Genomic DNA, 55438 nt, shown 5'->3' on the forward strand with positions numbered 1-55438 from the left:
TCAGATTATTCCCATTCAATCGTTCCCGGGGGCTTTGACGTCACGTCGAGAACCACTCGGTTAACCTCAGAAACCTCGTTGGTGATTCGGTTAGAAATCTTAGCCAGCAAGTCATACGGCAAACGCGACCAGTCAGCAGTCATCGCGTCCTCAGAAGAAACAGGGCGCAGCACAATCGGGTGACCGTAAGTACGCCCATCGCCCTGCACACCCACCGAACGCACGTCCGCCAGCAGAACAACGGGGCACTGCCAGATCTTGTCATCCATATCAGCCTTGGTCAGCTCTTCACGGGCAATCGCGTCAGCAGCGCGCAAAATGTCCAGATTGTGCTTGCTGACCTCACCAATCACGCGAATACCCAGGCCAGGGCCGGGGAAAGGCTGACGGGCAACAATCTTCTCGGGAACGCCGAGCTGGCGGCCAATCTCGCGTACCTCATCCTTGAAGAGGGTACGCAGAGGCTCAATCAGCTCAAACTGCATATCCTCCGGCAAACCGCCCACATTGTGGTGGGACTTGATGTTAGCTGCACCTTCGCCACCACCAGACTCAACGACGTCAGGGTAAAGCGTGCCCTGAACGAGGAACTTGATGTCAGCGCCGTCATTACCTGCTTCTTCGATGAGCTTACGCTGGGCAGCTTCGAAAGAGCGAATGAACTCACGGCCAATAGCCTTACGCTTGGCTTCGGGCTCAGTGATACCGGCCAGGGCGCCCAAGAAGCGCTCAGACTCGTCGATGGTGACAACCTTGATACCCATGGTCGTGGCGTAATCTTCTTCAACCTGTTCACGTTCACCGGCACGGAGCAGACCGTGGTCAATGAAGAAACAGGTCAGCTGGTCGCCCACTGCCTTATGGACCAGGGCGGCAGCTACAGAGGAGTCAACGCCGCCTGACAGCGCACAGATGACGCGGTCTTCGCCCACCTGCTCGCGGATCTTAGCGACCTGCTCTTCGATAATGTTTGCGGTAGACCAGGTTTTTTCCAGACCAGCAACATTGAAGAGGAAGTTCTCAAGAGCTACTTGACCGTAGTCAGAGTGCTTGACCTCGGGGTGCCACTGCACACCACCGAACTTGCGTTCTTCGTCCACGAAAGCCGCAACAGCAGCGCCGGGGGTCTGAGCGAGCACACGGAAACCTTCGGGAGCCTCAGAAACGGAGTCGCCGTGAGACATCCATACATTCTGGGTGGCGGGGGTGCCGGTCAGGAAGGAAGAATCCTCAGCACAGAGAACGGCATCGGTGGCACCGTATTCGCGTAGGCCGGTCTGAGCGACGGTGCCGCCCAGGGTCTGTGCCATGACCTGGAAGCCGTAGCAGATACCGAAAACAGGCACTCCAGCTTCAAAGAGGGCCGGGTCACCCTTGGGGGTACCTTCTTCATAGACTGAAGACGGGCCGCCCGAGAGGATGATAGCTGCAGGGTTCTTAGCCAGCACTTTCTCGGTGGACAGGGTGTGGGGCACCAATTCGGAGTAAACTCCGGCTTCGCGCACCCGGCGAGCAATAAGCTGCGCATACTGGGCGCCGTAGTCGACGACCAGTACCGGGCGCTGTTCTAGCTCCTCAAGGGGGTTATGAGTAGTCACGCATGTACCTTTTCGGTTGATTAGTGAGTGTTTGTATTTATTCTATGACAGATAAGACCGGTGGGCACCGGCGCCTAGTAACGCTTGGTGGCTTGAGGGTTAGCAGCCAGCAGTTCTAGAGTCTCGCGGTAGATACGACGCTCCACGATGAAGGAGAGGAAAGGAACAACCCCACCGAGCGCCATCACGATCATCTGGGGTAGAGCCCAGCGCATGAGCAGCCAGAGACGGAAGCAAGAGATGAGGTAGATGACGTAGAACCAACCGTGAATGATCAGAATCCAGGTAGAGATATTGAGCCCGCCGTGGAGGTTACCGGTCTCAAGATTGAGCCAGCCCAGGGCTACGGTTTGACCAGTTTGCGCATCAGTGCCACCGGCGACCAGGTCATAGCCAAAGACGTAGCGGCTCATCATCTCGGCAACAAGCAGCAGCAAGAAAGTACCGGAAATCCAGGCGCACCACTTGTAGAAGGTGAGGGCGCCGCGGATCTGGGTCTCGGTGCCACCGAACTTTTTACGTACGGTGAAACCACCTTTAGTCGCTGCGGTCACAGCACCATCAGCCAGGGTCACTTTTTTACCGTCACCGCGGTGGGTGGGAACAGGGCGGGAATTTTCGCTCATGGTCAGCTTTCGGGTCGGTCGAGGGTTGAAGAAAAGATGAGGCAGGGACGCCAGCCTAAGGCTTCCCCTGGTGAGCCGGAGATGGGGCTACTTCGTCAAAGAAGTAGTAGGCATCATCGGCGGGGTCGTAATAGTAAGGTTTACCGGTTGCTTCATCGACCCAGTACTCCCCCTCGTACTCGAAGTAGAGAGCCGGGTCCTTATGCTTCTCAACAGCATCTTTGAGCAAACGCCACCAGAGATAGAGCGCGAAGCCAGCAAAAACTATCCACTCCACCGCATAGAAAATATTGAGCCAGTCAACCGTCTCATCGGTAACTTGCTGGGCGTTGATCGGGAGCAAGTTCTCCCCCTGCTCCAGCAGGGTTGCCGTGGGTTCAATGGTGCCCTGCTCGGTGAGGGGCGTATCCCCCAGACTCTCAGAGTCTACGGCCAGTATCCCGTTGAACAGCGGAGCGTTCCACAAATTAGTGAGGTAAGAAGAATTAGCAGAACCGATAACCTTCAGGTCTTCGGCACCATCGGTTGCAATCAGGTTGCTGTTGATGGGCGGGTCATTGCCCACTATCCTACCGGCGATGGTGATTTCGCCCTCTGGTTCCGCTGGAATCTCAGCCACCGGCGTCCAGGCTCGTGCTACCCCAATGCCTCGCGGTGAATTCCCAAAGCTGGTGGTCACGGTGTCAGTATCAACCGGTTCGAAGAGGGAAACCACCCAGAACCCCTGGGTGCCATCATTCAGCTTGTTTTCCACCAGGTATGAGGACCCCGAGACATAACTGCCGGTCGCCTCCACCACGGTATCGACCTCGCTGGCATCTAGATAGTCACCGGGTTCAAGAATCTGGGAGTAAGGCCGCACCACATCTTTAGCAGGATCAGCAGTAATCCGCCCTTGGGTAGAAGCTCCCAGCTGCCAGGAGCTGAGTAGCACAAAGCCAGTCACTAGAGCCAGGACGGCCAACAGGCCGCCTATCCAGCGAGGGGTGAATGCTAGTTTCAGCAAGGAATCTCAGCCTTAGAAGTAGGAAAAGTCAAAAAGCCTCTCACCGTAAACCCCGCCCCACCGTCGAGGCGGTGGGGTGCGGGGGGTGAGATGTTAACGGACGTAGGGGGTGACGTTAACGTCGATACGCTGGAAGGATTTGAGGTCGGTATAACCGCAGGTTGCCAGTGCGCGGCGCAGGGCACCGACGATATTGGCGGTACCATCAGCATGTGCACTGGGGCCGTAGAGCACCTCTTCGAGGGAACCTACGGCGCCCAGCTGAGTGCGCACTCCGCGGGGGAAGTCCACTGAATGTGCCTCATTACCCCAATACCAGCCCTTACCCGGTGCTTCTTCAGCGCGGGCCAGGGGTGCACCGACCATAACGGCGTCCGCACCCATGGCGAGCGCCTTAATCATGTCCCCGGAGCGCCCCAGTGAGCCGTCCGCGATCACGTGTACGTAGCGGCCGCCGGATTCGTCCAGGTAATCTGAGCGCGCTGCGGCGACATCAGAGATTGAAGTTGCCATGGCAGCCTGGATACCCAGGCCACGGCGGGTTGTCAGGGTTGCGCCGCCGCCAAGACCAACCAGGACGCCGGCAGCGCCGGTTCGCATCAGATGCATAGCGGGAGTGTAGCCGGTGACGCCACCCACGATAACGGGCACGTCCAGCTCGTAAATGAACTTCTTGAGATCAAGAGGTTCACGGTTAGCAGAGACGTGCTGGGCTGAAACGGTGGTGCCGCGAATGACGAACAGGTCAACGCCTGCTTTGACCACTGTCTCATAGAATTCCTGGGTGTTCTGAGGCGTCAAGGAGCCTGCGACGATGACGCCGGATTCGCGGATCTCAGCCAGTCGAGCGGTAATCAGCTCAGCCTTGATGGGTTCGGCGTAGATTTCCTGCATACGGCGGGTAGCTGCTGAAGCGTCGTCCCCCGACAGTGCGGTGATTTCATCGAAGTAGGGCTGGGGGTCCTCGTAGCGGGTCCAGAGACCTTCCAGATTGAGCACGCCCAAGCCGCCCAATTTGCCCAGGGCAATAGCGGTCGCCGGTGACATGACCGAATCCATGGGGGCGCCAATGATGGGGGTATCGAATTTAAAGGCGTCAATCTGCCAGCTGATATTGACGTCGTTGGCGTCGCGGGTGCGGCGGGCTGGCACCAGAGCAATCTCATCGAGAGAGTAGGTGCGGCGAGCGCGCTTGGACATACCGATTTGAAGATCAGTCATGGTTTCCTTATCCCCGAGCTGTGAGCCTGCTCGGTCAATATCAGCTGGTGTGCCGGGTCTTTAGCGGCGGTAGTTGGGTGCCTCAACGGTCATGGTGATGTCGTGGGGGTGCGATTCTTTCAGGCCTGCGCTGGTGATGCGCACGAACTTGCCCTGGTTCTTGAGCTCTTCAACGGTATTGGCGCCCACGTAGAACATGGTCTGGCGCAGGCCGCCTTCTAGCTGGTGAAGCACAGATGAGATGGGGCCGCGGAAGGGAACCTGACCCTCGATACCTTCAGGAATGAGCTTCTCTTCGGAGGATACATCCGCCTGGAAGTAACGGTCCTTAGAGAAAGACTTCTTACCACCGCGGGACTGCATAGCGCCCAGGGAGCCCATGCCGCGGTAAGCCTTGAACTGCTTACCGTTCACAAAAATCAGGTCACCGGGTGATTCAGCGGTACCAGCAAGCAGGGAGCCGAGCATGACGGCGTCCGCACCAGCTACCAGTGCCTTGCCAATTTCGCCGGAGTGCTGCATGCCGCCGTCAGCGATCAGGGGAACACCTGCAGGAATGGCTGCCTTAGCTGATTCATTAATTGCGGTGATCTGGGGGACGCCCACGCCGGCGATGATGCGGGTGGTGCAAATGGAACCGGGGCCTACGCCCACCTTAACAGCATCGGCGCCGGCATCGATGATGGCCTGGGCACCGGCGCGGGTTGCGGCCTGGCCGCCCACAACATCTACGTGAGCTGCGGCGGGGTCCTTCTTCAAGCGGGAAATCATATCGAGCACACCCTGGGAATGGCCGTTAGCGGTATCCACGAAGAGTGCGTCAACGCCGGCTTCTACCAGACTCATGGCTCGCTCGTAACCATCGCCAAAGAAGCCAATGGCGGCGCCCACGCGCAGGCGACCCTCGTCGTCCTTGGTGGCGCGGGGGTACTGCTCGGTCTTGGTGAAGTCCTTGATGGTAATCAGACCGGTGAGCTTGCCGGCTTCGTCAATAAGGGGCAGCTTTTCAATTTTGTTATCTGCCAGGAGTGCAAAAGCCTCGTCCTTACTCATCCCCTCGTGCCCGGTAATTAAGGGCATCTTGGTCATAACCTCGCGGACCAGGGTAGTTTCAAAGGTGGACTCGGGCAGGTAGCGGGTGTCACGGTTCGTGATGATACCCATCAGCACACCGGACTCGTCCACCACGGGCAGGCCCGAAACCTTGAAGTGACCGCAGAGTTCATCCAGCTCTGCCAACGTAGCATCGGGGCTAACGGTCACGGGGTTAGTAATCATGCCCGATTCGCTACGCTTAACGCGGTCCACGTGGTCGGCCTGATCCTGAACAGAAAGGTTGCGGTGGATAACGCCCATACCGCCCAGGCGGGCCATAGCAATCGCCATGGCTGACTCGGTCACGGTATCCATAGCTGCTGAGATAATGGGTGACGCAATCGAAATACGCCTGGTCAGGCGGGTGGTAGTATCCGCATCTGACGGAATGACGTCGGTATTACCGGGCAATAGCAGAACGTCATCGTAGGTGAGTCCGGTAAAGCCAAAGGGGTCTTCGCTCAGGGCGGTGGGGGTGGTCATGAAAGTTTCATTACCTTTCAAAGGGTAGGTGAGGCACACTGCTGTCAATCTTAGTCGGGTTAGCCGTCTTGCGCGAGTGAGGGTTGCAGGGCAGAATCTGCCCGGTCTACGGCATCCAGCACTCGCTGGTCAAAATAGTCGCCCAAGGTCTCGATGTAGGTTGCGGTGATGTGGTCATAATCGAAGTAGGTATAGACATTGCCGATAGCCGGTGGGCAGGCATTATCTGGGCAGACTAAATCTGACAGGTTGACCGCTGCGAAACCTGGGTAGCTCTCCTGGAGGGAAAGTTGGGGGTCATCCAGAACGTCCTGGCCCGGGCCCATAATGCAATCATCAGCGCCTCCAAAAGCGTCCATGCAGTCCTTATGCATCTTTGACATACGCGGTGTATCCCGCACACCGATGACACTGGTCCCCTGCTCGGTCAGCTGCGCGATGTGCGGCTCAAGCCCAGTGAAGAGCACATCAGGTTCATCGGCAAGCGAGCGGGTACCGTGCACAAAGACGGTGTCTGGGTTCTGGGTATCAATGAATTCCCAGGACGCCTGCGCCCACTCATCGCAGTTAGCGCCGCTGGCAAAGGAGGCATTATCTTCTTCAGTCAAGAAGCAGCCGGGCCGAATATTAGCAATCAGCTCCCAGCCCTGGCTCTCAGCTAGTGGGCGCAGGGCGGTAAGCCACATCTGCATGTGCGAGTTGCCCACCACCATTACCGTGCGGGTGGGGTTTTCATGGGCTACCGGCACAGTGCAGCTACCCGCCAGTTCTTCGAGTACCGACATCTCAGGTCTTATCTCAGCGCAGGAATCACCCAGCTCGGCCCAGTCAGCGTCCAATACCGCTCGTATGGGGATGACGGGGGCATCCTGGTCCCCCTCGTAAGCATAGTCTGAATCAAGTACGGCAGCGCCCACGTTATTGATAGCGCGGTTAGCCTCAGCCTGCACCGCCTGGCGGTGAATTGAGGAGGTCCAGGCATGGGCGGGCATAAGCCCGGCTAGCAGGCAGGCTCCCACCATAACTAGCCCCGTAATGGTTGAGCGGTTGGGCAGCTTCCAGGTGCGCAGAGGTTTTTCAACGAGGCGGGTCAGTAGCCAGGCAAGCGCCATGGAGAGAACGAGCAAAATCATACCGGCAAGAAAACCCGCCTTTTCCTGCTGGGTATAGGAGAGATAGAAGACCAGAATGGGCCAGTGCACCAGGTAAAGGGCATAAGAGAAGCCACCTAAAGCCAGCAGGGGCTTGGCGGTCAGCAGTTTTTCAGGGCCAAATCTAGTGCCGGTATCTCCAGCAGCAATCACACAGGCGGCGGCTAGGGTGGGCCAGAGCGCCACATACCCCGGGAAGCTGCCGTTAACATCCAGAACGAAGCCACAGGAAATAATGGCAATGATGCCCGCCCAGCCCATCACCGCGCGTAGGGTACGGCGCAACTTTAGCTGGGGCAGCACTAGGGCCACCAGAGAACCCAGCGCAAACTCCCAGAGCCTGGCCCAGGTATCAAAGTAAGCAGTGACCTGGCTGGATTCAGTCTCACGGATGGAGTAGGTCAGCGATACCGCGAAAATCAATGTAAAAATGCTGATGAGAACAGCGCGCACTCCTCTACCCTTTAGGGCTCGAATCAGAAGTGCAGCCAGCAGAAAAATGAGTGGCCAGAGCAGGTAAATCTGCCCCTGCACCGACAGGGACCAGAAATGGCGCAGAGGAGATGCCTGGGAGCTATCAGTGGCATAGTAGTCCACCGCGTTATCAATGGACCACCAGTTCTGCTGGTAGAGCACCACGGTGCCCGCCTCATCAAGGATGCTCAGCCAGCGCTCAGCAGGAATGAAAAAATAGGTGCCCAGCAGGGTGAGTGCAACGGTCATGGCGGCTAGGGGCAGCAGTCGTTTGAAGGTGTGCACCCACTGGGCAAAAACAGCCCTCAGCCCCGGCAAAAGACCACCGGCGGCAAAAGTTCCGCTTTCAATACGGCGAGCAAAAGAACCGGTCAGCAGAAAAGCTGAGATGAAGAGAAAAACATCCACACCGCCCGATACCCGACCAAACCAGAAATGGTAGGCGGCAACGAGTAGCAAAGCGAGTGCGCGTAAACCTTGAATTTCAGGGCGCCAGGAGCGCTCGCTCGAATAGATGCGGCGGCTCTGCCCAGTGCTGGTGTGGTGGTTCATCACTGCGTGCCCGGTCAAGGCAGACTCCCTCCCTGCTCTTTAGCCAGCATGGCGCCTCAGCTGGGGCGCTGAGGTGGTACTGGCGCAATCCATAAAGGGTTTAGTTTACCGCTCCATCCTTAGCATCAGCTTGAGAAAACACGAAACTGCCCGCTACGGTGGCTAAGACCATAGCGGGCAGTTTTCCCTGAGAAAAGAAGGGGCTACTTGTTGTCTTCTTCCTCAGCAGGTTTTTCGACCACGAGGGTTTCGGTGGTCAGCACCAGGGCAGCGATGGACGCCGCGTTTTCCAGAGCTGAACGGGTCACCTTGACCGGGTCAATGACGCCGCGGGCAATGAGGTCTTCGTAGACCCCGGTTGCCGCATTGAAGCCATGACCGATGGGCAGCTCAGCGACCTTAGAGGTCACTACATAGCCGTCCTCACCAGCGTTCTCAGCGATCCAGCGCAGGGGCTGGACCAGGCCGCGGCGGACGATGTCCACACCAACCTGGGCATCGCGGGAGCCAGCTTCAAAACCATCCAGTGCAGCCAGGGCGTGCACCAGGGCGGTACCGCCACCGGCAACAATACCCTCTTCAAGGGCTGCACGGGTGGATGAGACTGCGTCCTCAATGCGGTGCTTGCGTTCCTTGGCCTCAACCTCGGTTGCAGCGCCGACCTTGATGACACCGACACCTCCGGACAGCTTTGCCAGGCGTTCTTTGAGCTTTTCGCGGTCCCATTCAGAATCCACGCGCTCGATTTCGCGGCGCAACTGGTCAACGCGCTCAGCAACCTCTTCAGAGGTGCCGGCACCTTCGACGATGGTGGTGGTGTTCTTGGTGACGGTGACGCGGCGAGCGCCACCGAGCTGGTCCATGGTGACACCGTCAAGGGTGATACCCAATTCACCGGTAACAACGGTGCCCTGAGTGAGAACGGCGAGGTCCTGCAGAATCGCTTTGCGGCGGTCACCAAAACCGGGTGCCTTGAGAGCAACCACGTCTAGGTTGCCGCGCAACTTGTTGACGACCAGGGTGGACAGGGCTTCACCGTCTACGTCCTCGGCAATGATGGTCAGGGGCTTCTTAGCCTGAACAACCTTTTCAAGTACGGGCATAATTTCAGCCACGGTTGAGATTTTGCCCTGGTAGAGCAGAATAGCGCTGTTTTCCAGAACGGCCTCGGCACGCTCGGGATCAGTGACGAACGAGGGTGAGAGGTAGCCCTTATCGAACTGCATACCCTCGGTCACTTCGAGTTCAATCTCGGTGGTGGAGCCGTCTTCGATGGTGATGACGCCATCCTGGCCCACCTTCTTGAAGGCCTCTGAGAGCAGTTCACCGATCTGAGGTGACTGGGCTGAAATCGCTGCCACGTGGGCAACTTCTTCGCCCTCAACGCCGCGAGCGTTCTCTAGCAGACGCTGAGAAACTAACTTAGTTGCTGCCTCGATACCGCGCTTGACCTCACCGGGTGCTGCGCCGGAGGTAACGTTGCGCAGACCTTCAGCAACCAGTGCCTGAGCAAGGACGGTTGCGGTGGTGGTGCCGTCACCGGCAACATCGTTGGTCTTGGTGGCAACTTCTTTAGCCAGCTGCGCGCCCAGATTCTCGTAGGGGTTCTCAAGCTCAATTTCACGAGCGATTGAGACGCCGTCGTTGGTGATGATGGGCGCACCCCACTGCTTATCGAGCACAACGTTGCGGCCGCGGGGGCCAAGGGTTACCTTGACCGCGTTCGCGAGCTTATCAACGCCGGCTTGCAGGTGTTTGCGGGCATCATCATTGAATTCAAGCTGTTTTGCCATGAATCCTCTATCTCCTTTGGTCTTTATCTAGGGTGGTTGAAAAGATAAAGGGTCTTAGGAGACAACGGCCAGCACGTCGCGTGCTGAAAGGATAAGGTACTCGCTGCCGCCGTACTTAACTTCAGTGCCGCCGTACTTAGAGAAGATGACAATATCGCCTTCTGCTACGTCAACGGGAATGCGGTTGCCCTTGTCATCGACGCGGCCGGGGCCAACAGCGATAACTTTAGCTTCCTGGGGCTTTTCCTTGGCGGTATCGGGGATTACGAGACCGGATGCGGTGGTCTGCTCAGCTTCTACGATCTGCACAACAATGCGGTCTTCAAGCGGCTTGATGGTAGCCATGTTCTTGCTCCTTCTAGGGCGTAAACGTTAGGGGTTGACCTGCGCTAAAACTGTCTGCGGTGTCGTCGCGGTGCCACCGACTACAGATTTAGCACTCTAAACGGTCAAGTGCTAACTAAAACTTTAGAACGTCTCTGCTTACGGGGCAACCGGGCCAGCAGGTTTCGCGGTGAGCGCACCGCGGTGGGGCTATGATGAAGTGGTTTCAAAAGTGAGCCAAGCCATAAGCAAGGAGGGATAGCGTGATCAAACTTCTGTTTTGGCCGGTGCTGGTGCCCTCCTTCCTCTTTGCCGCAGCCCTGGGAGCTATCACCCCTCTCATCATTCTTGCGGCCATCGACATAGGAATATCCCCTGCAGCAGCTGCCCTCCTCATGGCCGCCTCGGGTGTTGCGGCACTTGCTTGTACGGTTCCGGTGGGCGCAGCTATTGACCGGGTGGGCGACAAGAGGGCCATGACTCTGGCTACCCTGAATGCAGCCGGCGCCCTGGCGCTGACTATTCTGGCTCTTGCCGTGCCTTCAGGCTGGTCTATTGCCCTCTATATCGCCGGTCATTTGTTGCGCGTGCCTGCCAGGTTGCCTGGGGATTGGCGCGCCAAGCTGTGGTGGCTGAAACCGTTGCCGCCAAAGACCGAGGCAAGGCAATGACGTCCTTGGGCGGGGCACAGCGAGCAGGTTTTCTCGCCGGACCGCTGGTCGGTTCCCTCATGCTCATTTGGCTTCCTCTCTGGACCGTTTTTGCTTTCTCCATCGTTCTGGTTTTAGCTGCAACGGTACTGCTGCGAATCCCCCGCTTTAATTTAACCTTTGATCGGGCAACTGCCCAGGCCAGAGAAAACAGGGCAGCCGCCGAAACAAGCCAACTATCGGTTGCTTGGAACACCGTTTTCATTGCCGGCATCGGAGTCAGCCTTCTCTCGGTGGCCCGGGTGAGCCAGCCCATTCTGGTAGCCCTCTGGGGGCTGCACCTGGGCTGGTCCGAAGCCCAGATTTCCTTAGCCATTGCTCTGGGCTCTGCTCTGGAGATGGTGCTCATGTTCCCCGGCGGTTACTTGAAAGATCGGGTAGGGCGCTCCTTTATCCTGAGTCTGTGCCTCGTTTTCTTTGGCGGAGGCTTCTTGCTGGTGCCTTTCTGGGGCGGTAGCTGGGGTTCCATCTTTGCCCTCGTCTGTATGAGTGTGGGCAACGGTCTGGGCTCCGGTATCAACATGACTATCGGTGCTGACCTTAGCCCGGACACCGGCAGGGCCAAGTTTTTGAGCATCTGGTCCATGTTCTCCCAGGTGGCTGTTGTGGGTGGTCCCTTGGGTATTTCGGCGGTGCTCACTGCGTTCGCCCTACCGGCGACCTTTATCTTGGTGGGATCTCTGACCATCTTCGGAGCCGTTTGGGCACTTGCCACTCAACCGATTACTAAGCTACCTACCGGTTCCCGGCGGAGTTAGATAGCACCACTAGAATAAGAAACGATGACTAGCTTTATTCCAGCACCAGCCGCCCCTTTCAGTGAAAAGTTGCTCACCGCCGTCCGCGAATTCACCCCCTACACAGCTGATACTGCCCTTGCTGCCGCGAGTGCGCTACGGTCCAGGGGGTTTACCCCCGAAGAGACCTCAGCAGTGCTGACCCAGGCAAAACTCCGCACCCAGGCTACCAATAAGTTTGGTGAGCACGCTGCAGAGATGCTGCTGACCGAGGCAGGGTATGAGCAGGCAACCAGGGCAGCTGTGGGGGCGCGTCACGCCCAAAGATTTGTGGACGCAGGTCTCAGATCGGTAGCTGATTTGGGCTGCGGAATCGGGGCTGACTCTCTCGCCTTTGCCGCCGCCGGTCTGGCGGTCACAGCGGTGGAGCTTGACCCGGTAACGGCGGCTTTCAGCGCCCATAATCTGCAGGTTTTTAAGACCGTCCAGGTGCTGGTGGGCAATGTAGAAGAGGTGCAGCTAGAAAACCTGATCACGGTCTCGGGGCAACCAGTAGAGGCACTCTGGCTAGATCCTGCCCGCCGCGAGGTGGAAGGCGGCGCCACCACGTCCCGGCTCTTTGACCCCGAAGCTTTCTCCCCTCCCCTGTCCTTTGTAGAGAAGCTGGCGGCCACCGGCATTCCCATGGGCGTCAAGATGGGCCCCGGCCTGCCCCACGAGCATATTCCCGAAGGCTGCGAAGCTGAATGGGTGTCCCACGGCGGTTCGGTGGTTGAGGTGGTGCTCTGGTTCAATGCTCTCGCCCGCCCGGGAGTGCGACGGGCGGCCAGCGTCCTCTCATCTCACCCCTTAGAGCCGGAGTTGCTGGGTGAGATTACCTCGTCCCACGACTCCCCGGACCTCACTGGAACTCACGAACATGAACCCCTTGTGGGAGAACTCAGCAATTACATTGCTGAGCCCGACGGCGCGGTGGTGCGTTCCCATCTGGTCTCTGATCTTGCTCATCAGCTGGGTGCCCAGCTACTGGATGAAAAGATTGCCTACCTGACCTTGGGTGCCCCCGCAGAGACTGCCCTAGCTCAGATTTATACGGTTCAGCAGGTGCTTTCCCTGCAGGATAAGACGCTCAAGCGGTGGGTTAAGGAGCAGGGCATCACCACCCTGACGGTGAAAAAACGCGGGGTCGATATTGTGCCCGAGCAGTTGCGTGCCAAGCTCCTGGCAGGAGTTAAGAAGAAAAAGGGAGCGGCGGCGGTTCCCGCCACCCTAATTTTGACGCGTCTGGGCAGCGGGGCTGAATCTCGGCGGCTGGCTATCCACGCTAACCCGGTGCAACGATAAGACAGCCTGTGCGCTGTGAACCGTCCCTTACCGTTTTTTGTCTTTTTCATGACGCAGAATTCGGCGCCACCCTAGCCCAGCCCCTAGACTAGAAACAGCCTACTGACTAGCCCCCGGAGCCGCCCATGATGCCCTTTAATGTCTCAGAGCAGTCCACCATTGGCGTGGAATGGGAAATCGCTCTCGTTGACCCGGCAACCCGCGAACTGTCCTCGCGTGCCCCTGAGGTGCTGACTGCACTCAAGGAGCACCACCCTCAGCTACTGGTGCCGGGCAAGACTCAGCCCCATATCACCGGAGAGTTTTTAGATAACACCGTTGAGCTGGTGACCGGTATCTGCCGCACCCCAGCCGAAGCCTCAGACCAGCTGCGCGAAGCGGCGTCCGCCCTCAAAGAGGTCACCGACAGTCTGGGGCTAGGCTTCTTCTCCGCAGGAACGCATCCCTTCTCACGGGCCCTTGAGCAACCGGTCGCCGATAAAGACCGTTACCAGAGGGTGCTGGACCGCTCCCAGTTCTGGGGCAAACGGCAGATTATTTACGGCGTGCACGTGCACACCGGCGTGGATTCGCGCGATAAAGCATTGCCGGTACTGAACGGGCTGACCAACTTTTACCCTCATTTACTGGCACTTTCAGCTTCTTCCCCCTTCTGGGAAGGTGAGGACACCGGCTTCGCCTCCCACCGTGCGCAGCTCTTCCAGCAGCTGCCGACCAGTGGGCTGCCCTTCACCTTTGAGACCTGGGAAGACTACGAATCCTACTTGGGCGATTTGTTGGCAACCGGTGTCATTGACGAGCCCAGCGAGAACCGCTGGGACGTCCGCCCGGTGCCAGGCTACGGGACCGTTGAGATGCGCGCCTATGACGGGCTTGCCTCGGTGCGCGATATTGCAGCGCTGACGGCTTTCACGCAGTGCCTGGTGGAGTGGTTTAGCCGCCAGTTGGACGCCGGTGGGCGTGTGGAGCCGTTGCACCCCTGGCATGCTCAGGAGAATAAGTGGCGGGCAGCGCGTTACGGCACCGAAGCCATCATCATCATGAATAATCGCAACGAGGAACGCCTGGTCACCGAGGACGTGCTGGGTCTGCTGGATAAGTTGGAGCCGGTTGCCCGTGACCTGGGCTCTAGCGCAGAATTAGCTGATGTTGAACGGATGTGTCGTGAGGGTGCTGGTTACCAGCGTCAGCGCCGGGTTGCTGCCGAGTACCAGGGAGACCTGCGGGCTGTGGTCGATGACCTGGTGGCTCAGGCGCAAGAGCTTTAACATAAACATACTTGAAGGGCAGCGCAGACGGGTGCCCTGAAGGCGGCAGACCACCCTGTCCACTTAGCAAGGCGCAAGTAGGCGCGTACGCAGCCGACTGGTTCGGGGCTGGCGTGAATCGCGTGCGAGCTCTGCGAGCCCGCGAGAGGGTCAGTCGGCGAGGGCGCGCCTGCTAGCGCCTTGCTTTAATTGTGTAGGTACTTCACCTAGACCGAAATGGTAGTGACCGGCAGCGACGAGTCGGCAGTGAAGTCGATGCCGCTGGGCTGCCGCCCCTCGGTGACCAGGCGGGCGCCGAGGGCTGCAACCATGGCGCCGTTGTCGGTGCAGAGAGAGAGCTGGGGAATAACCAGTTTGATGCCGTGTTCGGCGCAGCGCTGGGCAGTGAGCTCGCGCAGGCGGGAGTTGGCTGCTACGCCGCCGCCTAGCAGGAGGGTTTTGATGCCGCGTTCGGCACAGGCCAGCATGGCTTTTTGGGTGATGACATCGACGACTGCTTCTTGGAAGGAGGCGGCGACGTCTGCCACGGGTACTTCTTCACCGCGGGCTTCGAACCCTTCAACGACGCGGGCAACGGCGGTTTTGAGGCCTGAGAAGGAGAAATCGTAGCGGTGGGGGCCGGGTTCTTCGACGGTGCCCATGAATTTGCGGGTGGAGAGCCCGCGGGGGAAAGCGAAGACACTACCGTCGCCCTCTCTTGCGGCTTGATCGATGGCGGGGCCACCGGGGTAGGGTAGGCCGAGAAGGCGGGCGACCTTATCGTAGGCTTCGCCGGCGGCGTCATCCAGGGTAGCGCCCAAGAGTTCCACATCGCCAGTGATATCGCGGACTGCTAGGATTTCGGTGTGTCCGCCAGAGACCAGCAGGGCGCCAAGACCCTCGCGGGGTAAGCCGTCCAAGAAGTCGGCGGTGTGCCCTTCGATGCCGCAGTCATCCAGCAGACCCACACCTACATGGGCGACCAGGTGGTTGATACCGTAAAGGGGTTTACCGGTGGCTACAGCCAGTGCTTTGGCAGCTGATACACCGACCATGAGAGCACCGGCCAGGCCGGGTCCTGCAGTGACTGCAATAGCGTCTACCTCCTCGAGGGTTACCCCAGCTTCGTCCAAGGCCTGTTTAAGGGCTGGTACGAAGGCGTCTAGGTGGGCACGGGAGGCGATTTCGGGGATGACCCCGCCGAAGCGCACGTGTTCTTCCATGGAACTAGCAACGGTATTAGTGAGCAGGGTGGAGCCGCGCACGATACCGATGCCGGTTTCGTCGCAGGAGGATTCGATGCCCAATACCAGGGGTTCGGTGTTTGCCTTAGTCATGGTGGGCTTCACTTTCAATCGTGGGTTCTGGGGTCTTGCTCGTGGCATCATCGTTCGGGGTGGAAGCGGGAGCCAGTAGCTCCTTGCGCATAATGAGAGCATCCACGCCGTCGTTGTAATAACCGCGACGCACATGAATTTGCTGGTAGCCGTTGCGCTGGTAAAGATCTTGGGCGCGGACGTTATCGGCGCGTACTTCTAGCAGAATCTGTTCAGCACCGCGGACCGCGGCTTCGCGGGCAAGGAAGTTCAGCAGAGCCCGCCCGTAGCCCTTGCCCTCGTGCTGTGGGTCAATGGCAATGGTCTGCACGTCGGCTGTCTCAGCGATACTCATCAGACCGGCATAACCAATAATCTCAGCCTCGTTGTTCCCCTCCTGCACGGTTTCGAGCACAATATAGCCTCGGGTGGGATGCACTATCTCGGCTAAAAACATATCGAGCGGCCAGGCATCGGCCGGGAAAAGCTGGCTTTCCAAGGTGTGCACTGCCGGTACGTCCATGAGGGTCATTGCGCGAGCGCGGACGCCGCGCAGCCCGTTGGGTAAATCTGCCTGGAGCACTAGCTACCCGCCTTTTTACGGGCGGCCGGCACCTTAGCGTCCGACTCACGCAGGTAAAGAGCCGAGGTATCGGTGCTCAGCGCACTAGCGCCCAGGCGGGCAGCGGCGCGCAACAGGTGGCTGGCTTCGGGTTGCAGACTCTCGAAGCCGGGTTGAGCATCGAAGTCCTGGGGATAGAGGGAGGTTCCACTACCGTAGGCGGGCAGGATAGGCGTTTGGGAGGCAGGGCCAACGGTGGGGCCCTGCACCAGCGAGTAGCCGGTTTCAGTGAGCTCGTACAGCGCCGAGTAGACTTCGCGGCGGCGGGCGTCGCTGACCACCAGAAAACGTTGCTGGCCGGCCTCCCGAGCAACAGCATGGGCTGCCTCGGCCAGTGCGGTCAGGCTCATCATGCCGTAGAGAGGAAGGTCCCAGGCGACGGCGAGCGCACGGGCTGTCACGATACCAGCACGCAGACCGGTAAAGGGGCCGGGCCCGGTGCCGGTCAGTACGGCGTCAAGGTCGTGACCGCTGACGCCAGCTTCGGCCATTACATCGGCGACGAAGGGGGACATGACCTCGGCGTGAGAGCGGGTGTCCGCGGTGGCGCGGTGGGCGAGCAGGGTGAGCTGACCGCCTTCAACACGTCCCAGGGCGACGGAGGCGGTAGCTGATGAGTCTAGGGCAAGAAAAAGCACTGTGTTAGTTTACTCCGTAGTCGGGGCGGCATGGGTGAGAGCCTGTTGTAGCCGGTCGAAAGCGCTTGGACGCTGGCTAAGCCAGCGGGGGCCGCTGGCTATGACGCGCAGGCGGCGCGGTTCGGGGGCTTCTTCGTCCTCGTCCAGGTCAGTTTCGCTGCCACTGGTATAGAGCTCGTAGGGGTCGGTCTCGGCTAGGTCGGCACCGGTGACGCGCGTGAATTCCAAGTCCAGCAGAGAATCTGAGAGGTGTTCGGCCTTGTCTCTACCCCATTCAATGACGGTCACCGAGCGATCCAGAGAGTACTCCAAATCTAGATCATCCAGTTCTTCGCCCGAGGCCAGGCGGTAGGCATCCACGTGGACCAGGTCTGGACCACCGGGGCGCGGGCCATCAGCGAGGTTGGGGTGCACGCGGGAGAGCACGAAGGTCGGTGAGATAACGCCTTCGCGCACCCCTAGCCCCTCCCCCAGTGAACGGGTAAAGGTAGTCTTGCCTGCGCCCAATTCGCCGGTCAGAATCAACACGTCCCCAGCATCCAACAGGGGCGCGAGCGCACGTGCAACGGCGGCGGTGTGGCTGGGGTCGGTAATTTCTAGGTCAAAAACTGCTTGAGAACTCGGCATGATTACCTTTCCGTGGTGTCGTTTCGCCAGCTACCGCCCACCGAGACACGGGGCACGCGTGGCGAGATGCGGGTGACGATTTCATAGTTGATGGTGCCAGCGGCCTGCGCCCAGTCGGTCACCGGCGGGTTCTGCCCGGCTCCAAAGAGGACGGCGGGCGCCCCCAAGTAGCCGAGAGCCGGGTCGGAAAGACCGGGTGCACCGAGATCAATCACCATCTGGTCCATGGCGATGCGCCCTACCTCTCGGTAAGTGCGGGGCTCTGCGCCTGCCGGGTAGATGCGTACCGGCCCTCCGGTGGCTACCCGGGGCACACCGTCCGCGTAGCCCAGGGGCACCAGAGCTAGGGTGGTTGGCTGGTCAGTTACGTAGTGAAGCCCGTACGAGACGCCCTGGCCAGCGGGCACTTCTTTAACCGAGCTGATGAAGGTTTGGAGGTGCATCACGGGTCCGAGGCCCAATTCTTGAGGGCTGACGCCTGGCAGCGGCGAAAGACCATACAGCCCTAGCCCCACGCGGACGGCGTCCCTCAGCAGCGCATCCTCTTGCTGAAGGTCAGCAGCGGTAAAGGTTGCCGGGGTGTTAGCAAGGTGCAGCACCTGGGGGGTCAGCCCGGCATTTTCTACAATCATCAGGGCACGGTCAAACTCTGCCGACTGGCTAGCGGTTTCAGGGCGCTGCGGTTCATCAGCAACCGCCAGGTGAGTAAAGAGCCCGCGCACTTTCACCAGCCCCTGCACCTCGTAGGCACGGGCACGCTCAGCCAGTTTTTCAAGATCAGCGAGCATCACGCCGTTACGACCAAGACCGGTGTCTACTTTAAGGTGCAATAGTACCGGCTGGGAAGGGGTAGCAGTCTGGGTGGCGGCCGCAATTTTTTCTAGTTCCCAGAGACTAGAAACACCCAACTGAAGATTCAAGCGCAGAGCAAGCTCAAAGTCGGTGCGAGGGGTATGCAGCCAGGCAATCATGGGTGCCTTTATTCCAGCATCACGCAGGGTAGCGGCCTCGCGTACATGCACCACCCCCAGAGCGTCCGCGCCGGCAGCTAGAGCTGAGCGGGCCACATCAGCAGCACCGTGCCCGTAGGCATCTGCCTTCACCACAGCGACCAGCTCCCGCTCCCCGATGAGGGAACGAATACGGGTGACGTTATGCTCAAGAGCGTCCAGATCAATGAGGGCAAGGCGCTCAAAATCGCCGGGGGCATCCAGGGGCACGAAACCCTGCTGGCGGTATCCGCTGGTAAGACTCATCGCTCTTCCTGCCTTCGTGTTATGAATTCTTCTCTTTTTAGGGTAGTCCACTTTGACGCGCCAGGTCATGTGCCCGCCGGTACACCGCTGGTGAAAGTAAGTGACGATTGGCTCCTTAGGGGCGGTAAAGTAGTGAAGCGTGGTAGACCTATCTCTGGCAAGCGTGCACCTTCACCTGATTTCCATGCACACCTCTCCTTTGGCACAGCCGGGCACGGGGGACGCTGGGGGCATGAATGTCTACATCGACCGTTCTTTGCGCGCTTTGCTGAAACGCTATCCGCAGCTATCAGTAGAGGTCTTTACCCTGGATACGGCCTGCAACGGTGCGCGCACAACGGAGCGGATTTCTGACCGGGCGATTGTTCACTCGCTGTATCTACCCGAAGCTGCCTGTGCTTCGAAAGAGAATTTACCGAAATTTGTTCCTGCTTTTGCTCAGGCGATTCGGGAGAGTGCTGTGCGGCAACCCGATATCATCCACGCCCACTACTGGCTGTCGGGGCTAGCGGCACTGGAATACGCCCCGGATCTTCCCTTGGTGCAGACCATGCATACCACAGCTGCGGCAAAAAACACCCGGCTGGCTCCCGGCGAGAAACCTGAGCCGCAGATACGCCTGGAGGGTGAGCAGCGCCTGATTGATACCGTATCTGCCGTGGTCGTGAATACACGTTTTGAAGCTCAGCAAATACGCGACCTCTACGCGGCTGATCCCCGGCGGCTGAAGGTTATCACACCGGGTGTTGAAACCGGTATCTTTACACCCCGGGCAGGTGAGACAGCCACCAACGCTGGTTCTGCCACCTCAGCTCACCTAGTTTTTGCCGGACGCCCGCAGCCGCTGAAAGGCCCCCACCTTCTCGTTGAGGCGCTCGCCTTACTCCCTCAGGACTTAGAGGTGACCCTCGATATCATCGGGCAGTCCCACACTAACTATGAGGATCAGCTTCTCGAACGGTCACAGCAGCTGGGTCTCACGCATCGGGTCAGGCTCCTCCCCTCGAAAAAGCCTCGGGAACTTGCCGCGTCCTTCAGAGCCGCTGATATCGTTGCCTGCCCATCCTCCTCAGAAACCTTTGGCCTGGTAGCTCTAGAAGCTCAGGCCTGCGGTACGCCCGTGCTGGCGACTAAAGCTGACGGCCTGTTGACCGCTGTGCAAGACGGTGTAACCGGCCATTTGGTCGAGCCTCGCACCCCGGAGGCTTGGGCCTCAGCCATCGAAAAGCTGGTGAGATCACCAGAAGAACGCCGGCGCCTGGGTGCAGCCGGCTCCGCACGCGCAACCCACCTGCGCTGGGATGACACCGCTGACCGTCTCTTTGAGCTCTACAGCCAACTACTTCACAGCACCTACAGTATTTAGAACTTATAAATCACGCTAAGGAACACGCATGTCTTTTTCTATGACCCGCCAAGAATTCACTGACTACCTCGACGCCTCCAAAATCACCGGGCAGGTAGCAACCGCCCGCGAGAATAATATCGCCCATATGCACGGCTTTGTGGAGGGTAACGAGCACCTTGAGTTCGGGGTGAAACTCACCCGCGATTGGAGCTACGAAGAAATCTTTGAGCTCATGGCTCGACGTGTGGGCACCAGCTCAGACCCTACCTTCTTAGAGGGGCAGGACACCATCAGCGCAGAGAAGTGCGTGGACGCTCTCACCGAGTATGCGCGTATTTTCGGCCAGGCTGTAGCAGCTGGCCACAGCATCCTCTTCGCAACCGGTCACCCCGCAGGCCTCTTCCCCATCTACGCTGAGATGGCGCGTGCAGCCCGGGCAGCCGGAGCCCGCGTCCTCACCATTGACGAGGGTGATCTATTTTTAGATGGTGATATCCGCCAAATCTTCGATGTGGTCATGTTCGAACAGTACGGCAACCTGCAGCATACCCACTTCCCCGGCCCTATGCAGCTGGCCCTCGCCCAGCTTGAGGCACGTGAGGATGCCCCCGGCCTGGTCGTCGCTGACCACGGGTTAGCAGGGTTTGCAGCATCAGCTGGCTACCCCACCATCGGCATTGCTGACTGCAATGACCCCGGGCTCTTTGTCTCAGCAGAACAGGGGCAGATTCTGGTGGCTGTTCCTATGGACGATAATGTAACCCCTCATCTTTACCGACCCGTTATCGATTTTATTCTGAGTGAAGCAGACCTTTACCCCGCCACCTAGCGGTTTCACGGCCCTAGCTCGTGTGCAAAGAGCCACCTTTATGAAGCACCCCCTATTCTGCGGTTGGCAGTAGGATGGATTGTTAATCAATCTACGTGCCGCAGAACAGTTTTCGCACCCTGTCTGAGGTACATTCATCACTCACACTGGGGGGAACACACCACGTGAATCAAGACATCATTGAAGAGCGTTGGAGGGAGACGCGCAATCGCCGCCCATGGCACCCAAAGGTTAAGGCGGCTCTCTACATTGTTGATGCACTTACCATCACCATCGCTTTCGCGCTAGCACACCTGGCTAGCTTCGGCTTTGAAGACTCAGAAGTCATGAGCCGCACTGAGCTACCCATGGGTTACATCGGCACCGGCATTATTTTCGGTGTGCTGTGGTTCATGGCTCTTTCTATTTCGGGGTCCCGCAATATCCGTCACCTGGGTCAGGGCAATGATGAGTACCGCCTGGTCATCAAGGCCACCTCGTATTTTTTCTGCCTCATTGCGATTTTCTCTTACCTCACCAAGGTTGAGTTTGCCCGAGGTTACGTTATTCTGGCCTACCCCATCGGCATTCTTCTCTTGCTCAGCGCACGGTGGTCTGTACGCCGCTATTTGGTGAGCTGGAGAAACCGCGGCCGAGCTCTATCCCGTGTGCTAATTATCGGTGACTATGATTCCGGCAATCACCTCTACAAGACTCTGCTGAAAGGCCGCACCTCCGGTCTTTCACCTGTAGCAGCCTACTTACCTCGTTCACCTGAAGGCACCACGCTGGGAGACGGAGAAATCCCCACCCTGGGGTACTCACCCAACGCAGCTGACATCATTGAGGTGGTGCGCGATAACAATATTCACGCGGTGGCAGTTTCTACCGGCCACGGTCTCAATCCTCAAGAACTGCGCCGGTTAGGGTGGGTTCTGGCAGCAGCTCACGTCGCCCTTATTATGGCACCGGCAATGACCGATATCGCCGGGCCCCGCATTCACACTCAGCCTCTGGGCGGTCTCCCCCTTATTCACGTGCATACTCCGCGTATTGAGGGAATCCAGGCCCTTCTGAAACGCTCCCTCGACCTCGTAGTTTCCACCCTGGGGCTTATCCTTCTGTCCCCTCTCCTACTGGTTGTTGCTCTGATGGTTAAGAAGGACGGCGGGCCCATCTTCTTCTTGCAGGAGAGGGTTGGCTACCGCGGCACTTCCTTCCACATGATTAAGTTCCGCTCTATGGTAACGAACGCTGAGGAGCTCAAAAAAGAGCTCATAGCACAGAACGAGGGCAGCGGGGTTCTTTTCAAAATGTCCGATGACCCCCGCATTACCACAATCGGTAAGTTCATCCGCAAGTACTCGATCGATGAATTGCCCCAGCTCTGGAATGTCTTCCTCGGTGATATGTCCCTGGTAGGGCCCCGACCCCCGTTGCCATCAGAGGTTGCCCAATACGAGGAGGACGCCTACCGCCGTCTGCTCGTCAAACCCGGCGTTACCGGTCTTTGGCAGGTATCAGGCCGTTCCAACCTGTCCTGGGAAGAGTCCATTCGCCTGGACCTCTACTATGTTGAGAACTGGTCAGTGATTGGCGATCTAGTCATCCTTTTCCGCACTGTACGCGCAGTTTTCGCTAAGGATGGGGCCTACTAAGCCCTAAAAGCATCACATCCACCCGGCTGGGAGCCGGGTGGATTTTTTTACGCTACCTACACGCTCAGTAGTTGCGCCAGTGCTGCGGGTAACCGTTGCGCTACCTCGGTCGGTGGTAGAGGGCCGCGGGTACCGGGCGTATGCACCAGGTCAGAGGCAAGGCCGTGTACCGTCACGGCAGCAGCCGCCAGCTGAGCGTAGACTAAGGGAGCGCTGGGTTGGGTGTGGTGCGCCTGGTGTTGTGCTAACAGGGCACCCATTATACCGGTGAGGGTGTCCCCACTACCTGCCGTAGCCAACCAGGGGCTGTTACCTTCGACGGTCAGCACCAGCTTCCCATCACTAGTTGCTATATACGTCACTCCACCCTTGAGCAGAACCGTGGCGCCGCTCAAATAGGCTGCCTGGCTAGCCCAGAAGACGGGATTTGCTTCTATTTCAGCGCGTTCAGGGGCAGCTCCATCAAACAGGTTCGGCGCAAGCGCCAAGAGCCACGTGAAGAAATCTGCAAGTTCACCAGCGTGCGGAGTAAGAATGTGCTGCTGCATCAGAATTCGACCGCCTGCTACCAGTTGGGCAGCAAGAGCTACCGCGCTAGCGTCCACCACCGCTGCGGCCTCGGTGCTCAGCACGGCCCCGATGGGTTCAAGACGTGAGCCCTGACCGACACCACTTCCCAGCGCCCAGGCATCAACGCGCAATTCTAACGGGTCACCGGTAGAGCAAACTGCTTCAGGAACCGACAGATTCATAAGAAAGTTGAGCTGACTGGTGCCAACAAACCGCACCATACCGACCCCGGTATTGACAGCCGCCCGCACACTCATGAGCGCCGCCCCGGGGTAGTCCTCACTACCGGTCAGCACTCCCAGCACTCCACGAGTGTACTTATGGGACTTTTCGCCGGGTGCCTTTAGCAAAGCGGGTAACTGTCCAGCATCGAATGCTCTTACGGTGGGGCTGTTTTCAAGGCTCATCGGTCAGTCTCCCTAGGGTGAGCAGAGAGCAGACCGCGGCCGGCTGGGTCTAATCTCATGAGGGTGAGTAATTCATCATCGGTCAAGTGTTCTGCCACGACAGATGCGATAGCTACCGGTTCATCGTGGGTGAGAGTAAGATGCCAGCGGTTAATACCCAGATCTGCTGCCCGCTGAGCCACCGTACCCGTAGCGACCAGGTGGGGAGCTCCGTCCGGGTCATTTTCAATCCAGCAGTGCTGCCAGACCAAGCCAGCAGGTGCTCGAAGGGCTTTGGCGGCTGCCTCTTTAGCGGCAAAACGTGCGGCCAAGGAACGCAAGAGTTTATCCCGTTCATGTTCGACAAACACACGGTCAATGAAGCCCGGGGTGCGCTCAATGATCTCTGCGAATCTGTTGATGTTGACCACATCAACGCCGGTACCAATAATCATGCGGTGACCCTTCTAACCGTCTCTTCTCATTCCCCAGTTTAGCGAAGCGGCTACATCAAGAAAGTAGGGGCATAGCAAAGGCGCCCCTACCAGAGGTAGGGGCGCCCAAAAAAGCATTCCTTAGACCGTTTGGTTACTCAACAGTCACAGACTTCGCTAGGTTACGGGGCTGGTCAACGTCGTAGCCCTTCGCGTGCGCTACAGCGCATGAGAAGATCTGCAGGGGCACAGTGGCTAGCAGGGGCTGCAGCAGTGACGGTGAGGCAGGAATGCGGATGATGTGATCTGCATGCTCCTCAACGGCAGTGTCGCCTTCTTCAGCGATAACGATGGTGACAGCACCACGAGCACGCACTTCCTGGATGTTGGAAACAACCTTGGCGTGCAGGGAGTCACGGCCGTTGGGTGAAGGCACAATGACGAAGATGGGCTGGCCCTCTTCAACCAGTGCGATGGGGCCGTGCTTGAGCTCACCAGCAGCAAAGCCCTCTGCGTGCAGGTAGGCGATTTCTTTGAGCTTGAGAGCGCCCTCAAGAGCTACGGGGAAGCCTACGTGGCGGCCCAGGAAGAGCACAGACTTAGCGTCCTTCATGGAGGTGCCAAGATCCTTGACCTGCTGCTCACCGTCGATAACTGCCTGAATCTTTTCGGGCATCTGCTGCAGTTCTTGGAGAATGCCGCGTACTTCGTCCTTGTACATGTTGCCGCGAAGCTGTGCCAGGTAGAGACCCAGCAGGTAGGCAGCAGCAATCTGTGAGAGGAAGGCTTTGGTGGAGGCAACGGCAATTTCGGGGCCTGCGTGAGTGTAGAGAGCTGCGTCAGCTTCACGGGGCAGGGTTGAACCGTTGGTGTTACAGATGGAGACAACCTTAGCGCCCTGCTCCTGCGCGTGACGCACAGCCATGAGGGTGTCCATGGTTTCGCCGGACTGTGACAAAGCCACAACTAGGGTCTTTTCATCCACGATGGGGTCGCGGTAGCGGAACTCGTGGGCCAGCTCGACCTCGGTGGGGATGCGGCACCAGTGCTCGATAGCGTAGCGGGCCACGTGGCCTGCGTAAGCTGCGGTGCCACAGGCAACCACGATGATTTTATTGATGGAGCGCAGGACGCTGTCATCGATCTTCAGCTCGTCGAGGGTCAGGTTACCCTTTTCGTCCAGACGGCCTAGCAGTGTGTCACGCACAGCTGCGGGCTGCTCGTGGATTTCTTTCTCCATGAAGGAGTCGAAGCCGCCCTTTTCAACAGCTGCGGTGTCCCATTCGATGGTGAATTCTTTGCCGTGGGCGGGGAAGCCTTCAAAATCAATGATGGAGTAGTCGGTACCGGTGATGGTAACGATTTGGTCCTGGCCCATTTCGACTGCTTTTTTGGTGTAGTCGATGAAACCTGAGACGTCTGAGCCCAGGAAGTTCTCATTTTCGCCCAGACCGATAACCAGCGGTGAGTTGCGGCGGGTAGCTACAACGCGGTCGGGGTGGTCGGTGTGAATTGCCAGGATGGTGAAAGCACCTTCAAGGCGGTTTGAGGCCAGGCGGATTGCTTCGGTGAGGTCCTTTGATTCCAGCTTGTTGTAGATGCTGGCAATCAGGTTAGCTGCGATTTCGGTATCGGTCTGCGAGAGGAAGGTGACGCCCTCTTCCAGCAGTTCGGCGCGAAGCTCAGCGAAGTTTTCGATAATACCGTTGTGCACAACTGCTAGGCGGTCGTTATCTACAACGTGAGGGTGAGCATTGTTATCGGTGGGGCCGCCGTGGGTTGCCCAGCGGGTATGACCGATGCCGATAGTTGATTCGGTCATGGGGTTAGCTGCAACTTCAGCTTCCAGGTTGACCAGTTTGCCCGACTTCTTACGGAACTCAATTCCTTCATCACCGATGACGGCAACACCGGCTGAGTCATAGCCGCGGTATTCCTGGCGGCGCAAACCTTCGAGGACCACATCATAAGCGGAGTGGTCAAATTTCTTACCGTCTGCGACCTGGCCGAGACTTACATATCCTACGATTCCACACATAAAGCTCATACTACCGTGCATGTTTCATTTGGGAACATATTATGCGAATGACGAGTGCGACACATTGATTACTAGGGGTGGACAGGCCTGTCGAACGACTATTTGTCCCCTAAATTGCGCGTCATAATCGGTTTCTTAGGGAAGAGGTTTTCAGCTGACGTTCAGAGGGTTTTAGACTTGGCTAAATGAGCACCTCCGCACTTGCTTCAAAGCACTCCCCTTTTACAGAGCTTGACCGGGATACCTGGTCGCGGCTTGCCAGCGAAATATCAGTACCGCTCACTGAAGATGAGCTGACGCAGCTGCGCGGTCTGGGTGAGCGCATTGACCTTGAAGAAGTTTCTCAGGTCTACCTGCCCATTTCGAGGTTGCTGAATCTCTATGTGAATGCTGCTGCTGGCGTCAACGATATGACGAACGACTTTTTGGGGACATCAGAGCGTAAGGTTCCCTTTATTATCGGTGTGGCGGGTTCCGTGGCGGTGGGCAAGTCCACCACAGCCAGAGTATTGCAGGACCTTCTGCGGCGTTGGCCTTCTACCCCTAACGTCCAGCTCATCACCACAGACGGATTTCTCTACCCCAACGCTGAGCTAGAACGACGGGGGCTCATGGGCCGCAAAGGCTTCCCCGAGTCGTATAACCGACGCGCGCTCCTACGTTTTGTCGCAGACGTGAAGTCCGGGGCCCCTGTGGTGACCGCTCCCAAATACTCTCACCTCTACTACGACATCCTCGCGGAGGAGAGCATCGCGGTAACAGCACCTGATGTTCTCATTGTCGAGGGCCTCAATGTTCTTGCCCCCGCTAAACTGAGCGAAAACAGCTCATCAGCGCTGAGTCTGGCTGATTTCTTTGATTTCTCTATCTATGTGGACGCCAAGACCGACGATATAGAGCGGTGGTATGTAGAGCGCTTTCTCAAGCTGCAGCAATCAGCCTTTACCAACCCAGATTCATATTTCCGACGCTATGCTGATCTCTCTGAAGATGCTGCTATAGAACTGGCCACCAGCATCTGGAAGTCCATTAACGAACCAAACCTCCGCCAGAACGTGCTCCCCACCCGGGGACGCGCCAAACTGATTTTGAGCAAGTCTCACGACCACAAGGTTCGCCGTGTCTTGCTCAGGAAGAACTAAAATAATGGGTTTACCCATCAGAAAAGCAGGCATCTACCCCCTGGTGGGCGCGCTAGTCTTGCTCTGTGGCTGTACTGTTCACGGCAGCTCTCCAACGCCGGCTACAACCTCTTCAGCAGCCAATACTCCTAGCGCTAGCACCCCTGCACAAGAAACGCCCACCGCAGAGGCAACTGCTACTGCAGAGACCGAATCAACCCCCAGCAAAGCCGCGTCGTCATCTCCTAGCACCTCGCGTTCACCAGATTTCACCTCGCCCGACTCTCTGACGGTGCTGGTGAACAAGATGCACCCGCTCTCTCCCAAAACCTACGCCCCGGTTGATCTCGTCCCCTTCGGTGGGGTATACCTTCGCAAAGAGGCGGCTCAAGCTGCCGAGGAAATGTTTGCTGCCGCCTCAGTTGAGGGAGTAGGTATCACAGCCTTGAGTGGTTACAGGTCCTACGAGACCCAGGTCGGCACCTATAACTCATGGGTGGCTACCTACGGACAGGAGCAGGCCGATGTAGCTTCTGCCCGTCCCGGTTATTCAGAGCACCAGACCGGCCTCGCCCTTGATATCGGCACCGGAGGCGCCTGCGACGTACAGGTCTGCTTCAAAGATACCGATGCCGCCCGCTGGTCAGCCGCCCATGCCCATGAGTATGGCTTTGTGCTGCGCTATCCCTGGTGGCAGCACGAAACTACGGGCTACTGGTACGAATCCTGGCATTTTCGCTACGTAGGACGCACAGAAGCAGCGGCATTCCACAGCTCAGGCGCCCCTACACTGGAGGATTTTTGGGGTTTTGCTCTTTCATCGTCTGAGTAAACTCACTGTATGCAGTACTAGAGCAAGACAACAAGGCGCTGCGCTCAGGTAGTGGCTTGCCTTTTTCATTGGTTGATGAAATCTAGCAACAGAAATTTGAACACTGTTCAAAAATCGTCTATTGATAGATGTATGACAGATTTTAAAGCTCTTGCAGAGCGCATCCTTCAGGGCAAGCCGATCAGCCGCAAAGAGGCGCTGACCGCGCTGACAGCCCCCGACGCCCAGACCTTTACCCTGGTAGAAGCCGCATCCTTACTTCGCCGCCACCATTTCTCCAACACGGTTAAAGTCAACTACCTCATCAACCTCAAATCAGGGCTGTGCCCAGAGGACTGCACCTACTGCTCCCAACGCCTGGGGTCTGAGGCTGATGTTCTCAAGTACTCCTGGGTTTCGCATCAAGAAGCACTCACACAAGCAAAGTTCGGCATTGCCGGCGGAGCCTCTCGAGTGTGCATGGTTGCTTCAGGCAAGGGGCCCAGCAATCGGGATGTTGAACGCGTGTCTGGAATGATAAAGCAGCTCAAGGACCAGCACCCGCAGGTAGAAGTTTGTGCTTGTCTAGGGATCCTGAAAGATGGGCAGGCCCAACGCCTTAAAGAAGCTGGCGCTGATGCTTACAATCACAATCTCAACACCAGCGAAGACCACTACACCGACGTTTGCTCCACACACACCTACCAAGAACGCATTAGCACAATCCACCAAGCTCAGCAGGCGGGCTTATCAGCTTGCTCCGGGCTCATTGTGGGGATGGGGCAGACAGACGAACAGCTCATTGATGCAATTTTTGCTCTGAAAGATTTGGACGGAGACTCCATTCCCGTCAATTTTCTGATGCCTTTTGAAGGAACACCGCTTGCTGGCACGTGGGAGCTCACCCCACTGAAATGTCTGCGAATTTTGGCAACAGTGCGCCTGGTGGCGCCCGACCGAGAGATCCGTATGGCGGGCGGACGTGAGATGCACCTGAGGTCCCTGCAGTCGGTAGCGCTGCAGATAGCCAATTCCCTTTTCCTCGGCGATTATCTCACGTCCGAAGGTCAAGCAGCCCTAGATGACCTGGATATGATTCGAGATAACGGGTTTGAGATAGTGGGGGCTGAGGGCAGAGACCTTTTGGCTGAGCATCAGAAACTGGCGAAAGATAGGGACGATGAAAGCAGCCTTGCTAGCGTAGGCGAAAGCTCACGGTGTGGACCTCCAGTGGCATCTGATAACTTGCAGGGGTGCGGCGGTTGCTCATCGGTGGGTGCATGCCGGCCAACGGAGAATTCTCAGCCTCTAGAATCCGGGGTTGAGTTCCGGCCGGTTCTACGCAGACGGGGCACGGGGACACCATCACGCCCCAATGCCTAAGAGCGGTCTTTGCTAGCAATGCTCCGACGCGCACCGCGCCTCTAGTGGGTGACTATGCCCCAAAACGCACTTGACGAGGAAAAACATACAGTTTGTGAATATATCGGGGGGTGCACATCACCTTGTGAGGAAGCCCACTGGTTTCCGCAGGAATTCTTACCTGCTTTTAGTTTCTTACTGGTTTGACCCACGCTATTCTTGAAATCATGCTTACTGGATTTAAAGATTTTATTACCCGCGGTAACGTCATCGACCTCGCAGTCGGTCTGATCATCGGTACCGCTTTCACCGCCGTTGTCACCGCTCTCGTAGAGTCAGTGATGATGCCCGCTATTGCCTTCATTACCGGTGACAACGTTTCATTCGACCAATGGCTCGCATTTGGCGATGTCAAGATCGGCGTCTTCTTGACCGCTGTTGTTAACTTCTTGATCGTTGCAGCTGCACTCTACTTCTGCATCGTTATGCCCATCAACAAGTTCAACGAAAAGCGCGCTGCAAAGCTCGAACTCGAAGAGGAAGAGGAAGACCCCCAGGTCGCTCTGCTCAAGGAAATCCGCGACGCCATCGCTGCCAAGTAAAGACTTTCAGTACATTTAACTGATAGGTGCCCCGTTCCTTTTCGGAACGGGGCACCTTTGCTTTAAGAGCCCAGTAGCTCTGAGTTACAAGCAATGGAGGGGGTCATCAGACATTAAAAGCGCAGGTAGACGGAGTGTGTGGCAAACTGCCCCCTCTTCTGGTTCGCTTCTTTCACCAGAAGATGCACGCCCAGCCTCGAAAGCTCGGCTCATCCGACACACTTTTTGCTTCCTCGCACGCTCGGGAAAGTGTGCTCCATTCAGCCAGCTTGACCACCTACTGCGCCCACCCGCTCCACCCTTTTGAATAACCCTTAATCGTTGCTTCAGACGGTTGGACGTATCTAGCAGAAATAGCAAGATAAAAGAGAGATACCGCGCTTCTGCAGACATCAAGCAACTGGCTCAGCTACGTTTACTCTAGGCTAAAGCCTCATACCGGTGGAGGTAAAAGAGGTGCCCCGCCTCCCGTGAGGGGGGCGGGGCACCTCTTCTTGGTGCGTTTGGGGAGCTAAGCCCCTATGCGTTTCTCTTAGGCTACACGAGCCGCAATAACTGTGCGGACTCCAGCGTAGAGCGGGTGCTCAGCATCCAGGCCGGTGAGCTGGGCGGTCACGGTGTCCAGATCTGACTCCCCAGCTTTAAGCTCAGCTAGGGTCTGCTGCAGGCTAACTGCTTCAGGATCCTCAGCTACATCAAATTCCAGCAGGGCCGCAACGGTTGCCAGAAGGGCGTCCGTGGGGCGTCCTAGTTCAGCCAAATCAGCTGCCGGGCCAATGAAGCGTTCATTGCGAGAAATCTTACGTAAGGGAGAACGTCCAACACGGTCAGTGGTATCAGGCAAATCCTTATTGGCAAAGCGGCTCAGGATTTTTTCAATGTAGGTCTGTTGCACCTCGGGCTCAAAACCGAACCTGCGAACGATGAGGTCCTTGGTTTCAGCAAGAGTTGCCTCAACCTTGGCGCGGATTTCATCATTTGCGAGCGCATCAGAGATTTTTGAGATGCCAGCCTGAGCGCCAAAGTAGGCGAGGGTGGCATGGCCGGTATTGACGGTGAAGAGCTTGCGGGTGATGTAAGGAGCTAGATCCTCAACCCAGGTTGCACCGTTGATAGCGGGAACGTCATCGCCGAAGGGGCCGGTTTCAACAGCCCATTCGTAGTAGTTCTCCACGGTGACATCCAGCCCCTGTCCGGGAGCCTGGTTAGGTACGATGCGGTCAACGGCGGTGTTGGCGAAGATTGCCTGTTCATCGGCTGCAGCGTAGTGCTTACGCACTTCTTCAGCCAGACCGTCGGTTGCATTGATAGCGTTTTCACACGCCATGACGGCGACCTTGCCGGGGGTACCCAGCTCAGCACGCTTCTGCAACCCCTGGGCGATATTAACCGCAACGAACTTGAGCACGGTGGGACCAACGGCAGTGGTGACGACATCAGCAGTAGCGATTTCCTCAGCGAGCGCGTCGGGATTCTCTGCTGAGTTGATACCGCGGAAGTTGGTGATAGTGATGTCCTTGGGGTCAGCACCTACCTCATGCACGGTGTAGCTTTCCTCGGTGTTGAGTGCATCAATGAGAGGAGCGGCAACGTCTGAGAAGACCAGCTCGTAGCCGGCTTCATTGAGGATAACGCCAACAAAGCCGCGGCCGATATTACCGGCGCCGAAATGTACAGCTTTTTTCATTAGCTATTAACCTTTCCGAAGATGTCCAGGATTTCCTGGGCAGTCTTTGCTTCTTCAAGCTGGGCAACAGATGCTTTGTTGGAGAAGGTCTTAGCGATCTTCTGGAGCAGTTCCAAGTGGGTGCCACCTGCGCCAGCGATGCCAATCACGAAGTTGACGGGCTTGCCGTTCCAGTCGATGGGCTCATCTAAGCGAATGAAAGACATCGCCGATGAGTGAATGGCGTCCTTAGCCTCATTGGTGCCGTGGGGGATAGCCAAACCGTTGCCCATGAAGGTAGAGACAGAAGCTTCACGCTCATGCATAGCTGCTACGTATGAAGCATCGACCTTGCCGGTAGAGACCAGAAGGTCACCTGCCTGCTCAATTGCAGCTGCGCGGTCAGCGGCGCTGGCGCCCAGGACGATGGTGTCGGCGGTCAGCACCTGTTCACCAGCAGGTGCTTCGGTAGCGGTAGCGGCTACCGCAGCGGGGGCAGCTACAGGGGCGGCCTCAGCCGGAGCTGCGGTGGTGCCCTCCTGCTGTTTGCGAATCATCTCAACGATTTCGTCGTAACGGGGGGAACCCATGAAGTTATCGACAGCTACGTGGAGTGCGCTGGGGGTGGGGGTGGCAGCACGATCAGCCAGATCCTGGTGAGAAACGAGCAGGTCGTACTTGTCCTGCAGAGCGTTGATTGCGGAGTTGGTGACGGTGACCTTGTCGCCGAAACCTGCGTCCTTAATCTTGTTACGCAGAACTGAAGCACCCATAGCGGATGAACCCATGCCGGCATCGCAAGCAAAAACGATGCTGCGGATTTCCTTGTTGGGATGAGCAGCTGAAGAAGCGAAGGCACCAGCAACTGAGGATTTCTTGCCCTTCATGTCCTGCATCTTCTGAGCAGCAGCTTCAAGATCGTCTTCACCCTTCTTGGAGAAGCGAAGAATCAGAGCAGCTACCAGGAAGGAGACCAGGGTAGCTGCCAGTACACCGGCGTAAACCTTGAAAAGGTCACCGGGCGCAGAAACAGCGGTGATAGCGATGATTGAGCCGGGAGCCGAAGCTGAGGTCAGACCTACATCGAAGGTCAAGAACGTAAAGGTACCAGCCATACCGCCAGCAATAGCGGCAGCAATCAGCTGGGGCTTCATCAGAACGTAGGGGAAGTAGATTTCGTGGATACCACCGAAGAAGTGAATCAGGGCTGCACCGGGGGCCGATGCTTTAGCAGCACCGCGGCCGAAGAACATGTAGGCCAGCAGGATACCCAGACCGGGGCCGGGGTTTGCTTCCAGCAGGTAGAGGATGGACTTTCCCATTTCCAGTGACTGCTGAGTGCCAAGAGGAGTAATGATGCCGTGGTTAATGGCGTTGTTCAGGAAGAGGACCTTTGCGGGCTCAATCAACAGTGCAGTCAGCGGCAACAGACCGGTATTAACCAGCCACTCCACAGCAGCACCAGCACCGGCTGAGATAGCCTTCATGACTGGAGTCAGCAAGAACATCGAAGCGATAGCTGCAATACCGGCAAAGATACCGGCAGAGAAGTTATTGACCAGCATTTCAAAGCCAGGCTTGATCTTGCCGTCCCAGATGCCATCAAGTTTCTTCATGCACCATGCGGCCAGGGGGCCCATGATCATAGCGCCCAAGAACATGGGTGAGCCGCCCTCTTCACCGATGAAGATTTCAGCGCTAGTACCCATGATGACACCCATGGTTGCGGTTGCACCTACAACACCACCACGGTGTTCGTAGATGAGCTTACCGCCGGTGTAAGCAATCAAGATGGGCAGTAGGTAGGTCACCATCGGGCCGACCATCGTTGCCACGTATTCACTGAAGCCGGTCAGTGAAGGGAAATATTTGGGGACGAGCCCGGCAGGGATGAAGAGCGCGGTAATCAGACCCCACGCAATGAGTGCACCAATATTGGGCATAATCATGCTGGAGAGGAAGGTGCCAAACTTTTGGACGCGCACGCGAACGCTGGCTGGTTTCTTTTCGGACATAAGCCCTTCTTGTGTGTATTTTCGCGAGGTGCGAGTGAGATGAATAAATCTACTAAACACTCTGTATAGACAAAGAAAACAATACTTAGAGTGGAGTACACCTATTTTACTCCCCGGCACTTTCTTTTAAACATGAGCTTTTCTGCTATTTTTTCACACCTGTTAGATAGGTTTAGATAGGTCATACACAAAGCGCTCACCCTCGTAAAGAGGATGAGCGCTGTAATTGATGAATCTACGGGCTAAATAGCTAGTTCTTTGGCAACGACGGCAGCTAGTGCTTCAGCAGTTGCATCTGCGATGTCCTGCGTCTGGGCTTCCACCATAACGCGGACCAGCGGCTCGGTACCGGAAGGGCGCAGGAGCACCCGGCCTGTATCCCCCAGCTCAGCTTCAGCATCGCGAATAGCCTGTTGTAGAATCTCATTGCCCTGTACGCCTGCGCGGTTCACGCCCTTGACGTTGATGAGGCGCTGGGGCGTTGCCTGCATGCGGTTGGCCAGCTCAGATAGCGGCAGGCCGGTGCGTACTAGCTCTGCTGCAATATGCAGACCGGTTAGTACCCCGTCACCGGTCGTAGCGTAGTCGCTCATAATGACGTGACCGGACTGCTCACCACCCAGGTTAAAGCCGTTAGCGTTCATAGCTTCCAGCACGTAGCGGTCTCCCACCGAAGCACGTTCCAGTTTAATACCGTGTTCCTTGAGGAAAATTTCAAGACCCAGTGAGCTCATGACGGTGGCCACTAGGGTATCGTCCTTGAGTTTTCCGGCGTCCTTCATAGCAAGTGCCAGAATCGACATAATCTGATCGCCGTCCACCAGGTTGCCCTGTTCGTCAACGGCCAAGCAACGGTCAGCATCACCATCATGGGCGATACCTAGGTCAGCTCCCCACTCGACCACAGCTTCCTGTAGCTTCTCGGGGTGGGTTGAGCCCACGCCGTTGTTAATATTAGTGCCATCTGGCTCCGCACCAATCACACGAACCTTAGCGCCGAGGGCGTGGAAGGCATCGGGGGAAACACCCGAGGCAGCACCGTGGGCGCAGTCAAGAACGACCTTAAGGCCGTTAAGACGGCGGTGATCAGGAATGGTTGAGAGCAGGTGGGTGACGTAACGGTCCTCACCGTCAGTCAGGGGCCGGATGCGCCCCACGGCACCGTGAGTTGGGAAACGGAAGTCCTTGCTGCTATAGAGCTCTTCAATAGCATCTTCCAGCGCGTCATCGAGCTTCTTGCCTCCCCGAGCAAGAAACTTAATGCCGTTATCTTCAGCCGCATTGTGAGATGCTGAGATCATGACACCAAAGTCTGCGCCCGTGCTAGCAACAAGGTAGGCAGCCGCAGGCGTAGGCACCAATCCGGCGTCAAGAACATCAACGCCGGAGGAGGCAAAGCCTGCGGTCATCGCCGCACCGATAAACTCACCCGAGATACGGGAGTCATGCGCGATGACTGCCTTGGGGCGAGTTCCATTTTCAACCGTATTGAACCCAAGAACGATAGACGCGGCTTGCGCCAACTCCATTGCTAGAGCTGGGGTAATTAAATCGTTAGCGAGACCGCGAACACCATCGGTTCCGAATAATCTTTGTGACATCACAGACTATTCTACGACGCTTCACCTAGTTTTCTTCTCTTAGTATGGGAAAACCCTCTGGGTTTTCCGGCACATCATCATCCAACACGTCCGAACCCGAACCCACAATCAGTGAGTCAGTGGCGCCTACCAGCGCCGTATCCTTGTTGGGGTAATCGAACTGGTTAAGCACATGACGCATAGCCTCCAGGCGTGCACGCTTCTTGTCGTTGGACTTTACTACCGTCCAGGGGGCGTCCCCGGTATCGGTATAGAAGAACATTGCCTCTTTAGCGGCAGTGTAGTCATCCCATTTATCAAGCGAAGCTAGGTCAGTGGGTGACAGCTTCCACTGACGTACAGGATCTGTGCGGCGGGCATTGAAGCGAGCCAGCTGCTCCGCGCGGGTCACGGAAAACCAGAATTTTATGAGCTTGACCCCGGAATTCACCAGCATGCGCTCTAGCTCAGGCACTTCTCGCATGAACTCGTAGTACTGCTGCGAGGTACAGTAGCCCATGACGCGCTCAACACCTGCCCGGTTGTACCATGAACGGTCCATGAGCACGATTTCACCGCCGGAGGGAAGGTGCTGGATGTAGCGCTGGAAGTACCATTGAGTCTGCTCAATATCGGTTGGTTTCTCCAGTGCAACCACGCGGGCGCCACGCGGGTTGAGATGCTCCATAAAACGCTTGATGGCACCGCCCTTACCAGCAGCATCACGGCCCTCAAAGATAATAAGAATCTTCTGCCCTGTCTCTTTGGCCCACAGCTGCAGCTTAAGAAGCTCGATTTGCAGAGCTCGCTTCTCTTTCTCGTATTCCTTGCGCCCCAGTTTTTCGTCGTAGGGGTAGCCTGCCTTCCAGGCATCTGACTTGGATTCAGAGGAGCCGTTAGTTTTTTTCCTCAGCGATTCCATCTCATCAAGTTCAGCGCTGTAGTCTTCAACCACTGAAACACGGCGGGTTTCTTTAGCTAAAGCGGCTTTCACAGCCTGCTTTTTGGAGTCTTCAGCTGGTAACTGGACTGCCTGAGCGTCTTTGCTTTCCGTCTCAGCGGGGGCGTCTTTGCCCGGTGCGCTCTTAAGGGTCCTAGCGCGGGTGGTATTCGAAGATGCCATGGGCACCCTTTCTCTCATCGGTACCTTGCACCATCATTCTATGGCTCGCATCACCTTGCTCCCACTATTACGCGCACTTAGACCTTTACCCCTGCGCCTGAGGGTTAACCATTTAGCCTTAAAACGAGGCAGCGCCCCACCCGTAGAGGGTGGGACGCTGCCTGTAAGCTGTTGTCGTTGCGTAAGCAACGAAAGTCTTTAGCGCTTAGAGAACTGTGACGCCTTGCGTGCCTTCTTAAGGCCTGCCTTCTTACGTTCGATGACGCGTGCGTCACGGGTAAGGAAGCCAGCCTTCTTGAGGGCGGGGCGGTTGTTCTCGAGATCGATCTCGTTCAGTGCACGAGCAACGCCTAGACGCAGTGCGCCTGCCTGACCGGAGGGGCCACCACCGGAAATGCGTGCGAATACGTCGTAAGCACCTTCGAGCTCGAGGAGCTTGAAGGGATCGTTAACTTCCTGCTGGTGCAGCTTGTTGGGGAAGTAGTTATCGAGTTCGCGACCATTTACGGTCCACTTGCCGGTACCGGGTACCAGACGAACGCGAGCAACAGCTTCCTTACGGCGACCTACAGCCTGACCGCCAACGGTCAGTGCGGGGCGGGGAGCCTTCTCAGCTACGGTTTCTGATGATTCTGAAGTGTAGCTAGTGAGCTCTTCTTCGGTGGTGTACTCTTCGTTCTGAGCCACGATGTCTCCTTTAATAGTTCTTTCGTAGGCCCGAATTACTGGGCAACCTGGTTGAATTCGTAGGTCTTGGGCTGCTGAGCTGAGTGGGGGTGCTCAGAACCGGTGTAGACCTTGAGGTTCTTGAGCTGCTGTGCAGCTAGCTTGTTCTTGGGCAGCATGCCCTTAACAGCCTTTTCTACGGCGCGAACGGGGTTGGTTTCCAACAGTTCGGCGTAGTTTACTGACTTCAGACCACCGGGGTAGCCTGAGTGACGGTATGCGCGCTTCTGTTCAAGCTTCGCACCGGTCAGTGCAACCTTTTCTGCGTTGATGATGATAACTGAGTCACCCATATCAACGTGGGGTGCAAAAGTGGGCTTGTGCTTGCCGCGCAGCAGGATTGCGGTCTGGCTTGCAAGACGGCCGAGAACAACGTCGGAGGCATCAATGATGTGCCACTGGCGGTTGTTATCGCCTGACTTCGGAGTGTAAGTGCGCAAAATTTCGCCTTTTCTCGTTTCGGTAGGGCGCTAGTTGGGTGTCGCGCCTATTTGACTATCTGTGCGTTAGTGGCAGGGTTTGGGTGAGGGCCAAACGCAACTGCACGACCATTCCTCAGACCTCTTGTTCCCCGTTATGTCCTGCAACTAGACCGAAGAACAGGGTACGAAATGAGGGCGGTGTACGCACAACGTATGAAACTATACAGAAAATCTGGCACTTAATCTAGGTGAAGAAGCCTTAAATCCGCCCTCTTTGAGGTAGCTCACCCTTAATAATGACAAGGGTGTAGTTTTAGAGTTCTCTCTTGTTGCGCGCCCGGTCTGCCTGAGCAGCGTATGCCGAGGCAACGGGGTAGGTGATGTGATTGAGAGCGAGCCCGCGAGGTGCAGCTAGCCGTACCTGGGAGTCACGCACAGGGTTTTGGATCCGGCTCAAAAGCCAGGGTAGATCTTTGCTTCTCTCCCCCACCATCACCAGGGAGGCGATGAGAGTTCGCACCATATTATGGCAGAAGGCATCTGCTCTAATGGTTGCCTCAATCAGCCCGTCTTCTTGCCGCTCAAAGCTGAGTTCTCGTAGCTCACGAATTGTGGTTGATCCTTCGCGGGGCTTGCAGAAGGACAGGAAGTCGTGGAGCCCCAGCAGCTCTTGGGCAGCACTGTTCATAAGTTCCAGATCAAGTTCTTTATTAATCTGCCAGGTCAAACCTCGGTAGAGAGGATTGGAGCCATTTTCTTCTTGATTATCCTCAAGGAGGTAGCGGTAGGAGCGCTCTAGGGCTGAGAAGCGGGCGTCAAAACTAGAGGGAACCTCTGCGCAAGCGCTGATAGTAATAGCTTTTTGCAGTAGTCCCTGCAGGCGGGACGGTAGACCCAGCTGTACTTCAGCGTCGGCCAATGCCCGAGAGAGAGATCCGCGCAATTTGCGGCGCAAAGCTCGGGCCGGTGCGTCTTCACTGCGACCGGGGAGTTTCTCCCAGAGGTCAGTGGGGACATTAAAGTGCACCACCTGGTGCAGGGCGTGTACCCCGGCGTCCGTGCGCCCGGCAACCGTGGTGTAGATGGGCTGGCGGAAAATGAGGGCCAGAGCCTCTTCAAGAACACTTTGAACGGTAACCAGCCCAGGCTGTTTGGCCCAGCCGGCAAAGGGGGTACCGTCATAGGCAAAGTCGACGCGGACCCGCATGCTCGGCTTGAATTCAGCCGGCAAAGACTCCGTTGCTGCGGCTCCCAAGGGATGGTGGTTCACGGTGCTCCTGGTCAGTCGTATTAGTTTCGCACTTACTTTACCGGTTTTGTGCTGTAATATATCGGGCGCCTGCTGGTCCGGGGTTGGGGTGAATCACAGCCGGTGCAGGTTTTCCGAGCTTGCGCGACAACTTGCATCAGCTGTGAGAGGGTCAGCAGGTATCCGTGACCCTGCAGCATATTAAACACAGAAAATGGTGGCCCTCCCCAATTTGGGAAGAGCCACCAGTTAATCGACCGGAGTGCGTCTCTAAGAGATTACTCGGAGATGGTCTGTGCTGCTACACCACCAGCAGGTGCGTAACCTGCTGCTTCAGCTGATTCCTTGGTGTCGAACCAGATTTCAGCCTGAGTGTTCGCGTACCAGCGTGAGCCAGGTACGTGGTACTTCATGGAGCCAGCGTTACCCTTGATTCCGAAGCCCTCAGGAGCTTCGCCGTTCTCGAGTGCTGCTGCTGCGCCTGCGGGCAGGTCGGTTGAAGTAGCTTCGGTAGCGGTCTCAACGGGTGCTGCTGCAACGGGTGCTACCTTTTCAGCGGCGGGTGCTGCTGCTTCGGTTACTGCGGTTGCTTCAGCTACTGCTGCCTTGGCACCCATGGGCTCCATCACGAGCTCGATAACTGCCATGGGAGCGTTGTCGCCCTTGCGGTTACCGATCTTAGTGATTCGGGTGTAGCCACCGGGGCGCTCTGCCATTGCGGGTGCAATGACGGTGAACAGCTCGTGGACCACGGTCTTGTTGCCGATGGAGCGTAGGACACGGCGACGTGCGTTGAGGTCACCCTTCTTAGCGAAGGTGATGAGACGCTCAGCGACGGGGCGCATGCGCTTTGCCTTGGTCAGGGTGGTGGTGATGCGCTTGTGCTCAAAGAGCTGCTGAGACAGGTTGTTCAGCATGATGCGCTCATGGGTCGGTGATCCGCCGAGGCGGGGACCCTTAGTGGGAGTAGGCATAATTTATTCTCCTGTTTGCCGTTCCTGCACCCGTACCAGGTAGTGCGGGAACCAAAGATGTTTGACGGGTGTAACGCTTACGCGTTGACTGCCGGTGTCTTAGTAGTCGCTGCCGTAGCTGTCGTCGTCCTGCAGGCGTGATGCCAGGTCCATTCCCGCGGGTGAATCCTTGAGGGAGAGGCCAAGCTCAGTGAGCTTTGCTTTGACTTCGTCGATGGACTTGGCACCGAAGTTGCGGATGTCCATGAGGTCTGCTTCGCTGCGAGTCACGAGTTCACCCACGGTGTGGATGCCTTCGCGCTTGAGGCAGTTGTAGGAGCGAACGGTCATGTCCAGGTCTTCGATGGGCAGAGCGAGATCTGCTGCCATTGACTCGTCAGCGGGTGACGGGCCAACTTCGATACCTTCTGCTGCGGTGTTCAGTTCACGGGCTAGGCCGAAGAGCTCAACTAGGGTGTTACCTGCTGATGCTACTGCGTCGCGGGGAGCGATTGCTTCCTTAGTTTCGACGTCCAAAGTCAGGGAGTCGAAGTCGGTGCGCTGCTCAACACGGGTTGCGCTAACACGGAAGGTGACCTTCAGAACGGGTGAGTAGATGGAGTCAACCGGGATACGGCCAATCTCGGCATCGCCTGACTTGTTCTGAGCTGCCGAAACGTAGCCGCGGCCGCGTTCGATGGTCAGTTCCGCGTTGAAGTTAGCGCGGTTGTTGAGGGTTGCGATGTGGAGATCCGGGTTGTGGATCTCTACGCCTGCAGGCACCTCGATGTCGGCTGCGGTGAGTTCACCTTCGCCCTGCTTGCGCAGGTAGGCGATGACGGGCTCGTCATTCTCTGAGGAGACTGAGAGCTTCTTGATGTTCAAGATGATCTCGGTGACGTCCTCGGTGACGCCTTCTACGGTGCTAAATTCGTGCAGCACACCATCGATGCGGATGCTGGTAACAGCAGCGCCGGGGATGGAGGATAGAAGGGTGCGACGGAGTGAGTTGCCCAGGGTGTAGCCGAAGCCGGGCTCGAGGGGCTCGATGGTGAAGCGTGAACGGTTTTCCGATACGTATTCTTCACGCAGGATGGGGCGCTGTGCAATGAGCACTTTGTTTCCTTTCGGTGAGCATCCGCTATATGAGCTCACAGGTTGGGAAAAACGTGTGAGGAAGCAGACGAAGCAGTCTGTTCATTGACCTCAAACCGTGTGGTTTGAGGTCTCCCGATAAATCGGGACGCGTCCTGTGGACGAGCGGCTTAGACGTGGCGGCGCTTCGGGGGGCGGCAGCCGTTGTGTGCAACGGGGGTGACGTCCTGAATTGAGCCAACTTCGAGGCCGGTAGCCTGCAGTGAGCGGATAGCGGTTTCGCGACCGGGGCCGGGGCCCTTGACGAATACGTCTACCTTACGTACACCGTGCTCCTGAGCGCGCTTTGCAGCGGTTTCGGCAGCCATCTGAGCAGCGTAGGGGGTTGACTTACGTGAACCCTTGAAGCCCATTTCACCTGCTGATGACCAGGAGATAACAGCACCTGAAGGATCGGTGATCGATACGATGGTGTTGTTAAAGGTTGATTTGATGTGCGCCTGACCGGCGACAATGTTCTTAGATACCTTGCGGCGGCCGGTCTTGCGGGCCGCTGCGCGAGTCTTGGGAGGCATTTTTGATTCTCCTACAAAGTTTTGGTTGAAGTGTTGGTCTTACTGAACGGGCAAGACTGAGGCAACACTGTTTACTTCTTCTTACCTGCGACGGTACGCTTCGGACCCTTACGGGTACGTGCGTTGGTCTTGGTGCGCTGGCCGTGTACGGGAAGGCCACGGCGGTGACGCAGACCCTGGTAGCTACCGATTTCAACCTTGCGGCGGATATCTGCAGCAACCTCGCGGCGAAGGTCACCTTCAACCTTGTAGTTACCTTCGATGAAGTCACGAAGTGCTACGAGCTGCGAATCGTCAAGGTCCTTGACGCGGATGTTGGGGTCAACACCGGTTGCAGCGAGAGCTTCTTTTGCACGGGTCTTACCCACGCCGTAGATGTAAGTGAGAGCAATCTCCACGCGCTTTTCGCGGGGAATATCGACTCCAGCGAGACGTGCCATAGTTGGCTTCTCCTTGCTTTCGCAGAGGTCTGTGACATCACTGCCCGCAATTCTTTGCGGTCCCCGGCCTCTGTGCCCGAGGGTATCCTAGGTTTTCCTAGGAGCGGTGCCATTTTTCAGTTATTTCCGCACCTTTCGGCGCGGTGTTCAGCGTTCTAGGGATTTAGCCCTGACGCTGCTTGTGGCGCGGGTTTTCGCAGATCACCATGACCACACCGTGACGGCGGATCACTTTGCACTTATCGCAGATCGGCTTAACGCTCGGCTTGACCTTCATCGCATTCCTTTGCGTTGATTTTCAGCTATTGCTTTGGACGGGCGGGGTAAGAGGTTCTGCGTCCCGCAAGCGGGTGGTAGAACTGTTTACCCCTTTTACACGGCGCAAACACCACGCGCTGGTGGTGTTTGGTTGGTGTTTATTTGTAGCGGTAGACGATACGACCGCGTGAGAGGTCGTAGGGGCTCAGCTCGACCACTACTCGGTCCTCAGGCAGGATTCGAATGTAGTGCTGACGCATCTTGCCTGAGATGTGTGCAAGTACTTTGTGTCCGTTGTCTAGCTCAACGCGGAATGACGCGTTGGGCAGTGCTTCGACCACGGTACCTTCGATCTCGATGACGCCGTCTTTCTTGGCCATATCCTCCGCTTTACGTTTGTGCTCACAACTTTCGCTGCGGGCAGTTTGTAGTGTTTTTCTGTTGCAACCGTTATCCCGCGCAAGTGCGGGTGCCGGGCGCTTTAAGGCAGGAGCCTTTTGGGCACAGACGACCAACACACAAATATACGCGAAAAAACATTAAATGTTAACGCTTTGCGGCAAAGTTGCTTGACCTCACACTTATGTGGCTTAGTCTTCCTTAGCTGCCAACTGGCCGCAGGCTCCGTCAATGTCACTGCCACGGGTATCGCGCACGGTGACGGGGATACCGTGGGCGCGCAGGCGCTCTACGAAGTTCTGCTCGACGCCCTTACGGGAGGCAGTCCATTTGGAGCCGGGAGTTGGGTTGAGAGGGATGGGGTTAACGTGCACCCAGCCGCGTCCGCGTGAGGCAAGTTTTTTGCCCAGAAGATCGGCGCGCCAGCCCTGGTCATTAATATCGCGAATCAGAGCGTACTCAATAGAGATGCGACGGCCGGTGGTGCGGTAATAGTCGTAGGCAGCATCCAGGGTCTCATCAACCTTCCAGCGCTGGTTGATGGGGATGAGCTCATCACGTAGCTCATCGTCCGGGGCGTGGAGTGAGAGGGCAAGGGTGATGGGTAGTTTTTCCATCTCGAACTTGCGGATGCCGGGAACCAACCCCACGGTGGACATGGTGAGCCCGCGTGCGCTGATACCTAAGCCTTCGGGTGAGGAATCAATGAGGCGGTGTACAGCGCCCATAGTCTGCTTGTAGTTGGCTAGTGCCTCCCCCATGCCCATAAACACGATGTTGGAGACGCGCAGCGGGCGAGTATCCTCAGCTCCGTCTGTTGCCTGCTCTAGACCCTTCATTTCTTTGAGGTAGCGGGCACCGGCTACAACCTGCTCCACGATTTCAGCGGTGGACAGGTTGCGTGTCAGGCCCTGCTGACCGGTGGCGCAGAAGGGGCAGTTCATGCCGCAACCAGCTTGGGATGAGATACACATGGTCACGCGGTTTTCGTAGCGCATGATGACGGACTCCACCAGAGCACCGTCGAAGAGACGGTGGACTACTTTGAGGGTGTCTCCCCCATCAGCTTCAAGGGTGCGGACGGTGGTGAGTAGCTGGGGCATAGCGTCAGCTACCATTTGTTCACGCTCTGCAGCCGGTAGGTCGGTCATGTGGTCAGGCTCAGTGACCAGGCGCTCAAAGTAGTGTTTTGAGAGCTGGGCAGCGCGGAAAGGCTTGTAGCCAAGCTCTGCCAAAAATTCTCGGCGCCCTGCCATGTCGAAGTCAGCGATGTGGCGTGGGGGCTTTCCGCGGCGCGGCGCCTGCAGAATGATCTGGCCTGGCGCGGGCCGGGCGGTTGAGATTTCAACCGAGGTTTTGGTGGAAGTATCAGTCATAGAGTGTCCTGTGAGGTGCAAACGGCTAAGGGCCGGTTAGTGATCGTGGAAGAAAGTATTTAGGCGGGAATGGGTTTAACAGTGACGCCAAGTTTAGAGAGTTCAGAAGCCCCACCGTCCTCTGCGGTGAGAACCCAGATACCCTCGGAGTGAATGGCGATGGAGTGTTCCCATTGGCAGGCGTCCCCGCCGTCTACAGTTTTGATGGTCCAGTCATCCTCCAGGGTAATGGTTTCAATACCACCGGTGGTGAGCATGGGTTCGATAGCTAGCGCCATCCCCTTTTTGAGGCGGGCGCCCAGGTCGCGGGCAGCATAGTTGAGTACATCTGGTGCCATGTGCATGGAGGTACCGATGCCGTGACCCACGAAATCCTCGATGATGCCGTATTTGTCACCGGTTTCCTCGCGGACGTAGTTTTCAATGGCGAACCCGATTTCACCCACCTTTTTAGCGGTAGCAGCAGCTGCGATACCGTGCCAAAGGGCGGCCCGTGTAATCTCTGAAAGCTCGCGGCGAGCCGCCGAGACGTTACCAATGAGAGCGGTTCGGGCGGAGTCACCATGCCAGGTTATACCCTGAGCGTCCTGAACGGTCGCTCCACCGTCGATGGAAATCATGTCTCCATCAGATAGGGTACGCTCCCCCGGGATACCGTGCACCACTTCATCATTGACCGAGGTGCAAACGGTCGCTGGGTAGTCGTAGTAACCCAAGAAGTTCGAGCCCGCGCCGTGTTCTGCAAGCACCCCCCGGAACACACGGTCGAGTTCAGCGGTGCTGACGCCGGGTGCGGCAGCGGCTACAGTAGCGTCCAGGGCACGGGAGGTAATAAGGCCTGCTCGTGCCATGTGGGCCAGCTGGGCATCGGTTTTATACTCGATACGGCGCATAGTTATCTCACTTCTCTTTCTACTCAGGTCAAAAGCCAAGCTGTTCCATTGTGGTTTAAACACCTGTGCCCCCGCAATGACCGGGGGCACAGGTACGAGTAGGAGGCCTTACTTCAGAGCGTCCATGATACGGGTGGTAACCTCATCGATCTCGCCGAGACCGTCAATGGAGGTCACGAGCCCGCGCTCGCTATAAATAGCAACGAGCGGCGCAGTTTCTTCCTCGTATACCTTGAGGCGGTGGCGGATGACCTCTTCGTTGTCATCCGAGCGGCCCTGTTCTGCGGCGCGGCCCAGAAGACGCTGAACCAGCTCTTCGTTATCGGCAACCAGCAAGAGCACCTGGCCGATCTCCTGGCCCATATCGGTCAGGATGTCATCAAGTTCAGAAACCTGAGCTACGTTGCGGGGGTATCCATCCAGCAAGAAGCCATCGGTGCAGTCTTCTTCTGCCAGACGCGCGCGAACCATGCGGTTGGTCACCGAGTCCGGTACTAGGTTACCCTCGTCGATGTAGCCCTTAGCTTCCTTACCCAGCTCAGTTTCTTCCTTGATGTTCTTGCGGAAGATGTCGCCGGTTGAGATGGCAGGGATGTTCAGCTTTTCAGCGATTTTTACAGCCTGGGTGCCTTTACCTGCACCGGGAGGGCCAATGATGAGCAAACGATTCATCGGAGCAATCCTTCGTAGTTGCGTTGTTGGAGTTGAGCGTCAATCTGCTTGATAGTGTCAAGACCGACGCCGATAACGATCAGCAGTGAGGCACCGCCGAGCGGGAAATTCTGGTTAGCATCAAAGAGCACCAGTGCAATGAGCGGAATCAAAGCGAGGACCGCTAGGTAGGTTGCACCGGGCAGGGTAATGCGGTTCAGCACATAGGTGAGGTATTCCTGAGTGGGGCGACCTGCGCGCACGCCCGGAATGAAACCACCATACTTCTTCATATTACCGGCCACTTCTTCTGTATTGAAGGTGATGGAAACGTAGAAATATGCGAACCCAAGGATCATCAAGAAGTACATGATCATGTAGAGGGGGTGATCCCCTGTTATCAGGTAGGTGTTAATCCAGTTGACCCATTCCGGTGGCTGACGCCCGTCAGACGGTGTATTGAACTGGGCAATTAGACCTGGCAGCATCAGCATGGATGAAGCGAAAATCAGTGGGATAACGCCCGCCATGTTGACCTTGAGCGGAATGTAGGTTGAGGTTCCGCCGATAGTCCGGCGGCCCACCATACGCTTAGCGTATTGTACGGGGATACGGCGCTGGGACTGCTCAACGAAAACAACAGCCACAATCACCAGAAGCCCAATGCCCATCACGGCGGCAAAAATCCCCCAGCCCTGGGTCTGCAGAATAGAACCGAAAGCGGTGGGGAAGGACGCTGCGATGGAGGTGAAAATGAGCAAGGACATACCGTTGCCAACACCCTTTTCGGTGATTTGCTCACCCAGCCACATCACGACACCGGTACCTGCGGTCAGGGTCGTAATGATGAGCAGGATGTTCAAAATACCGTCATCCGGAATAATGGGCAGGGTACACCCCTGTAGCAAAGTACCGTTCTGAGCCAGTGTAACGATGGTCGTTGCGTTGAGAACAGCCAGTGCGATGGTGAGGTAGCGGGTGTACTGGGTCAGCTTAGTTTGCCCCTGGGCACCCTCCTCATGCAATTGCTGGAACCTGGGAATTACAACGCGTAGAAGCTGAACAATGATGCTCGCAGTAATGTACGGCATCACGCCCAGGGCAAAAATCGAAAGTTGCAACAGAGCGCCGCCGCTGAAGAGGTTGATCATACCGTAGACACCGCTGGTAGCGGTGATATTCGATAGACACTGTTGCACGTTTCCGTAGGAAATACCGGGGGCAGGAATGAAAACGCCTAACCGATAAATAATGATAATGCCCAGGGTAAACAGCAGCTTGTTGCGCAGGTCGGGGATCGTAAAAGCCCGCCCGAAACCGCTAAGCACATGTCCTCCTGAAAAAGTTTTAGTCTGCCAATGTGCGCTCTAAAGATGGTCTTGAGAGCACCTGCAGTTACACAATCTTCTCAAGTGTAACGCTTATATCTCTTAATTAGCCGGAAACGGGGCAGTTACGCTCGGTGCATAGAACACATTTACCGTTTAAGTAAGGTTAAGCCACCGTTTGTGGGCATTGAGAATGAGAAAGGGGTGCCCCGCGCTGAAGCGCGGGGCACCCCCACCGAAGTCAATCGGTCATCAAGATTACTTGACGGTTACTGAACCGCCAGCTGCCTCAATTTTAGCCTTAGCTGACTCTGAAACCTTGTCAACAGTTACGGTGTAAGCTGCTGAGATTTCACCGGTGCCAAGAACCTTGACGAGTTCGTTCTTGCGAACTGCGCCTGCTGCTACCAGAGCGTCAACGGTGATGTCGCCGCCCTCGGGGAACAGTTCCGCGATGCGTCCCAGGTTAACAACCTGGTACTCGGTGCGGAAGGGGTTCTTGAAGCCGCGGAGCTTGGGAAGGCGCATGTGCAGCGGAAGCTGACCACCTTCGAAGCCGGCGCGAACCTGGTAACGAGCCTTGGTACCCTTGGTACCGCGACCTGCGGTCTTACCCTTTGAGCCTTCACCGCGGCCAACGCGGGTCTTTGCCTTGTGGGCACCCGGTGCGGGGCGCAGATCGTGAATTTTGATAGCGTCGTTATTTTCTACTGCCATCTTTACTTGACCTCCTCAACCTGAATCAGGTGAGCAACGGTGTTGATCATGCCGCAGGTTACAGCGTCAGCAGTGCGAACAACCTTGTTGCCGGGGCGCTTGAGGCCCAAGGAACGGAGGGTGTCGCGCATGTTCTGCTTTTCACCAACGTATGACTTGATCTGGGTGATTTCCAGCTGTGCGTCGCTGGGCTTAATACGCTTACCGGTCATTACGCACCTGCCTTTTCAGACTTGGTGTTCAGCAGGTAGCCGGGGATAACCTCATCCTGGGGCAGACCACGGCGTGCTGCAACAGCTGCGGGCTCTTCGAGCTGGCGAAGTGCTTCAATTGCTGCGTGAACAATGTTGATCTGGTTTGATGAACCCAGTGACTTGGACAGAACATCGTGGATGCCTGCTGCCTCAAGTACGGCGCGGACGGGACCACCGGCGATAACACCGGTACCAGCGGTAGCGGGGCGGAGCATAACTACGCCTGCTGCTGCTTCACCCTGAACGCGGTGAGGAATGGTGCGGCCTTCAATACGGGGAACGCGGAAGAAGTTTTTCTTTGCTTCTTCAACGCCCTTAGAGATAGCTGCGGGAACTTCCTTCGCCTTGCCGTAGCCAACGCCAACCATACCGTTACCGTCACCAACAACGACAAGTGCGGTGAAGCTGAAGCGACGACCACCCTTGACGACCTTGGAGACGCGGTTGATGGTGACAACGCGCTCGATGAACTTGTCCTTCTCTTCTTCGCGACCACGGTTACCACGACGGTCACCGCGCTCACCGCGGTTGCCGCGGCGATCGCCACGGTCGTTGCGGCGCTCTTCGCGCTTCTCGGAAGTTTCAGCGGTAGCTTCTGCGGTAGCTTCTGCGGTAGCTTCAGTCACCTGAGTTTCCTTTTCGTTTACAGTCTGCTCGCTCATTAGAGTGCAAGACCCCCTTCGCGTGCGCCTTCTGCAACTGCTGCGACACGGCCGTGGTACTTATTACCACCGCGGTCGAAGACAACTGCTTCTACGCCAGCAGCCTTGGCACGCTCTGCTACGAGCTCACCAACGCGCTTAGCTTTAGCGGTCTTGTCCATGTCTGAGCCACGGAGTTCTGCTTCCATGGTGGAGGCGTATGCCAGGGTGTGACCCTGAACATCGTCAATCACCTGGACGAACATGTGACGAGCTGAACGGGTTACGGACAGGCGGGGGCGTGTAGCGGTGCCTGAAACGTACTTGCGAACGCGTGCGTGACGGCGTGCGCGCTGTGCTGACTTAGTCTTTACAGCCATTGTTACTTACCAGCCTTTCCGACCTTGCGACGGATCTGCTCGCCTTCGTAGCGAACACCCTTACCCTTGTAGGGATCGGGCTTGCGCAGACCGCGAATGTTAGCTGCAACCTGGCCAACCTGCTGCTTGCTGATACCGGTAACGGTCAGCTTGTTGTTGCCCTCAACAGCGAAGGTGATACCCTCGGGTGCCTTGATGTTGATGGGGTGTGAGTAGCCGAGTGCGAACTCGAGATCTGAGCCCTTCGCCATTACACGGTAACCGGTACCGACGATTTCGAGTTTCTTCGAGTAACCTTCGGTAACACCTACGATCATGTTCTGGATCAGGGTTCGGGTCAGGCCGTGCAGTGAGCGTGAAGCACGCTCATCATTCGGGCGGGAAACGGTGAGAACACCGTCTTCAAGTGCAACGGTGATGGGAGCAGCAACCTCGTGGGTCAGCTCGCCCTTTGCACCCTTAACAGCAACAAGGTTGCCATCAATCTTTACCTCAACGCCGGCAGGAACCGAGATGGGGAGACGTCCAATACGTGACATTCTTCTTCCTTTCTCTTCTTACCGACTACCAGATGTAAGCGACGACTTCGCCGCCCACACCCTTCTTCGAAGCCTGCTTGTCAGTGAGCAGACCTGAAGAGGTGGACAGAATTGCGATACCGAGGCCACCGTGTACCTGAGGCAGGTTGGTGGACTTTGCGTATACACGCAGACCCGGCTTGGAAATACGACGAACACCTACGATGGAGCGTTCGCGTGAGGGGCCGAACTTCAGTTCGAGGGTGAGGGTCTTACCGACCTTTGCTTCCTCTTCCTTGAAATCAGCGATGTAGCCTTCAGCCTTGAGGATCTCGGCGATGCGAGCCTTGAGCTTTGAGTAAGGCATTGACACGGTGTCGTGATGAGCTGAGTTTGCGTTACGCAAACGGGTCAGCATATCTGCGACAGGATCTGTCATAGTCATGGTGGGCTGAGCCCTTCCTCGTTATGGTTTCCTCACCCTGATATAGGGTGCGGACCTACAACGTAGTCGTTACTTAGTCTTGAAGGGGAAACCGAGTGCCTTGAGCAGCGCACGGCCTTCTTCGTCGGTCTTTGCGGTGGTAACCACGGTGATGTCCATACCGCGAACACGGTCGATGGAATCCTGGTCGATTTCGTGGAACATTGACTGTTCGGTGAGACCGAAGGTGTAGTTACCGTTGCCGTCGAACTGGCGATCCGAGAGGCCGCGGAAGTCGCGGATACGGGGAAGTGCAAGGGTGACCAGGCGGTCGAGGAATTCCCACATGCGATCGCCACGGAGGGTGACGTGTGCGCCGATGGGCATACCTTCACGCAGCTTGAACTGTGCGATGGACTTCTTCGCGCGGGTAACTAGCGGCTTCTGACCGGTGATTGCGGTGAGGTCGCGGATAGCACCATCCATGAGCTTCGCGTCCTTGGCAGCTTCACCGACACCCATGTTCACGACGACCTTAACGATCTTCGGGGCCTGCATGGTGTTGGAGTAGTTGAACTCCTCATGCAGTGCCGGGGTGACTACGTCGTTGAACTTAGTCTTAAAACGAGGGGTAATCTTTGCTTCGGTCATTAGATGTCCTTACCCGAGCTCTTGGCGACGCGCACGCGGTTGGTGCGGGTCTTGCCATTGCGCTCTACGGTCTCGAGGCGGTAACCAACGCGGGTCGGCTTCTTGGTCTCGGCATCAACAATCGCAACGTTTGATACGTGGATTGAAGCTTCAACCTTTTCAATGCCGCCGGCTTCGCCGGTCATGGGGTTAGCCTTGTTGTGTTTGGTGACGATTTTTACGCCTTCAACCAGCACACGCTCGGTCTTAGGGAATACCTTAAGAACCTTGCCCTGCTTACCCTTATCTGCACCTGAAATGACCTGTACTAGGTCGCCAGACTTGATTTTAGCCATGAGTTAGAGCACCTCCGGAGCAAGTGAAATGATCTTCATGAACTTCTTGTCGCGCAGTTCGCGGCCAACAGGTCCGAAGATACGGGTGCCACGGGGGTCACCATCGGTGTTCTTGAGAATTACTGCTGAATTCTCATCGAACTTGATGTAGGAGCCGTCTGCACGACGAACTTCCTTCTTGGTGCGAACGACAACCGCCTTTACGACGTCGCCCTTCTTTACGGTACCGCCGGGGATAGCATCCTTAACGGTTGCGACGATGATGTCGCCAATGCCTGCGTAACGACGCTTTGAGCCGCCGAGAACACGGATGGTCAGGATTTCCTTCGCACCGGTGTTGTCAGCAACCTTGAGTCGTGACTCCTGCTGAATCATATTTCTCCTGTCGTCTCGCCGGTTCCGACACACGTATCTTGTGAGCCAGCCTTGCGGAACATTTGTACGGGATGTTGACGCGCCGGTCTCTTAACCTAAAATTCAGGGGAAGAGTTGGCGGACACGCCTGGGATCTGGTCATGCCCCGAACATTTGGACCCGCCTAATGAGCGGGCGAACCCCGCTGAAAAGCGGCATTATGTTGTGGCACGAAAAAATCCGTGGTTGTGCAGGTGCTTGTGTACCCACACAGAACTTCAACTTTATCACAGCATTTTTAGGCTGAATAGGGGGTCAGAGAGCAAAGAAGAGCGTGATTTACGCTGTACTCCCCCATCACATCACTCAGCAGCAAAAGCAGATGGCCCCCACCTACTTTCGTAGGTGGGGGCCATCTTAGCTCTTACAGAGTGAGAACTCGTATGCCTAAGATTTACTTAGCCTTCTCGATGATCTCTACAACGCGCCAGTGCTTTGAAGCAGATAGCGGGCGAGTCTCTGCCAGAAGAACGAGGTCACCGATACCAGCAGTGTTCTGCTCGTCGTGTGCCTTGATCTTCGAGCTACGGCGCAAAACCTTGCCGTACAGTGCGTGCTTCACGCGGTCCTCAACCTCAACGACTACAGTCTTGTCCATTTTGTCGGACACAACGTAGCCGCGGCGAGTCTTGCGGTAGCCGCGCTCTTCAGTCTTTACTTCACTCATGTGATTTAACCTTCGGTTGCGGGACGAATACCGAGCTCGCGTTCGCGAAGCACAGTGTAGATACGTGCGATGTCACGCTTGACCGAACGGATTCGACCGGGGTTTTCAAGCTGACCGGTGGCTGCCTGGAAACGGAGGTTGAACAGTTCCTCCTTCGACTCACGCAGCTTCTCTACCAGATTCTCGTTGGAGAGCTCTGCGAGGTTGTCGATGCTCAGATCCTTTGATCCAACTGCCATTTCTTATTCACCACCTTCGCGACGCACAACACGTGCCTTCATCGGGAGCTTGTGGATTGCGAGGCGCATAGCTTCGCGAGCCACTTCTTCGGATACGCCGGAGAGTTCAAACATGACTCGACCGGGCTTAACGTTTGCGACCCACCATTCGGGTGAACCCTTACCGGAACCCATACGGGTTTCAGCAGGCTTCTTGGTCAGGGGGCGGTCGGGATAAATGTTGATCCAAACCTTACCGCCACGCTTAATGTGGCGGGTCATCGCGATACGTGCAGCTTCAATCTGACGGTTGGTAACGTATGCGGGAGTGAGAGCCTGGATGCCCCACTCACCGAAGGTTACCTCGGTGCCACCCTTTGCCATGCCTGAACGCTTGGGGTGATGCTGCTTGCGGTACTTTACTCGACGGGGAATTAGCATTTATGCCTCACCGTTTTCTGCAGTCTTTGCTTCAGCGGGAGCTGAAGCATTGTCGGAACGACGTTCACGGCGAGGACCACGGTTACCGGTAGGACGACGACGGTCGCCACCGCGGGCGTTGCCGCGACGGTTACCTGCAGCCTGCTGTGCAGCAAGCTCGTTGTCGGTGAGGTCACCCTTGTAGATCCAAACCTTGACGCCGATGCGGCCGAAGGTAGTCTTAGCCTCGAAGAAGCCGTAGTCGATGTTTGCGCGCAGGGTGTGCAGGGGCACACGGCCTTCGCGGTAGAACTCGCTACGTGACATTTCAGCGCCACCCAGACGGCCGGAGCACTGGATACGGATACCCTTAGCACCTGCACGCTGTGCGGACTGGATTGCCTTCTTCATTGCGCGGCGGAAAGCTACGCGTGAAGCGAGCTGCTCTGCGACGCCCTGAGCAACAAGCTGAGCTGACAGATCGGGGTTTGCAACCTCGAGGATGTTCAGCTGGATCTGCTTGTTGGTGAGCTTCTCAAGCTCGCCACGGATACGGTCAGCTTCAGCGCCGCGGCGGCCGATGACGATACCGGGACGTGCGGTGTGGATGTCCACACGAACACGGTCACGGGTACGCTCGATTTCGACCTTAGCGATGCCTGCGCGTTCCATACCCTTAGACAGGAGTTCACGAATCTTTACATCTTCACGAACGAAGTCTGCGTAGCGCTCGCCCTCCTTGGTGGAGTCAGCGAACCACTTGGAGACGTGGTTGGTGGTGATGCCAAGTCGGAAACCGTTGGGGTTGATTTTCTGACCCATTTAGCGGCCCTCCTCCTCTGACGGGGTTGCAACGACCACAGTGATGTGGCTGGTGCGCTTGTTGATGCGGAACGCGCGACCCTGTGCACGAGGCTGAAAACGCTTCATGGTGGGGCCTTCGTTCGCGTATGCTTCGCTGATGAACAGCTCTTCTTCCTTGAAGGGCAGACCCTGCTGGGCTGCCTTCTGGCGAGCGTTTGCAACAGCTGATGCAACGATCTTGTATACCGGTTCTGAAGCACCCTGGGGGGCGAACTTCAAAATCGCCAGAGCCTCTTCCGCCTGCTTACCACGGATAAGGTTGATGACGCGGCGTGCCTTCATAGGCGTAACGCGTACGTAAGACGCAGTTGCCTTGGCTTCCATTGCCTATCTCTCTTTCGTCTATTGCCGAAAGGAAAACGTTTCTAAAAACGGTGTGAACCGTTTCTAGCGACGCTTGCCCTTGCGGTCGTCCTTAACGTGGCCACGGAATGTACGGGTGGGTGCAAACTCGCCGAGTTTGTGCCCAACCATGGACTCAGTGATGAACACGGGTACGTGCTTGCGTCCGTCGTGCACTGCGATGGTGTGTCCGAGCATGTCGGGGATAATCATCGAGCGACGGGACCAAGTCTTGATTACGTTCTTGGTGCCCTTTTCGTTCTGAGCTGCAACCTTTACAAAAAGGTGCTGATCGACGAAAGGACCCTTCTTCAAACTACGAGGCATGTTTCAGGCTCCTTAGCGCTTCTTGCCAGTACGACGGCGACGAACAATGAGCTTGTCGCTTTCCTTGTTGGGGCGACGGGTGCGTCCCTCAGGCTTACCATTGGGGTTAACCGGGTGACGGCCACCGGAGGTCTTGCCTTCACCACCACCGTGGGGGTGGTCAACGGGGTTCATGACAACACCACGAACGGTCGGGCGGATGCCCTTCCAGCGGTTGCGGCCAGCCTTACCCCAGTTGATGTTTGACTGCTCGGCGTTGCCAACCGAACCAACGGTTGCGCGGCAGCGAACATCAACGTTGCGGATTTCACCGGAGGGCAGACGCAGCTGGGCGTACTTGCCTTCCTTAGCGACCAGCTGGATGGATGCGCCAGCTGAGCGGCCCATCTTAGCGCCGCCACCGGGGCGGAGCTCTACAGCGTGAATCACGGTACCAACGGGGATGTTGCGCAGGGGCAGGTTGTTACCGGGCTTGATATCAGCCGAGGGACCTGACTCTACGACGTCGCCCTGTGCCAACTTGTTGGGGGCGATGATGTAACGCTTGGTGCCATCGAAGTAGTGCAGAAGAGCAATACGGGCAGTACGGTTGGGATCGTACTCGATGTGTGCAACGCGTGCGTTGACGCCGTCCTTGTCGTGACGACGGAAGTCGATCAGACGGTACTGGCGCTTGTGGCCACCACCCTTGTGGCGGGTGGTGATGCGGCCGGTGTTGTTACGGCCACCCTTTTTGGGGAGCGGACGAACCAGGGACTTTTCCGGGGTTGAGCGAGTGATTTCTGCGAAATCTGATACGCTCGAACCGCGGCGACCCGGGGTCGTCGGCTTGTGCTTACGAATACCCATTTAGATATTTCTTTCCTTCGCTAAAGTGGTCTCCGGCTGCTTATGCTGCCGGACCGCCGAAGAGGTCGATTGAACCTTCCTTGAGGGTTACAATCGCACGCTTGGTGTCTTTACGAGCACCCCAACCGAAACGGGTGCGCGTACGCTTGCCCTGACGGTTAGCGGTGTTGATGGAAGCAACCTTGACATCGAAAATGCTTTCGATGGCCTGCTTGATTTCCAGCTTGTTTGAGCGGGGGTCTACGAGGAAGGTGTACTTACCTTCATCGAGCTGACCGTAGCTCTTTTCCGAAACGACGGGAGCAATGATCACGTCGCGGGGGTCTTTGAAGTTGGAGACAGTCATTAGTTAGCAGCCTCTTTCTTTGCCTTAGATGCAACAGCGACGAATACGTCGAATGCGTCCTTGGTGAAGATAACGTCATCTGAGATCAGAACATCGTAGGTGTTCAGCTGATCTGCGTAGAGGACGTGAACGTTCTCAAGGTTGCGTGCTGACAGCGCTGAAACGTCGTCCTTGCGGTCGATAACGATCAGAGCGTTCTTGCGGCTGGTGATCTCTGCAATTGCTGCCAGTGCTGCCTTGGTGGAGGGCTTGGTGCCATCAACTAGGGTTTCGACAACGTGGATGCGGTCGTGACGAGCGCGATCCGAGAGAGCGCCGCGCAGTGCAGCTGCAATCATCTTCTTGGGGGTACGCTGTGCGTAGT

Annotated in this window: 62 protein-coding genes (1 of these 62 cut by a window edge); 11 read left to right on the top strand and 51 right to left on the bottom strand. The window is 56.9% G+C overall.

The annotated features are described in order from the left end of the window. Positions 1 to 5: 5 nt before the first annotated feature. From guaA to groES, 8 genes are all read right to left on the bottom strand, one after another. Positions 6 to 1598: a glutamine-hydrolyzing GMP synthase gene (guaA, locus tag VVR27_RS00005; protein WP_368546545.1), complete on the bottom strand. Its 1593-nt coding sequence runs from the start codon at positions 1596 to 1598 to the stop codon at positions 6 to 8. Positions 1599 to 1672: 74 nt separating this feature from the next. Continuing rightward, complete coding sequence (locus VVR27_RS00010) at positions 1673 to 2224, bottom strand: DUF3817 domain-containing protein (protein WP_368546546.1); 552 nt, start codon at positions 2222 to 2224, stop codon at positions 1673 to 1675. 55 nt (positions 2225 to 2279) lie between these two features. After that, positions 2280 to 3230, bottom strand: coding sequence for an SURF1 family protein (locus VVR27_RS00015; protein WP_368546547.1), 951 nt, complete (start codon positions 3228 to 3230; stop codon positions 2280 to 2282). Between the two features lie 93 nt (positions 3231 to 3323). After that, on the bottom strand, positions 3324 to 4451 hold the full coding sequence (locus tag VVR27_RS00020; RefSeq protein ID WP_368546549.1) for a GuaB3 family IMP dehydrogenase-related protein: 1128 nt from the start codon (positions 4449 to 4451) through the stop codon (positions 3324 to 3326). A 60-nt stretch (positions 4452 to 4511) separates the two neighbouring features. After that, a complete protein-coding gene (gene guaB, locus VVR27_RS00025) occupies positions 4512 to 6029 on the bottom strand; it encodes an IMP dehydrogenase (protein ID WP_368546550.1) in 1518 nt (505 codons plus the stop codon). A 59-nt stretch (positions 6030 to 6088) separates the two neighbouring features. Further along, positions 6089 to 8224 (bottom strand): acyltransferase family protein, encoded by a 2136-nt coding sequence (locus VVR27_RS00030; RefSeq protein ID WP_368546551.1) that lies wholly within the window; start codon positions 8222 to 8224, stop codon positions 6089 to 6091. Between the two features lie 185 nt (positions 8225 to 8409). Then, positions 8410 to 9999 carry a chaperonin GroEL gene (gene groL, locus VVR27_RS00035; RefSeq protein WP_368546552.1) on the bottom strand — a complete coding sequence of 530 codons (1590 nt, stop codon included), beginning with the start codon at positions 9997 to 9999 and terminating at the stop codon, positions 8410 to 8412. A gap of 54 nt (positions 10000 to 10053) precedes the next feature. Continuing rightward, positions 10054 to 10344 (bottom strand): co-chaperone GroES, encoded by a 291-nt coding sequence (groES, locus tag VVR27_RS00040; RefSeq protein WP_368546553.1) that lies wholly within the window; start codon positions 10342 to 10344, stop codon positions 10054 to 10056. Positions 10345 to 10586: 242 nt separating this feature from the next. On the opposite strand from groES, the gene VVR27_RS00045 reads away from it, so the two are divergent. The 4 genes from VVR27_RS00045 (at position 10587) to VVR27_RS00060 (ending at position 14382) form a co-directional block, all read left to right on the top strand. Next, positions 10587 to 10994: a hypothetical protein gene (locus VVR27_RS00045; protein ID WP_368546554.1), complete on the top strand. Its 408-nt coding sequence runs from the start codon at positions 10587 to 10589 to the stop codon at positions 10992 to 10994. Continuing rightward, a complete protein-coding gene (locus VVR27_RS00050; protein WP_368546555.1) occupies positions 10952 to 11791 on the top strand; it encodes an MFS transporter in 840 nt (279 codons plus the stop codon). The genes VVR27_RS00045 and VVR27_RS00050 overlap by 43 nt, the downstream gene beginning before the upstream one ends. A gap of 24 nt (positions 11792 to 11815) precedes the next feature. Continuing rightward, positions 11816 to 13114, top strand: a complete 1299-nt coding sequence (locus VVR27_RS00055) for a THUMP-like domain-containing protein (protein ID WP_368546556.1) — start codon at positions 11816 to 11818, stop codon at positions 13112 to 13114. A 125-nt stretch (positions 13115 to 13239) separates the two neighbouring features. Then, positions 13240 to 14382 (top strand): glutamate--cysteine ligase, encoded by a 1143-nt coding sequence (locus VVR27_RS00060; RefSeq protein WP_368546557.1) that lies wholly within the window; start codon positions 13240 to 13242, stop codon positions 14380 to 14382. Positions 14383 to 14588: 206 nt separating this feature from the next. Here VVR27_RS00060 and tsaD read toward each other — a convergent pair whose 3' ends face one another. Genes tsaD through alr form a run of 5 tightly spaced genes read right to left on the bottom strand, consistent with a single transcriptional unit; the run spans position 14589 to position 18820 of the window. After that, positions 14589 to 15698, bottom strand: a complete 1110-nt coding sequence (gene tsaD / locus VVR27_RS00065; protein ID WP_368546558.1) for a tRNA (adenosine(37)-N6)-threonylcarbamoyltransferase complex transferase subunit TsaD — start codon at positions 15696 to 15698, stop codon at positions 14589 to 14591. Then, the gene (gene rimI / locus VVR27_RS00070) at positions 15691 to 16260 is read right to left on the bottom strand and encodes a ribosomal protein S18-alanine N-acetyltransferase (RefSeq protein WP_409349905.1); all 570 of its coding nucleotides are present in this window, start codon (positions 16258 to 16260) and stop codon (positions 15691 to 15693) included. Before rimI ends, tsaD begins: the two co-directional genes overlap by 8 nt. Next, the gene (tsaB, locus tag VVR27_RS00075) at positions 16260 to 16937 is read right to left on the bottom strand and encodes a tRNA (adenosine(37)-N6)-threonylcarbamoyltransferase complex dimerization subunit type 1 TsaB (protein ID WP_368546559.1); all 678 of its coding nucleotides are present in this window, start codon (positions 16935 to 16937) and stop codon (positions 16260 to 16262) included. The genes rimI and tsaB overlap by 1 nt, the downstream gene beginning before the upstream one ends. Positions 16938 to 16946: 9 nt before the next feature. Further along, positions 16947 to 17564 carry a tRNA (adenosine(37)-N6)-threonylcarbamoyltransferase complex ATPase subunit type 1 TsaE gene (tsaE, locus tag VVR27_RS00080; protein WP_368546560.1) on the bottom strand — a complete coding sequence of 206 codons (618 nt, stop codon included), beginning with the start codon at positions 17562 to 17564 and terminating at the stop codon, positions 16947 to 16949. Between the two features lie 2 nt (positions 17565 to 17566). Beyond that, a complete protein-coding gene (alr, locus tag VVR27_RS00085) occupies positions 17567 to 18820 on the bottom strand; it encodes an alanine racemase (RefSeq protein ID WP_368546561.1) in 1254 nt (417 codons plus the stop codon). A 139-nt stretch (positions 18821 to 18959) separates the two neighbouring features. Between alr and VVR27_RS00090 the strand changes: the two genes are divergently transcribed. The 3 genes from VVR27_RS00090 to VVR27_RS00100 all read left to right on the top strand — a co-directional run bounded on the left by VVR27_RS00090 (position 18960) and on the right by VVR27_RS00100 (position 22634). Continuing rightward, complete coding sequence (locus tag VVR27_RS00090) at positions 18960 to 20186, top strand: glycosyltransferase (protein ID WP_368546562.1); 1227 nt, start codon at positions 18960 to 18962, stop codon at positions 20184 to 20186. 28 nt (positions 20187 to 20214) lie between these two features. Next, entirely contained in the window at positions 20215 to 20997 is a 783-nt protein-coding gene (locus tag VVR27_RS00095; protein WP_368546563.1) for a phosphatase, read from the top strand. 164 nt (positions 20998 to 21161) lie between these two features. After that, positions 21162 to 22634, top strand: a complete 1473-nt coding sequence (locus tag VVR27_RS00100) for a sugar transferase (RefSeq protein ID WP_368546564.1) — start codon at positions 21162 to 21164, stop codon at positions 22632 to 22634. A 56-nt stretch (positions 22635 to 22690) separates the two neighbouring features. On the opposite strand, the gene VVR27_RS00105 is transcribed toward VVR27_RS00100, so the two are convergent. The 3 genes from VVR27_RS00105 to glmS form a co-directional block, all read right to left on the bottom strand. After that, positions 22691 to 23611, bottom strand: a complete 921-nt coding sequence (locus tag VVR27_RS00105) for an NAD(P)H-hydrate dehydratase (protein ID WP_368546565.1) — start codon at positions 23609 to 23611, stop codon at positions 22691 to 22693. Next, entirely contained in the window at positions 23608 to 24045 is a 438-nt protein-coding gene (locus VVR27_RS00110; protein WP_345444377.1) for a holo-ACP synthase, read from the bottom strand. The genes VVR27_RS00105 and VVR27_RS00110 overlap by 4 nt, the downstream gene beginning before the upstream one ends. A gap of 133 nt (positions 24046 to 24178) precedes the next feature. Further along, the gene (gene glmS, locus VVR27_RS00115) at positions 24179 to 26062 is read right to left on the bottom strand and encodes a glutamine--fructose-6-phosphate transaminase (isomerizing) (RefSeq protein ID WP_368546566.1); all 1884 of its coding nucleotides are present in this window, start codon (positions 26060 to 26062) and stop codon (positions 24179 to 24181) included. Between the two features lie 185 nt (positions 26063 to 26247). On the opposite strand from glmS, the gene coaA reads away from it, so the two are divergent. The 4 genes from coaA (at position 26248) to mscL (ending at position 29958) form a co-directional block, all read left to right on the top strand. Continuing rightward, on the top strand, positions 26248 to 27204 hold the full coding sequence (gene coaA, locus VVR27_RS00120) for a type I pantothenate kinase (RefSeq protein ID WP_368546567.1): 957 nt from the start codon (positions 26248 to 26250) through the stop codon (positions 27202 to 27204). Positions 27205 to 27208: 4 nt separating this feature from the next. Next, entirely contained in the window at positions 27209 to 28015 is an 807-nt protein-coding gene (locus VVR27_RS00125; protein WP_368546568.1) for a M15 family metallopeptidase, read from the top strand. A gap of 132 nt (positions 28016 to 28147) precedes the next feature. Further along, positions 28148 to 29377 carry a biotin synthase BioB gene (bioB, locus tag VVR27_RS00130; protein WP_368546569.1) on the top strand — a complete coding sequence of 410 codons (1230 nt, stop codon included), beginning with the start codon at positions 28148 to 28150 and terminating at the stop codon, positions 29375 to 29377. A 206-nt stretch (positions 29378 to 29583) separates the two neighbouring features. Next, positions 29584 to 29958 (top strand): large conductance mechanosensitive channel protein MscL, encoded by a 375-nt coding sequence (gene mscL, locus VVR27_RS00135; RefSeq protein ID WP_368546570.1) that lies wholly within the window; start codon positions 29584 to 29586, stop codon positions 29956 to 29958. Between the two features lie 532 nt (positions 29959 to 30490). Here mscL and VVR27_RS00140 read toward each other — a convergent pair. The 35 genes from VVR27_RS00140 to rplD all read right to left on the bottom strand — a co-directional run. Further along, the gene (locus tag VVR27_RS00140) at positions 30491 to 31645 is read right to left on the bottom strand and encodes a mannitol-1-phosphate 5-dehydrogenase (RefSeq protein WP_368546571.1); all 1155 of its coding nucleotides are present in this window, start codon (positions 31643 to 31645) and stop codon (positions 30491 to 30493) included. Then, on the bottom strand, positions 31645 to 33639 hold the full coding sequence (locus VVR27_RS00145; RefSeq protein WP_368546572.1) for a PTS mannitol transporter subunit IICBA: 1995 nt from the start codon (positions 33637 to 33639) through the stop codon (positions 31645 to 31647). The genes VVR27_RS00140 and VVR27_RS00145 overlap by 1 nt, the downstream gene beginning before the upstream one ends. A gap of 242 nt (positions 33640 to 33881) precedes the next feature. After that, positions 33882 to 35240, bottom strand: a complete 1359-nt coding sequence (gene glmM / locus VVR27_RS00150; RefSeq protein WP_368546573.1) for a phosphoglucosamine mutase — start codon at positions 35238 to 35240, stop codon at positions 33882 to 33884. A 25-nt stretch (positions 35241 to 35265) separates the two neighbouring features. Then, entirely contained in the window at positions 35266 to 36342 is a 1077-nt protein-coding gene (gene ppk2, locus VVR27_RS00155) for a polyphosphate kinase 2 (protein ID WP_346872134.1), read from the bottom strand. Between the two features lie 198 nt (positions 36343 to 36540). Next, complete coding sequence (gene rpsI, locus VVR27_RS00160; RefSeq protein ID WP_237202252.1) at positions 36541 to 37029, bottom strand: 30S ribosomal protein S9; 489 nt, start codon at positions 37027 to 37029, stop codon at positions 36541 to 36543. Between the two features lie 35 nt (positions 37030 to 37064). Beyond that, positions 37065 to 37508, bottom strand: a complete 444-nt coding sequence (gene rplM, locus VVR27_RS00165; RefSeq protein ID WP_237202253.1) for a 50S ribosomal protein L13 — start codon at positions 37506 to 37508, stop codon at positions 37065 to 37067. A gap of 295 nt (positions 37509 to 37803) precedes the next feature. After that, positions 37804 to 38760 carry a tRNA pseudouridine(38-40) synthase TruA gene (gene truA / locus VVR27_RS00170; RefSeq protein ID WP_368546574.1) on the bottom strand — a complete coding sequence of 319 codons (957 nt, stop codon included), beginning with the start codon at positions 38758 to 38760 and terminating at the stop codon, positions 37804 to 37806. 257 nt (positions 38761 to 39017) lie between these two features. After that, on the bottom strand, positions 39018 to 39713 hold the full coding sequence (gene rplQ / locus VVR27_RS00175) for a 50S ribosomal protein L17 (RefSeq protein ID WP_368546575.1): 696 nt from the start codon (positions 39711 to 39713) through the stop codon (positions 39018 to 39020). Between the two features lie 99 nt (positions 39714 to 39812). Continuing rightward, the gene (locus tag VVR27_RS00180) at positions 39813 to 40808 is read right to left on the bottom strand and encodes a DNA-directed RNA polymerase subunit alpha (RefSeq protein ID WP_251379229.1); all 996 of its coding nucleotides are present in this window, start codon (positions 40806 to 40808) and stop codon (positions 39813 to 39815) included. A gap of 149 nt (positions 40809 to 40957) precedes the next feature. Further along, positions 40958 to 41362 (bottom strand): 30S ribosomal protein S11, encoded by a 405-nt coding sequence (gene rpsK, locus VVR27_RS00185; RefSeq protein WP_237202257.1) that lies wholly within the window; start codon positions 41360 to 41362, stop codon positions 40958 to 40960. A 71-nt stretch (positions 41363 to 41433) separates the two neighbouring features. After that, the gene (gene rpsM, locus VVR27_RS00190) at positions 41434 to 41802 is read right to left on the bottom strand and encodes a 30S ribosomal protein S13 (protein WP_251379230.1); all 369 of its coding nucleotides are present in this window, start codon (positions 41800 to 41802) and stop codon (positions 41434 to 41436) included. Between the two features lie 163 nt (positions 41803 to 41965). Continuing rightward, complete coding sequence (rpmJ, locus tag VVR27_RS00195; protein WP_004005257.1) at positions 41966 to 42079, bottom strand: 50S ribosomal protein L36; 114 nt, start codon at positions 42077 to 42079, stop codon at positions 41966 to 41968. A 139-nt stretch (positions 42080 to 42218) separates the two neighbouring features. Further along, entirely contained in the window at positions 42219 to 42440 is a 222-nt protein-coding gene (gene infA / locus VVR27_RS00200) for a translation initiation factor IF-1 (RefSeq protein WP_083090737.1), read from the bottom strand. A gap of 210 nt (positions 42441 to 42650) precedes the next feature. Beyond that, the gene (rlmN, locus tag VVR27_RS00205; RefSeq protein WP_368546576.1) at positions 42651 to 43835 is read right to left on the bottom strand and encodes a 23S rRNA (adenine(2503)-C(2))-methyltransferase RlmN; all 1185 of its coding nucleotides are present in this window, start codon (positions 43833 to 43835) and stop codon (positions 42651 to 42653) included. Positions 43836 to 43894: 59 nt separating this feature from the next. Further along, positions 43895 to 44728, bottom strand: a complete 834-nt coding sequence (gene map, locus VVR27_RS00210) for a type I methionyl aminopeptidase (RefSeq protein WP_368546577.1) — start codon at positions 44726 to 44728, stop codon at positions 43895 to 43897. Between the two features lie 108 nt (positions 44729 to 44836). After that, entirely contained in the window at positions 44837 to 45400 is a 564-nt protein-coding gene (locus VVR27_RS00215; protein ID WP_251379233.1) for an adenylate kinase, read from the bottom strand. Continuing rightward, positions 45397 to 46707, bottom strand: a complete 1311-nt coding sequence (secY, locus tag VVR27_RS00220) for a preprotein translocase subunit SecY (protein ID WP_251379234.1) — start codon at positions 46705 to 46707, stop codon at positions 45397 to 45399. Before secY ends, VVR27_RS00215 begins: the two co-directional genes overlap by 4 nt. 258 nt (positions 46708 to 46965) lie before the next feature. Continuing rightward, positions 46966 to 47424, bottom strand: coding sequence for a 50S ribosomal protein L15 (gene rplO, locus VVR27_RS00225; protein ID WP_368546578.1), 459 nt, complete (start codon positions 47422 to 47424; stop codon positions 46966 to 46968). 2 nt (positions 47425 to 47426) lie between these two features. Next, positions 47427 to 47636 (bottom strand): 50S ribosomal protein L30, encoded by a 210-nt coding sequence (gene rpmD, locus VVR27_RS00230; protein WP_251379236.1) that lies wholly within the window; start codon positions 47634 to 47636, stop codon positions 47427 to 47429. Then, positions 47636 to 48340 carry a 30S ribosomal protein S5 gene (gene rpsE, locus VVR27_RS00235; protein ID WP_368546579.1) on the bottom strand — a complete coding sequence of 235 codons (705 nt, stop codon included), beginning with the start codon at positions 48338 to 48340 and terminating at the stop codon, positions 47636 to 47638. Before rpsE ends, rpmD begins: the two co-directional genes overlap by 1 nt. After that, a complete protein-coding gene (gene rplR / locus VVR27_RS00240) occupies positions 48340 to 48699 on the bottom strand; it encodes a 50S ribosomal protein L18 (RefSeq protein WP_237202265.1) in 360 nt (119 codons plus the stop codon). Before rplR ends, rpsE begins: the two co-directional genes overlap by 1 nt. A 2-nt stretch (positions 48700 to 48701) precedes the next feature. Next, on the bottom strand, positions 48702 to 49238 hold the full coding sequence (gene rplF, locus VVR27_RS00245) for a 50S ribosomal protein L6 (RefSeq protein ID WP_251379237.1): 537 nt from the start codon (positions 49236 to 49238) through the stop codon (positions 48702 to 48704). A gap of 25 nt (positions 49239 to 49263) precedes the next feature. Continuing rightward, on the bottom strand, positions 49264 to 49662 hold the full coding sequence (gene rpsH / locus VVR27_RS00250; RefSeq protein ID WP_346872141.1) for a 30S ribosomal protein S8: 399 nt from the start codon (positions 49660 to 49662) through the stop codon (positions 49264 to 49266). 69 nt (positions 49663 to 49731) lie between these two features. Then, positions 49732 to 50292, bottom strand: coding sequence for a 50S ribosomal protein L5 (rplE, locus tag VVR27_RS00255; RefSeq protein WP_346872142.1), 561 nt, complete (start codon positions 50290 to 50292; stop codon positions 49732 to 49734). Continuing rightward, positions 50292 to 50627, bottom strand: a complete 336-nt coding sequence (rplX, locus tag VVR27_RS00260; protein ID WP_251379239.1) for a 50S ribosomal protein L24 — start codon at positions 50625 to 50627, stop codon at positions 50292 to 50294. Before rplX ends, rplE begins: the two co-directional genes overlap by 1 nt. Positions 50628 to 50630: 3 nt before the next feature. After that, complete coding sequence (gene rplN / locus VVR27_RS00265; protein WP_237202270.1) at positions 50631 to 51002, bottom strand: 50S ribosomal protein L14; 372 nt, start codon at positions 51000 to 51002, stop codon at positions 50631 to 50633. 433 nt (positions 51003 to 51435) lie between these two features. After that, positions 51436 to 51708, bottom strand: coding sequence for a 30S ribosomal protein S17 (rpsQ, locus tag VVR27_RS00270; protein WP_368546581.1), 273 nt, complete (start codon positions 51706 to 51708; stop codon positions 51436 to 51438). 5 nt (positions 51709 to 51713) lie between these two features. Next, the gene (rpmC, locus tag VVR27_RS00275; RefSeq protein WP_346872143.1) at positions 51714 to 51947 is read right to left on the bottom strand and encodes a 50S ribosomal protein L29; all 234 of its coding nucleotides are present in this window, start codon (positions 51945 to 51947) and stop codon (positions 51714 to 51716) included. Positions 51948 to 51950: 3 nt separating this feature from the next. Further along, entirely contained in the window at positions 51951 to 52367 is a 417-nt protein-coding gene (gene rplP / locus VVR27_RS00280; RefSeq protein ID WP_083090722.1) for a 50S ribosomal protein L16, read from the bottom strand. Further along, positions 52368 to 53168, bottom strand: a complete 801-nt coding sequence (gene rpsC, locus VVR27_RS00285; RefSeq protein WP_251379240.1) for a 30S ribosomal protein S3 — start codon at positions 53166 to 53168, stop codon at positions 52368 to 52370. Continuing rightward, positions 53169 to 53534, bottom strand: a complete 366-nt coding sequence (gene rplV / locus VVR27_RS00290) for a 50S ribosomal protein L22 (protein ID WP_237202273.1) — start codon at positions 53532 to 53534, stop codon at positions 53169 to 53171. A gap of 63 nt (positions 53535 to 53597) precedes the next feature. After that, entirely contained in the window at positions 53598 to 53879 is a 282-nt protein-coding gene (rpsS, locus tag VVR27_RS00295) for a 30S ribosomal protein S19 (RefSeq protein WP_083090719.1), read from the bottom strand. A 12-nt stretch (positions 53880 to 53891) separates the two neighbouring features. After that, positions 53892 to 54728 carry a 50S ribosomal protein L2 gene (rplB, locus tag VVR27_RS00300; protein WP_237202274.1) on the bottom strand — a complete coding sequence of 279 codons (837 nt, stop codon included), beginning with the start codon at positions 54726 to 54728 and terminating at the stop codon, positions 53892 to 53894. A 40-nt stretch (positions 54729 to 54768) separates the two neighbouring features. Continuing rightward, complete coding sequence (gene rplW, locus VVR27_RS00305) at positions 54769 to 55074, bottom strand: 50S ribosomal protein L23 (protein ID WP_237202275.1); 306 nt, start codon at positions 55072 to 55074, stop codon at positions 54769 to 54771. Further along, positions 55074 to 55438 carry the 3' portion of a 50S ribosomal protein L4 gene (gene rplD, locus VVR27_RS00310; protein WP_251379241.1) on the bottom strand. The gene runs 259 nt beyond the window's last position, so 365 of the gene's 624 nt are visible here — the last part of the coding sequence; its start codon lies off the right edge, out of view; its stop codon occupies positions 55074 to 55076. The genes rplW and rplD overlap by 1 nt, the downstream gene beginning before the upstream one ends.

The organism is Rothia sp. LK2492 (assembly GCF_040946345.1).
GTDB lineage: Bacteria > Actinomycetota > Actinomycetes > Actinomycetales > Micrococcaceae > Rothia > Rothia endophytica.

What these genes read in the sequence shown, in the direction of transcription:
- VVR27_RS00010 (WP_368546546.1), bottom strand. Translation starts at nt 2,224, where the DNA reads ATGAGCGAAAATTCCCGCCCTGTTCCCACCCACCGCGGTGACGGTAAA.
- VVR27_RS00020 (WP_368546549.1), bottom strand. Translation starts at nt 4,451, where the DNA reads ATGACTGATCTTCAAATCGGTATGTCCAAGCGCGCTCGCCGCACCTAC.
- guaB (WP_368546550.1), bottom strand. Translation starts at nt 6,029, where the DNA reads ATGACCACCCCCACCGCCCTGAGCGAAGACCCCTTTGGCTTTACCGGA.
- groL (WP_368546552.1), bottom strand. Translation starts at nt 9,999, where the DNA reads ATGGCAAAACAGCTTGAATTCAATGATGATGCCCGCAAACACCTGCAA.
- groES (WP_368546553.1), bottom strand. Translation starts at nt 10,344, where the DNA reads ATGGCTACCATCAAGCCGCTTGAAGACCGCATTGTTGTGCAGATCGTA.
- VVR27_RS00055 (WP_368546556.1), top strand. Translation starts at nt 11,816, where the DNA reads ATGACTAGCTTTATTCCAGCACCAGCCGCCCCTTTCAGTGAAAAGTTG.
- VVR27_RS00060 (WP_368546557.1), top strand. Translation starts at nt 13,240, where the DNA reads ATGATGCCCTTTAATGTCTCAGAGCAGTCCACCATTGGCGTGGAATGG.
- tsaD (WP_368546558.1), bottom strand. Translation starts at nt 15,698, where the DNA reads ATGACTAAGGCAAACACCGAACCCCTGGTATTGGGCATCGAATCCTCC.
- tsaE (WP_368546560.1), bottom strand. Translation starts at nt 17,564, where the DNA reads ATGCCGAGTTCTCAAGCAGTTTTTGACCTAGAAATTACCGACCCCAGC.
- alr (WP_368546561.1), bottom strand. Translation starts at nt 18,820, where the DNA reads ATGAGTCTTACCAGCGGATACCGCCAGCAGGGTTTCGTGCCCCTGGAT.
- VVR27_RS00095 (WP_368546563.1), top strand. Translation starts at nt 20,215, where the DNA reads ATGTCTTTTTCTATGACCCGCCAAGAATTCACTGACTACCTCGACGCC.
- VVR27_RS00105 (WP_368546565.1), bottom strand. Translation starts at nt 23,611, where the DNA reads ATGAGCCTTGAAAACAGCCCCACCGTAAGAGCATTCGATGCTGGACAG.
- VVR27_RS00110 (WP_345444377.1), bottom strand. Translation starts at nt 24,045, where the DNA reads ATGATTATTGGTACCGGCGTTGATGTGGTCAACATCAACAGATTCGCA.
- glmS (WP_368546566.1), bottom strand. Translation starts at nt 26,062, where the DNA reads ATGTGTGGAATCGTAGGATATGTAAGTCTCGGCCAGGTCGCAGACGGT.
- coaA (WP_368546567.1), top strand. Translation starts at nt 26,248, where the DNA reads ATGAGCACCTCCGCACTTGCTTCAAAGCACTCCCCTTTTACAGAGCTT.
- VVR27_RS00125 (WP_368546568.1), top strand. Translation starts at nt 27,209, where the DNA reads ATGGGTTTACCCATCAGAAAAGCAGGCATCTACCCCCTGGTGGGCGCG.
- bioB (WP_368546569.1), top strand. Translation starts at nt 28,148, where the DNA reads ATGACAGATTTTAAAGCTCTTGCAGAGCGCATCCTTCAGGGCAAGCCG.
- mscL (WP_368546570.1), top strand. Translation starts at nt 29,584, where the DNA reads ATGCTTACTGGATTTAAAGATTTTATTACCCGCGGTAACGTCATCGAC.
- VVR27_RS00140 (WP_368546571.1), bottom strand. Translation starts at nt 31,645, where the DNA reads ATGAAAAAAGCTGTACATTTCGGCGCCGGTAATATCGGCCGCGGCTTT.
- VVR27_RS00145 (WP_368546572.1), bottom strand. Translation starts at nt 33,639, where the DNA reads ATGTCCGAAAAGAAACCAGCCAGCGTTCGCGTGCGCGTCCAAAAGTTT.
- glmM (WP_368546573.1), bottom strand. Translation starts at nt 35,240, where the DNA reads ATGTCACAAAGATTATTCGGAACCGATGGTGTTCGCGGTCTCGCTAAC.
- ppk2 (WP_346872134.1), bottom strand. Translation starts at nt 36,342, where the DNA reads ATGGCATCTTCGAATACCACCCGCGCTAGGACCCTTAAGAGCGCACCG.
- rplQ (WP_368546575.1), bottom strand. Translation starts at nt 39,713, where the DNA reads ATGCCTACTCCCACTAAGGGTCCCCGCCTCGGCGGATCACCGACCCAT.
- rpsK (WP_237202257.1), bottom strand. Translation starts at nt 41,362, where the DNA reads ATGCCTCCCAAGACTCGCGCAGCGGCCCGCAAGACCGGCCGCCGCAAG.
- rpsM (WP_251379230.1), bottom strand. Translation starts at nt 41,802, where the DNA reads ATGGCACGTCTCGCTGGAGTCGATATTCCCCGCGAAAAGCGCGTGGAG.
- rpmJ (WP_004005257.1), bottom strand. Translation starts at nt 42,079, where the DNA reads ATGAAGGTCAAGCCGAGCGTTAAGCCGATCTGCGATAAGTGCAAAGTG.
- infA (WP_083090737.1), bottom strand. Translation starts at nt 42,440, where the DNA reads ATGGCCAAGAAAGACGGCGTCATCGAGATCGAAGGTACCGTGGTCGAA.
- rlmN (WP_368546576.1), bottom strand. Translation starts at nt 43,835, where the DNA reads ATGACTGATACTTCCACCAAAACCTCGGTTGAAATCTCAACCGCCCGG.
- map (WP_368546577.1), bottom strand. Translation starts at nt 44,728, where the DNA reads ATGCGCCGTATCGAGTATAAAACCGATGCCCAGCTGGCCCACATGGCA.
- VVR27_RS00215 (WP_251379233.1), bottom strand. Translation starts at nt 45,400, where the DNA reads ATGAATCGTTTGCTCATCATTGGCCCTCCCGGTGCAGGTAAAGGCACC.
- rplO (WP_368546578.1), bottom strand. Translation starts at nt 47,424, where the DNA reads ATGGCAGTAGAAAATAACGACGCTATCAAAATTCACGATCTGCGCCCC.
- rpmD (WP_251379236.1), bottom strand. Translation starts at nt 47,636, where the DNA reads ATGACCGGTAAGCGTATTAAGCCCAGCGACGCACAGCTGGAAATCACC.
- rpsE (WP_368546579.1), bottom strand. Translation starts at nt 48,340, where the DNA reads ATGAGCGAGCAGACTGTAAACGAAAAGGAAACTCAGGTGACTGAAGCT.
- rplR (WP_237202265.1), bottom strand. Translation starts at nt 48,699, where the DNA reads ATGGCTGTAAAGACTAAGTCAGCACAGCGCGCACGCCGTCACGCACGC.
- rplF (WP_251379237.1), bottom strand. Translation starts at nt 49,238, where the DNA reads ATGTCACGTATTGGACGTCTCCCCATCTCGGTTCCTGCCGGCGTTGAG.
- rpsH (WP_346872141.1), bottom strand. Translation starts at nt 49,662, where the DNA reads ATGACTATGACAGATCCTGTCGCAGATATGCTGACCCGTTTGCGTAAC.
- rplE (WP_346872142.1), bottom strand. Translation starts at nt 50,292, where the DNA reads ATGACCGAAGCAAAGATTACCCCTCGTTTTAAGACTAAGTTCAACGAC.
- rplX (WP_251379239.1), bottom strand. Translation starts at nt 50,627, where the DNA reads ATGGCTAAAATCAAGTCTGGCGACCTAGTACAGGTCATTTCAGGTGCA.
- rplN (WP_237202270.1), bottom strand. Translation starts at nt 51,002, where the DNA reads ATGATTCAGCAGGAGTCACGACTCAAGGTTGCTGACAACACCGGTGCG.
- rpsQ (WP_368546581.1), bottom strand. Translation starts at nt 51,708, where the DNA reads ATGAGTGAAGTAAAGACTGAAGAGCGCGGCTACCGCAAGACTCGCCGC.
- rpmC (WP_346872143.1), bottom strand. Translation starts at nt 51,947, where the DNA reads ATGGCAGTTGGATCAAAGGATCTGAGCATCGACAACCTCGCAGAGCTC.
- rplP (WP_083090722.1), bottom strand. Translation starts at nt 52,367, where the DNA reads ATGCTAATTCCCCGTCGAGTAAAGTACCGCAAGCAGCATCACCCCAAG.
- rpsC (WP_251379240.1), bottom strand. Translation starts at nt 53,168, where the DNA reads ATGGGTCAGAAAATCAACCCCAACGGTTTCCGACTTGGCATCACCACC.
- rplV (WP_237202273.1), bottom strand. Translation starts at nt 53,534, where the DNA reads ATGGAAGCCAAGGCAACTGCGTCTTACGTACGCGTTACGCCTATGAAG.
- rpsS (WP_083090719.1), bottom strand. Translation starts at nt 53,879, where the DNA reads ATGCCTCGTAGTTTGAAGAAGGGTCCTTTCGTCGATCAGCACCTTTTT.
- rplB (WP_237202274.1), bottom strand. Translation starts at nt 54,728, where the DNA reads ATGGGTATTCGTAAGCACAAGCCGACGACCCCGGGTCGCCGCGGTTCG.
- rplW (WP_237202275.1), bottom strand. Translation starts at nt 55,074, where the DNA reads ATGACTGTCTCCAACTTCAAAGACCCCCGCGACGTGATCATTGCTCCC.